Origin of the sequence: Ruminococcus sp. NATIVEDY160, from assembly GCF_045819885.1 — a bacterium.
Taxonomy (GTDB): Bacteria; Bacillota; Clostridia; order Oscillospirales; family Acutalibacteraceae; genus Ruminococcoides.
Window position 1 is genome coordinate 2,357,964 of sequence record NZ_CP162391.1, and the last position, 57,671, is coordinate 2,415,634.

The 57,671-nt window shown below is 54.6% G+C and carries 53 protein-coding genes and 2 tRNA genes (2 of these 55 cut by a window edge); 34 read left to right on the top strand and 21 right to left on the bottom strand.

Annotated features, from left to right (window positions below; all coding sequences use genetic code 11):
• From aroC to AB1I49_RS11615, 5 genes are all read left to right on the top strand, one after another.
• Positions 1-872: the 3' portion of a chorismate synthase gene (gene aroC / locus AB1I49_RS11595; protein WP_316609041.1), read on the top strand. It extends 199 nt beyond the left edge of the window; only the last 872 of its 1,071 coding nucleotides appear in the window; its start codon lies beyond the left edge, outside the window; its stop codon occupies positions 870-872.
• 11 nt (positions 873-883) lie between these two features.
• On the top strand, positions 884-2,008 hold the full coding sequence (gene pheA / locus AB1I49_RS11600) for a prephenate dehydratase (protein WP_316609040.1): 1,125 nt from the start codon (positions 884-886) through the stop codon (positions 2,006-2,008).
• A 31-nt stretch (positions 2,009-2,039) separates the two neighbouring features.
• On the top strand, positions 2,040-2,594 hold the full coding sequence (locus AB1I49_RS11605) for a TetR/AcrR family transcriptional regulator (RefSeq protein ID WP_407721060.1): 555 nt from the start codon (positions 2,040-2,042) through the stop codon (positions 2,592-2,594).
• A gap of 98 nt (positions 2,595-2,692) precedes the next feature.
• A complete protein-coding gene (locus tag AB1I49_RS11610) occupies positions 2,693-3,073 on the top strand; it encodes a hypothetical protein (RefSeq protein WP_405318511.1) in 381 nt (126 codons plus the stop codon).
• Between the two features lie 195 nt (positions 3,074-3,268).
• Positions 3,269-3,496: a DUF378 domain-containing protein gene (locus AB1I49_RS11615; protein WP_186833205.1), complete on the top strand. Its 228-nt coding sequence runs from the start codon at positions 3,269-3,271 to the stop codon at positions 3,494-3,496.
• A gap of 101 nt (positions 3,497-3,597) precedes the next feature.
• Here AB1I49_RS11615 and AB1I49_RS11620 read toward each other — a convergent pair whose 3' ends face one another.
• The 13 genes from AB1I49_RS11620 to rimP form a co-directional block, all read right to left on the bottom strand.
• Positions 3,598-6,570: an alpha-amylase family glycosyl hydrolase gene (locus AB1I49_RS11620; RefSeq protein WP_407721062.1), complete on the bottom strand. Its 2,973-nt coding sequence runs from the start codon at positions 6,568-6,570 to the stop codon at positions 3,598-3,600.
• A gap of 277 nt (positions 6,571-6,847) precedes the next feature.
• Positions 6,848-7,201 carry a carbohydrate-binding domain-containing protein gene (locus tag AB1I49_RS11625; RefSeq protein WP_407721683.1) on the bottom strand — a complete coding sequence of 118 codons (354 nt, stop codon included), beginning with the start codon at positions 7,199-7,201 and terminating at the stop codon, positions 6,848-6,850.
• Positions 7,202-7,328: 127 nt separating this feature from the next.
• Positions 7,329-8,141, bottom strand: a complete 813-nt coding sequence (locus AB1I49_RS11630; protein ID WP_186833202.1) for a P-loop NTPase — start codon at positions 8,139-8,141, stop codon at positions 7,329-7,331.
• A gap of 142 nt (positions 8,142-8,283) precedes the next feature.
• Positions 8,284-8,853, bottom strand: a complete 570-nt coding sequence (locus AB1I49_RS11635) for a hypothetical protein (protein WP_407721063.1) — start codon at positions 8,851-8,853, stop codon at positions 8,284-8,286.
• Between the two features lie 157 nt (positions 8,854-9,010).
• Complete coding sequence (locus tag AB1I49_RS11640) at positions 9,011-11,773, bottom strand: pullulanase X25 domain-containing protein (RefSeq protein WP_407721064.1); 2,763 nt, start codon at positions 11,771-11,773, stop codon at positions 9,011-9,013.
• A gap of 169 nt (positions 11,774-11,942) precedes the next feature.
• A complete protein-coding gene (gene truB, locus AB1I49_RS11645; RefSeq protein WP_407721065.1) occupies positions 11,943-12,848 on the bottom strand; it encodes a tRNA pseudouridine(55) synthase TruB in 906 nt (301 codons plus the stop codon).
• On the bottom strand, positions 12,845-13,789 hold the full coding sequence (locus tag AB1I49_RS11650; protein ID WP_316610502.1) for a DHH family phosphoesterase: 945 nt from the start codon (positions 13,787-13,789) through the stop codon (positions 12,845-12,847). The genes truB and AB1I49_RS11650 overlap by 4 nt, the downstream gene beginning before the upstream one ends.
• Positions 13,782-14,165: a 30S ribosome-binding factor RbfA gene (gene rbfA / locus AB1I49_RS11655; protein WP_316610504.1), complete on the bottom strand. Its 384-nt coding sequence runs from the start codon at positions 14,163-14,165 to the stop codon at positions 13,782-13,784. Before rbfA ends, AB1I49_RS11650 begins: the two co-directional genes overlap by 8 nt.
• A 68-nt stretch (positions 14,166-14,233) precedes the next feature.
• Positions 14,234-16,543 carry a translation initiation factor IF-2 gene (infB, locus tag AB1I49_RS11660; RefSeq protein WP_407721066.1) on the bottom strand — a complete coding sequence of 770 codons (2,310 nt, stop codon included), beginning with the start codon at positions 16,541-16,543 and terminating at the stop codon, positions 14,234-14,236.
• Positions 16,544-16,556: 13 nt separating this feature from the next.
• Complete coding sequence (locus AB1I49_RS11665) at positions 16,557-16,865, bottom strand: L7Ae/L30e/S12e/Gadd45 family ribosomal protein (RefSeq protein WP_316610508.1); 309 nt, start codon at positions 16,863-16,865, stop codon at positions 16,557-16,559.
• A gap of 105 nt (positions 16,866-16,970) precedes the next feature.
• On the bottom strand, positions 16,971-17,264 hold the full coding sequence (gene rnpM / locus AB1I49_RS11670; protein WP_316610509.1) for an RNase P modulator RnpM: 294 nt from the start codon (positions 17,262-17,264) through the stop codon (positions 16,971-16,973).
• Positions 17,264-18,403 (bottom strand): transcription termination factor NusA, encoded by a 1,140-nt coding sequence (nusA, locus tag AB1I49_RS11675; RefSeq protein ID WP_407721067.1) that lies wholly within the window; start codon positions 18,401-18,403, stop codon positions 17,264-17,266. Before nusA ends, rnpM begins: the two co-directional genes overlap by 1 nt.
• Positions 18,404-18,457: 54 nt before the next feature.
• Positions 18,458-18,940 carry a ribosome maturation factor RimP gene (gene rimP, locus AB1I49_RS11680; protein WP_316610512.1) on the bottom strand — a complete coding sequence of 161 codons (483 nt, stop codon included), beginning with the start codon at positions 18,938-18,940 and terminating at the stop codon, positions 18,458-18,460.
• A 217-nt stretch (positions 18,941-19,157) separates the two neighbouring features.
• On the opposite strand from rimP, the gene AB1I49_RS11685 reads away from it, so the two are divergent.
• Positions 19,158-19,233, top strand: a tRNA-Thr gene (locus AB1I49_RS11685).
• Between the two features lie 137 nt (positions 19,234-19,370).
• On the opposite strand, the gene AB1I49_RS11690 is transcribed toward AB1I49_RS11685, so the two are convergent.
• Entirely contained in the window at positions 19,371-19,685 is a 315-nt protein-coding gene (locus AB1I49_RS11690; RefSeq protein WP_316610513.1) for a hypothetical protein, read from the bottom strand.
• 1,031 nt (positions 19,686-20,716) lie between these two features.
• Here AB1I49_RS11690 and AB1I49_RS11695 point away from each other — a divergent pair.
• Positions 20,717-21,805, top strand: coding sequence for a recombinase family protein (locus tag AB1I49_RS11695; RefSeq protein ID WP_316612019.1), 1,089 nt, complete (start codon positions 20,717-20,719; stop codon positions 21,803-21,805).
• 104 nt (positions 21,806-21,909) lie between these two features.
• On the opposite strand, the gene AB1I49_RS11700 is transcribed toward AB1I49_RS11695, so the two are convergent.
• Positions 21,910-21,986, bottom strand: a tRNA-Met gene (locus tag AB1I49_RS11700).
• A 185-nt stretch (positions 21,987-22,171) separates the two neighbouring features.
• On the opposite strand from AB1I49_RS11700, the gene metG reads away from it, so the two are divergent.
• Together metG and AB1I49_RS11710 are read left to right on the top strand one after the other, a co-directional pair.
• Positions 22,172-24,127: a methionine--tRNA ligase gene (metG, locus tag AB1I49_RS11705; protein ID WP_201428057.1), complete on the top strand. Its 1,956-nt coding sequence runs from the start codon at positions 22,172-22,174 to the stop codon at positions 24,125-24,127.
• Complete coding sequence (locus tag AB1I49_RS11710; protein WP_316609499.1) at positions 24,121-24,885, top strand: TatD family hydrolase; 765 nt, start codon at positions 24,121-24,123, stop codon at positions 24,883-24,885. The genes metG and AB1I49_RS11710 overlap by 7 nt, the downstream gene beginning before the upstream one ends.
• A gap of 47 nt (positions 24,886-24,932) precedes the next feature.
• Here the strand turns inward: AB1I49_RS11710 and AB1I49_RS11715 are convergent, their stop codons facing one another.
• Together AB1I49_RS11715 and AB1I49_RS11720 are read right to left on the bottom strand one after the other, a co-directional pair.
• The gene (locus tag AB1I49_RS11715; protein ID WP_316609500.1) at positions 24,933-26,471 is read right to left on the bottom strand and encodes a sensor histidine kinase; all 1,539 of its coding nucleotides are present in this window, start codon (positions 26,469-26,471) and stop codon (positions 24,933-24,935) included.
• Complete coding sequence (locus AB1I49_RS11720; RefSeq protein ID WP_316609502.1) at positions 26,455-27,135, bottom strand: response regulator transcription factor; 681 nt, start codon at positions 27,133-27,135, stop codon at positions 26,455-26,457. Before AB1I49_RS11720 ends, AB1I49_RS11715 begins: the two co-directional genes overlap by 17 nt.
• A gap of 168 nt (positions 27,136-27,303) precedes the next feature.
• Here AB1I49_RS11720 and AB1I49_RS11725 point away from each other — a divergent pair, with 168 nt between their 5' ends.
• The 5 genes from AB1I49_RS11725 to upp all read left to right on the top strand — a co-directional run bounded on the left by AB1I49_RS11725 (position 27,304) and on the right by upp (position 31,854).
• A complete protein-coding gene (locus AB1I49_RS11725; protein WP_316609503.1) occupies positions 27,304-28,152 on the top strand; it encodes a fumarate hydratase in 849 nt (282 codons plus the stop codon).
• A 14-nt stretch (positions 28,153-28,166) separates the two neighbouring features.
• On the top strand, positions 28,167-28,718 hold the full coding sequence (locus AB1I49_RS11730) for a Fe-S-containing hydro-lyase (RefSeq protein ID WP_316609504.1): 552 nt from the start codon (positions 28,167-28,169) through the stop codon (positions 28,716-28,718).
• A 104-nt stretch (positions 28,719-28,822) separates the two neighbouring features.
• Entirely contained in the window at positions 28,823-29,866 is a 1,044-nt protein-coding gene (locus AB1I49_RS11735; RefSeq protein ID WP_316612025.1) for a D-alanine--D-alanine ligase family protein, read from the top strand.
• A 9-nt stretch (positions 29,867-29,875) separates the two neighbouring features.
• Entirely contained in the window at positions 29,876-31,225 is a 1,350-nt protein-coding gene (gene murF / locus AB1I49_RS11740; RefSeq protein ID WP_407721068.1) for a UDP-N-acetylmuramoyl-tripeptide--D-alanyl-D-alanine ligase, read from the top strand.
• Between the two features lie 2 nt (positions 31,226-31,227).
• Positions 31,228-31,854, top strand: a complete 627-nt coding sequence (gene upp / locus AB1I49_RS11745; RefSeq protein ID WP_316609508.1) for a uracil phosphoribosyltransferase — start codon at positions 31,228-31,230, stop codon at positions 31,852-31,854.
• A gap of 96 nt (positions 31,855-31,950) precedes the next feature.
• On the opposite strand, the gene AB1I49_RS11750 is transcribed toward upp, so the two are convergent.
• Positions 31,951-32,673, bottom strand: coding sequence for an NAD-dependent protein deacylase (locus AB1I49_RS11750; RefSeq protein ID WP_399552653.1), 723 nt, complete (start codon positions 32,671-32,673; stop codon positions 31,951-31,953).
• 91 nt (positions 32,674-32,764) lie between these two features.
• Here AB1I49_RS11750 and AB1I49_RS11755 point away from each other — a divergent pair, with 91 nt between their 5' ends.
• Positions 32,765-33,151 carry a C-GCAxxG-C-C family protein gene (locus AB1I49_RS11755; protein ID WP_316609511.1) on the top strand — a complete coding sequence of 129 codons (387 nt, stop codon included), beginning with the start codon at positions 32,765-32,767 and terminating at the stop codon, positions 33,149-33,151.
• Between the two features lie 53 nt (positions 33,152-33,204).
• On the opposite strand, the gene ilvB is transcribed toward AB1I49_RS11755, so the two are convergent.
• On the bottom strand, positions 33,205-34,872 hold the full coding sequence (gene ilvB / locus AB1I49_RS11760) for a biosynthetic-type acetolactate synthase large subunit (protein ID WP_316609512.1): 1,668 nt from the start codon (positions 34,870-34,872) through the stop codon (positions 33,205-33,207).
• 153 nt (positions 34,873-35,025) lie between these two features.
• Positions 35,026-36,894, bottom strand: a complete 1,869-nt coding sequence (locus AB1I49_RS11765; protein ID WP_316609513.1) for a glycoside hydrolase family 13 protein — start codon at positions 36,892-36,894, stop codon at positions 35,026-35,028.
• 190 nt (positions 36,895-37,084) lie between these two features.
• On the opposite strand from AB1I49_RS11765, the gene AB1I49_RS11770 reads away from it, so the two are divergent.
• The 19 genes from AB1I49_RS11770 (at position 37,085) to hydF (ending at position 57,544) form a co-directional block, all read left to right on the top strand.
• A complete protein-coding gene (locus tag AB1I49_RS11770; RefSeq protein WP_316609514.1) occupies positions 37,085-37,666 on the top strand; it encodes a cell division protein ZapA in 582 nt (193 codons plus the stop codon).
• Positions 37,653-39,713, top strand: a complete 2,061-nt coding sequence (locus AB1I49_RS11775; protein ID WP_316611308.1) for a U32 family peptidase — start codon at positions 37,653-37,655, stop codon at positions 39,711-39,713. Before AB1I49_RS11770 ends, AB1I49_RS11775 begins: the two co-directional genes overlap by 14 nt.
• 169 nt (positions 39,714-39,882) lie before the next feature.
• Positions 39,883-40,323, top strand: a complete 441-nt coding sequence (gene dut / locus AB1I49_RS11780; RefSeq protein WP_316609517.1) for a dUTP diphosphatase — start codon at positions 39,883-39,885, stop codon at positions 40,321-40,323.
• 121 nt (positions 40,324-40,444) lie between these two features.
• The gene (locus AB1I49_RS11785; protein WP_316619786.1) at positions 40,445-41,458 is read left to right on the top strand and encodes a rod shape-determining protein; all 1,014 of its coding nucleotides are present in this window, start codon (positions 40,445-40,447) and stop codon (positions 41,456-41,458) included.
• Complete coding sequence (gene mreC, locus AB1I49_RS11790) at positions 41,455-42,264, top strand: rod shape-determining protein MreC (protein WP_407721069.1); 810 nt, start codon at positions 41,455-41,457, stop codon at positions 42,262-42,264. The genes AB1I49_RS11785 and mreC overlap by 4 nt, the downstream gene beginning before the upstream one ends.
• Before the next feature lie 7 nt (positions 42,265-42,271).
• The gene (locus AB1I49_RS11795; RefSeq protein WP_316609521.1) at positions 42,272-42,730 is read left to right on the top strand and encodes a hypothetical protein; all 459 of its coding nucleotides are present in this window, start codon (positions 42,272-42,274) and stop codon (positions 42,728-42,730) included.
• Positions 42,720-44,438 carry a penicillin-binding transpeptidase domain-containing protein gene (locus AB1I49_RS11800; protein ID WP_407721070.1) on the top strand — a complete coding sequence of 573 codons (1,719 nt, stop codon included), beginning with the start codon at positions 42,720-42,722 and terminating at the stop codon, positions 44,436-44,438. Before AB1I49_RS11795 ends, AB1I49_RS11800 begins: the two co-directional genes overlap by 11 nt.
• A 141-nt stretch (positions 44,439-44,579) precedes the next feature.
• Positions 44,580-45,326, top strand: a complete 747-nt coding sequence (locus tag AB1I49_RS11805) for a septum site-determining protein MinD (protein WP_316609524.1) — start codon at positions 44,580-44,582, stop codon at positions 45,324-45,326.
• Between the two features lie 53 nt (positions 45,327-45,379).
• Positions 45,380-45,775: a methylglyoxal synthase gene (locus tag AB1I49_RS11810; protein WP_316609525.1), complete on the top strand. Its 396-nt coding sequence runs from the start codon at positions 45,380-45,382 to the stop codon at positions 45,773-45,775.
• A 152-nt stretch (positions 45,776-45,927) separates the two neighbouring features.
• Positions 45,928-47,223 carry a histidine--tRNA ligase gene (gene hisS / locus AB1I49_RS11815; protein ID WP_405317248.1) on the top strand — a complete coding sequence of 432 codons (1,296 nt, stop codon included), beginning with the start codon at positions 45,928-45,930 and terminating at the stop codon, positions 47,221-47,223.
• Between the two features lie 48 nt (positions 47,224-47,271).
• Entirely contained in the window at positions 47,272-49,050 is a 1,779-nt protein-coding gene (aspS, locus tag AB1I49_RS11820; protein WP_316609527.1) for an aspartate--tRNA ligase, read from the top strand.
• A gap of 27 nt (positions 49,051-49,077) precedes the next feature.
• A complete protein-coding gene (locus tag AB1I49_RS11825; RefSeq protein ID WP_316609528.1) occupies positions 49,078-49,860 on the top strand; it encodes a TIM44-like domain-containing protein in 783 nt (260 codons plus the stop codon).
• 200 nt (positions 49,861-50,060) lie between these two features.
• Positions 50,061-51,296 (top strand): SPFH domain-containing protein, encoded by a 1,236-nt coding sequence (locus AB1I49_RS11830; protein WP_316609529.1) that lies wholly within the window; start codon positions 50,061-50,063, stop codon positions 51,294-51,296.
• Positions 51,297-51,365: 69 nt separating this feature from the next.
• Positions 51,366-52,553 carry a TFIIB-type zinc ribbon-containing protein gene (locus AB1I49_RS11835; RefSeq protein ID WP_316611314.1) on the top strand — a complete coding sequence of 396 codons (1,188 nt, stop codon included), beginning with the start codon at positions 51,366-51,368 and terminating at the stop codon, positions 52,551-52,553.
• Positions 52,550-53,392, top strand: coding sequence for a TPM domain-containing protein (locus tag AB1I49_RS11840; RefSeq protein ID WP_407721071.1), 843 nt, complete (start codon positions 52,550-52,552; stop codon positions 53,390-53,392). The genes AB1I49_RS11835 and AB1I49_RS11840 overlap by 4 nt, the downstream gene beginning before the upstream one ends.
• A 195-nt stretch (positions 53,393-53,587) precedes the next feature.
• Complete coding sequence (locus AB1I49_RS11845) at positions 53,588-53,839, top strand: TM1266 family iron-only hydrogenase system putative regulator (protein ID WP_316609533.1); 252 nt, start codon at positions 53,588-53,590, stop codon at positions 53,837-53,839.
• 6 nt (positions 53,840-53,845) lie between these two features.
• On the top strand, positions 53,846-54,907 hold the full coding sequence (gene hydE / locus AB1I49_RS11850) for a [FeFe] hydrogenase H-cluster radical SAM maturase HydE (protein ID WP_316611315.1): 1,062 nt from the start codon (positions 53,846-53,848) through the stop codon (positions 54,905-54,907).
• Between the two features lie 2 nt (positions 54,908-54,909).
• Positions 54,910-56,337 (top strand): [FeFe] hydrogenase H-cluster radical SAM maturase HydG, encoded by a 1,428-nt coding sequence (gene hydG, locus AB1I49_RS11855; RefSeq protein WP_316609537.1) that lies wholly within the window; start codon positions 54,910-54,912, stop codon positions 56,335-56,337.
• Positions 56,338-56,353: 16 nt separating this feature from the next.
• Positions 56,354-57,544 (top strand): [FeFe] hydrogenase H-cluster maturation GTPase HydF, encoded by a 1,191-nt coding sequence (hydF, locus tag AB1I49_RS11860; RefSeq protein ID WP_201428752.1) that lies wholly within the window; start codon positions 56,354-56,356, stop codon positions 57,542-57,544.
• A gap of 47 nt (positions 57,545-57,591) precedes the next feature.
• Here hydF and AB1I49_RS11865 read toward each other — a convergent pair whose 3' ends face one another.
• Positions 57,592-57,671, bottom strand: partial view of a pyridoxamine 5'-phosphate oxidase family protein gene (locus AB1I49_RS11865; RefSeq protein ID WP_316609538.1) — the 3' end only. The gene runs 394 nt beyond the window's last position; only the last 80 of its 474 coding nucleotides appear in the window; the start codon falls outside the window, past its right edge; the stop codon is at positions 57,592-57,594.

Consider the following 57,671-nt stretch of genomic DNA (forward strand, 5'->3'; position numbering starts at 1 on the left):
TCTCGGGAATCCTCGGCGACACCCTCACGGGCGCGCCGCTGTGCGCGGTTATTGAAAATACAAATACGCGCTCGTCGGACTACGGCAACCTGCTCGCTATGCCGCGTCCTGCCCACAGTGACTACACGGCGTATGTAAAGTACAAGGGCGCGAACGATATCCGCGGCGGCGGCCACTTTTCGGGCAGGATCACAGCTCCGATTGTTTTCGCAGGCGCGGTCTGCCGCCAGCTCTTAGAGAAGCGCGGCGTAAAGATTGCCGCACACATCGCTTCGATCGGCTCTGTCAGCGACAGCCGCTTCTGCCCTACGGAGATCGACGACGAGCTGATGAACCGTCTCAGCCTTTCGTCCTTCGCGCTGATCGACAGGAGCGTCGAAAAAAATATGCGCGATGAGGTTGAAGCGGCAAGACTCGAGCAGGACAGTATCGGCGGCAGCATCGAATGTGCCGTGACGGGTATGCCTGTCGGAGTTGGCGAGCCGATGTTTGACGGCGTTGAAGGTGCGATAGCAAAGGCAGTGTTCGGCGTGCCCGCGGTCAAGGGCATCGAGTTCGGCGCGGGCTTTGAGCTTGCGAAAATGCGCGGCTCACAGGCAAACGACCCCTTCCGCATGAAGGACGGCAAGGTCGTCACCGAAACGAACAACTGCGGCGGAATCCTCGGCGGCATCTCAGACGGAATGCCGATCATCTTCCGCGCGGCGATAAAGCCCACCCCGTCAATCTCGCAGAAGCAGCGCACTGTCAATTTGCAGACGGGCGAAAACGCGGAGCTTGAGATCCGCGGCAGACACGATCCGTGCATCGTGCCGCGAGCCGTATCGGTCATCGAGGCAGCGACGGCGATCGCGCTGATAAATCTATTTTAACGGAGCCGGATATGAGAAACTTAGAAGAGATCCGCGTCGACATTGACGCGATTGACAAGGAGCTGATCGAGCTCTTCAAGCGGCGCATGAACTGCGCCAAGGAGGTCGGGCTTTACAAGCAGGCAAACGGCATTCCCGTCCTCAACCGTCAGCGCGAGGAAGAGATCCTCGACCGCATCCAGCAGATGGGCGGCGAGTACGGAGCCTACGCGCGGCTTTTATACGGAAACATCATGGAGCTTTCGCGCTCACTGCAGCACAACATGGTGCACAGCGGCGAGGCGCTGAGAGCGGAGATACTGAGCGCGTCGGACAAGCTCGAAACAAAGAACGTGACTGTCGCCTATCAGGGCATCAAGGGCGCGAATTCGCACGAGGCGGCTCTCAAGCTCTTCCCCGAGGCACAGCTTAGCAACTACCCCTCCTTTGACGACGTATTCGAGGCGGTCGACAACGGCGAGGTCAGCTACGGCGTGCTTCCCGTCGAGAACTCCACCGCGGGCTCTGTGTCGGCGGTGTACGACCTGATACTGAAGCACCGCTTCTTTATCATCGGCGCGCTCGACATGAAAATCGACTACTGCCTCGGCGGTCTGCGCCAGTCAGAGCTTGAGGACATCGAAATCGTCCGCTCTCACCCGCAGGCGCTCTCACAGTGCGCGTCATACATCGGCAGGCACGGCTTTGAGGCTCAGTCCTGCGCCAATACGGCATTGGCAGCACAGGACGTTGCGCGCGAAAAGCGTCTGAACATGGCGGCGATCTGCCCGTACAAGGCAGCTGAGGAATACGGTCTGAAAATCCTCGACAACCACCTCCAGGACGACAAGCGCAACACCACACGCTTTATCGTTATTTCAAAGACGCTCTGCATTCCCGAAAACGCCAACAAGATCAGCCTTTGCTTCTCACTTCCGCACGTTGAGGGCTCGCTCTACGGACTGCTGTGCCGCTTCAATTCGCTCGGACTCAACCTGACCAAAATCGAATCCCGTCCGAGCGCTGAGAGAAAGTTCGAGTACATCTTCTACCTCGACTTCACGGGCAGCGTCCGCGACAACAGCGTGATCGACCTGCTATCTCAGCTCAGCGAGGAAATGCCTGATTTCAGCTTTCTCGGCAACTACTGCGAATAGACCTGCCCAGAACCAAAACCGAGGTGATGCTATGACAAACGAAACAAAGGACGCGATCAAAACAACCTTTATGGAGCTGCTCAACCGCAAGCCGCTCAACAAGATCACCGTCAAGGAGATCGTCAGCGGCTGCGGCATCAACCGCAACACCTTTTACTACCACTACACAGATATACGAACGCTGGTGGAGGAGATTTTTGACGAGCAGTCAAGCTACATTCTCCGCACTGTCGAGGGCAAGAGCGTCTATGAGTGCCTGACAACCGCGATCAGCTTCGCTCTCGAGAACAAGTCAGCGATGCTGCACATCTACAACTCACCCGACCGCGAGGTGCTCGAGCAGTACATTTTCCGTTCCACAGAGCAAACGATTTCGCGTTATATACGAATCGTCACCCAGCCTCACCATCTGCGCCCAGAGGACGAGGAAGCCATCGTGCTCTACTACAAGAGCCTTCTCACGGGACTTGCGGTCGACTGGTTGAGCGGCGGCATGAAGTACGACCTCAGCGACAAGCTCAAGCGCGTCTGCGAGCTGTTTGACGGCACGCTTGAGAGCGTCATCATAAAGTGCAGAATAATGTGAAACCCGACAGCCTTGTCGGGCTTTTCTTTTGGCTGAAACTTGCAATATCACCGCCGCTGTGATACAATAAGAGTTGTAACAAAAAGGAGATGGACGAAATGAAACAATGTGAATACTGCGGCAAGGAGATATCCTACCACGAGCTGTACTGCTCTGACGACTGCCAGATCAAGGCTAACCGCTTCTACGAGAGAAGTGAGAAGTTCTCGAAGCCCTTTACGGTAGTCAACACCGCGTGCGTATTCGGAATCCCCGTCGGACTCTTCCTCATGTCCTTCCTCAAGCTCCTCGGCACAGTCGTCGCCTCGGGAAGCTGTATCGTTCTCGGACTTATGCTGCTGATTTTCCCGTTGCCGACAGAGGGCATGATCAAAAAATATAAAATTATAAAAGCGGTAAAAATCGTCAGAATTCTCGGAATCGCCGTAATCGTGCTCGGACTTTTCATCGCGGGCTTGCTTGCAATTCTCGGCTTCTGATTTTTTGAATAATCGCGTATCCTCCGCGCATAATAATTTTGCGGCATTGTATACTAATTCCTGATAGAAAGCAGACTAGGATTTGCAAGGATTTTTTTGCAAGACGAGGACACAACGAAGTATTGCGAAAAAAGACCGCAAAGACTGTCCGCTTTTTAATTGGTATTAGTATTAGGCCCAAAAGGAGGAAAGAAAATGCTTGACAGAATCGCGCTCGCACTGCTGATCATCGGCGGCCTCAACTGGGGCAGCATCGGCATATTTCAGTTCGACCTCGTCGGCTTCATCGGCGGCGGTCAGAGCGGAGTGGTGAGCAGAATCATCTATATTCTCGTGGCTCTCGCGGCAATCTGGTGCGTCACACTCTTTTTCCGCGACGCAAGGGATACCTTTTTTGACGAGCCGACACACTCGGCAACTTAAATTAACAGACTGCGACAAACTCAATGGTTTGCCGCAGTCTGATTTTTTTCAACAGAAAACGGCGGCCCGAATCCGAGCCGCCGTCGTTATTAAATATCAAATCACATCATTTTGCCGCAGTTTTCAGAGTGAGTTTTATTGTCTACCGCGTAGTACTGGATCGCGGTAACGTCCTTGATGTTAACGCTGCCGTCGTTGTTCGTGTCAGCCGCCTTCAAAGCCTTGCCGCTGAGCTGAACCATCTCAACGATGTGCTTCTGGATCTCTGTTGCGTCAACTACGTTGACCTTGCCGTCCTGATTGGCGTCGCCGATAAGCACCTTGTCCGTAACGGGCACGGTGGTGGGAGCCTGAGTAGTAGTCTGAATCGTGGGAGCCTGTGTGGTAGGCTGCTCAGCGTCCTCGTAGACAGTCCATGTGCCGTTGTCATAGATGTAGTTGTTGCCGGGAACAGTGAGGTTGCCTGTCTGACCGTTCTGGTTGAAGATACACATGTCGTATTCCTTCGGGAAGGTCGCCTTGAAGATGTTATCCTTGTACTTGGTCATGGCAACGCCGGGCCACTGTTTGGGGCCGCTGTCGGTTTTGCTGCTCCAGTAGTAGATATTCGGAGAGCTGTAGCCGAGGCTTGCGGCGTTTACGTAAACAGTAACAGAGTTGTTGGGATCCTCGGTGGGCTTTGGGTCAACGTGCTCGCCGTTGTAGGGAGTCCAGCTGTTGCCCGCCTTGAAGATCATGTTGGTTTCATTGATTTCAAGACCCTTCGCGCCGTTACCGGGGTATCTGCCGTTGTCGCCGCTGAAGATTACAAGACCCTTAGTCAGTTCGTCGGGCACGTCGTAGCTGTACAGACCGGTAGAGCTGTCGTATTCCATAGCCTCGCCCGGCCATGCGGCGTTCTTGATAACGTCGGAGCCGCTCTCGTCGTAGACATATGCCTTGATATTGCCCCAGTTGAGCTGAGAGTCGTCAAAGTAAATCGTAGTAACCTCGTCGGGATCCTTCTTCTTGAAGGAGAAGGACTTGCTGAGTGTTTCTACGGAGTTTGTCGCGGTCATTGTTACCTCAAATACGGTACCCTTTTCAATGCCTGCGCCGATTTCGAAGGTCTGGCCGTTTGTTACGCGGAACTCAGCGCCGCCGTTTACTGAAACCATAGCGTAGTCCGCGCCGCGGATAGCTGCGGTAACGGTTTCGCTGTCATAGAAGCCGTATGCACCCTTGAGGCTCATGCTGATCGTGGACTGCGGGCCGGAGATAAGGATAACGCCCTGCTTGCCCGAATTAAAGGTAGCCTTGCCGTTTGTAACAACAGCGGTAGTGCCGTCGTATTCGTTGGTTACGGTTTTGCCGTTGCCGAATACAGAGGAAACGTCGACCGCGATCTGAGAATTCGCGGGAGCGCCGATACAGCAGACAACGCTGTCGGTAACATTGTCGTCCATGTAGGAACGGGAGAAGGTGTAGCCTGTTGAAGAATTGTACGCGGAAATCATTGAGTGGCTGCCCGCGCCTACAGCGACGTGGTTGGCACGGAACTTGCCGACCTTCTGCCAGTGAGCGAGGAGGTCTGCGTTCTGACCGAAGTTCATGTCGCTTCTTACAGCGTGGCCGTCGCCGCCTACGGATACGCCCGAAACAAGCGGACGCGAGGTCTCATCGCCGTAGAAAATCTGAATGCCGCCGGGCAGGAGCTGGAAAGCCGTACCCTGCCAGTAGAGATTCTGTCTCACAAGACCTGTATCGTGAGAGGAGAGGTATGTAAGCATGTTGTAGTTGGGATCGCTGTTGATATCGCCTGCGTACTTGGAGTACATTCCCTCCATTGTCTCGGGGCCGCCGAGACCGCCGGGATTGGCAGATACCGAGCCTGTGATCGAGAAGTTGATCATTGAGTCAAACGCGCCGCTGGTAAAGTAGCCGTCCTTGCCGAGGCCGTGACCCCAGTGCTCGCCTGTCATCCAGAAGTCCTCGTCCCAGTTTGCGCCTTCAGCGGAGGGATTGTTCTGTCTCCATTTTTTGAGCGCCGCAACGCACTTGTTCTTGAGCTTGACCCATGAATCCATTTCAACGTGCTTTGCGGTGTCGCAGCGGAAGCCGTCGACGCCGTACTCCTCTACCCACTCTGCAAGCCATGTGGTGAGATAATCGTTGACCCTGCCGCTGCTGCCGTACTTGCTGAGCTTCTGGCTGAGGGTGCCTTCCTTCTGCCACTTTGTCTGCAGGAAGGTCGGAATGGAAACGGTCTCGGTGGACTCTGTGCGGAAGTCGGGAAGACCAGCGAGCATACCTGTTACTTCGCCGCCGCCCTTTTCATATCCGGGCAGACCCGAGCGGATCCACTTGGGACCCCACCATTTGCCCCAGTCGCTGGCGCTTGACTCATAGTCGATGCATGAGTGGAAGTCGTTAGCGTCGGTCAGGCGGTACTTATACTTGTCATAGCCTGATTTGAGAGTACCGTAGCCGTATGCCTCCATGTCAAGCAGGTTGTTGTAGCCCGCGTGGTTCATAACGATATCCATGACTACACGGATACCGTGCTTGTGCGCGGTGTCAACCATGGTCTTGAACTCAGCCTTTGTACCGAAGTTCGCGTCGGTCTCGGTGTAGTCAAGCACATAGTAGCCGTGGTAGGAATAGTGTGCGAAATGCGCGGGGCTGGTATCTCCGCCGGAGGTAACGTAGCCGTGGATCTGCTCATAGGGAGCGGAGATCCAAATAGCGTTAACGCCCATGTCGTCGAAGTAGCCCTCGTTGATTTTCTTTGTGATACCCGCGAAGTCGCCGCCGTGGAAGGTACCGGGAGCTGTGTTCCAGCCCGAGAGAGGCTGACCGTTAGCGTCCAGGGTTCTTCCGTAGGAGTGGTCGTTCGAGGTGTTTCCGTTATAGAAACGGTCGGTTAAGAGAAAGTAGCAGTTGACGTTATCCCATGTGAAATCGTCAGCACTTTCAATGGAGCTCTTGCCCACCTTATCCGTATCAACGGTGACCGCGTTCGCCGGAATCGCAAACACGATCGCGCTGAGCAGCAAGGCAAGACAGAGCATGATCGAGATAGTTTTCTTGTGCATTTCAAAACTTCCTTTCCATAAAAAATTACTTCTAAATGTGCGATTTCTCCCGTATTTGAAAAAAAAGCGGGAGCGGAATAGCTCTTACTCCAAAAGCTTATTTATCCCTATTTTAATTATATAAAAATATAGCGATTAATCAAGTGTGCATTTTGACAAATAACAATAGTAATTTTTATAACTAATGACGAAAAGGCTATTTTTACCAAAGAGAAAAAGCAGGGACAAGCCCTGCTTCCTCTGCAAATATATTAAATTAATACCCCATAAGCGTTTATTACCAGCGACCGCCGCCCGAGCTGCTCTGTCCTAGGGTTGCGGAGGTGCCGCCGCTGATCGTGCCGCCCTCAGTGTAGCCGTAGGAGTCGAAGGTGCCGCTCGTGAGGGTGATGTAGTCAGCCGCGTTCAGACCCTTGCCGCCGCCCGAAAGGTTCAGCGTCGCCTTGTCGACCGTGAGATAACCCTCGCTCTCAATGCCGTCGCCCTGAGCGTTGACGGTGATGTTGATGTTCTTGCCGTCGAGGGTGATGTAGTCGTTGGCGTGGAGTCCGTCCTTGACGGCTGTGATGTTCATAACGCCGTTCTCGATCACGATGTCGTCCGAGGACGAGATACCGTGCTTGTAGCTTATGGATTAAATTTGCTTCTTTTTTATCGTGATTAAAGTGTAGTCAATAAAACTTAAAAAATTCTTAAAAAAATAATAAAAAGAATAAAAAAAAGAAAGACCCGAAATTTCAGGTCTTTCCGTAATCTCATCAAAGGGTTTGCAGGTAATCCGCAGCTTCGCCGAGGTAGTCGCCCTCGAACGCCTCAGCCTGACCCGCGTCAGCCTTTGCGGCAAGGTCGGGATCGATCGGGAGCTTTGCGAGCACGCGCGTGTTGTACTTCGCGGCGATCTCGTCGATATGGCTGTCGCCGAACACGGAGTGTTTCTTGCCGCAGTCGGGACAAACAAAGTAGCTCATGTTCTCGACCAGACCGAGCAGCGGAACCTTCATCATCTCAGCCATCTTTACCGCCTTTTCGACAATCATCGAAACGAGCTCCTGAGGCGAAGCCACAACGATAATACCGTCGAGAGGCAGGCTCTGGAACACGGTCAGCGGAATGTCGCCTGTTCCGGGCGGCATATCGACGAACATATAGTCAACGTCGTTCCAGACAACGTCCGTCCAGAACTGCTTTAGGGTGCCGACGATCATCGGAGAACGCCAGACAACGGGGTCGGTTTCCTCCTTGAGCAGAAGATTGATCGACATAAGCTCGATGCCTGTCTCGGTAACGGCAGGCAGAATGCCGAGGTCGCTGCCCTTGGCTCTCTCGTGAATGCCGAACGCCTTCGGGATAGACGGACCCGTGATATCCGCGTCCAGGATCGCGGTCTTGAGCCCTCTGCGGTTCATTGTGACCGCGAGCTGCGAGGTCACCATACTCTTGCCTACGCCGCCCTTGCCCGAAACAACGCCGATAACGTGTTTTACGGAGCTGTACTGATTAAGCGGCTCGTGTAAATCCTGCTCGCCGCCGCAGCTCTGGCTGCAATTGCTGCAATCATGATTGCATCCCATTTTCTCTTCCTCATTTCATAAATAGTAATACCGCTATTCTTTGCGGCCTTAAATTATATTGTACCACATTTATATATCAATAACAAGACCTTTCGCGCGCAAAAAGAAAAGGCGGACAACCTGTCCGCCCAAAAATACCGAATTATTCCTCTGTTTCCATCTCGGCAGTATCTGCTTCGTCCTCAGCCGCTTCCTCTGCCGCCTCAAGGGTTTCCTCGGCGGTTTCAACGGTTTCCTCTGTGTTTCCGATAATGTCAGCCTCTACGCCGCCCTCGAGAACCTCGGGTGAAGCCTCCTCATTATCCTCCGAAGCGAGCTCAAAGCCGCTGAAGAAGGTGTAGGGAATGCCGTAGCCGAAAGCGATAGCCGCGAGCGCTGTGATAACGCTGACGGTGCCGCTGTTGCCCGCGAAGATGTTGTTAAGGGGCATGAACTTTGCGACAGACGCGATCATGATGTAGAGTGAGGGCAGAACCATCACAATAAGAGTAACGGGTGAGAAACGCTTTACGGGCTTGCCGTCGCCGACTCTGGTCGCGTAGAATACGAGCAGACCGAACACCGCGTAAATGCAAATGTTGATAATCGTGCCGAGAGTGGCGTCGAGATTAGCGGTGAACTGGGTGAAGAAATGCGCGCAAACGATGAACGCGAGAATCAGAAAAGCGGAAAAGAAAAGATTAACGGTTTCTTTTTTATCGGGTTTTCTCAAAATAAATACCTCCAAATATCAAATTCAGTAATATTGTAACACATTACTATGATAAATGCAAGTATAAATACACGCGCGCAAAAAAGGCAATGACCAAGCATTGCTCAATCATTGCCTTTTGGATTTAAGTTAGGATACGGAAAACCGTGTCGGAAAATTATTCTCCAGCAGGTACTGGTTCCTCAGCTGCGAAGAAGAATCTGGCGACGCCGCCGTTGCCGTAAGCGTCCATATTGGTGGTATCGAATTGCATGGTAAGCTTGCCGGGCTCCTGAATATCAATAATGATATTGTCGCCGTTCAGCTTCAATTCGAGTGAATTGCCGACTTCAACTTCTTTGGTTTCGCCTGCGCCGAAGTTGAATGTCCAGCTGCCGTTCACGCAGAACTTAGCCTGAAGCTGACCGTCCTCGACATCTTCAAATAAAATCTCATAAACGCCTTTCGAAACCTCGGTCATCTTATTGGTAGAGGGATTCCAAGCTTCGCCGTAAACGTTCGCGTCGTTACCGGTGACATACATAGTCTCGATCACGTCGGGAGAGAAGTTCATGATTTCGACGTTCTCGCCTTCTACGGTGATAGTCTCGGTCGCGGGATCAAACTTGATGGTAACATCGCAAGCCTCGGTCACCTTGATGACGTAGTTGCCGGTGCCCCAGCCATAGCTGGGATTCCAGCTGTGATTCGTAACGACCTTGAAGGAAATATCCTGCGCCTGTACATCATTATAGGTGATGCTGTAAACGCCGTCCTCCCCCTTGGTCATGTCATTAGCGGTGTTGGTGGGATCCCAACCGCTGCCGAATACATCAGCTGAATCGCCTGCGACGCCATAAGTAACCTCGGTTACAGGCTCGGTTGTGGGAGCCTCAGTTGTGGGCTCTACGGGCTCAGTTGTGGGAGCCTCGGTTGTGGGCTCTACGGTTGTGGGCTCTTCTGTGGTGGGTTCGGGAGCGCCTTCGATAGCTACAGTGATCTTAGCGCCGGTCTTCTTGATGGTATCCCAGCCTGTGATGTCAAGGCGGAGAGTTACGTCGAAGTACTCTTCCTCGGACTCATAGTTGAGGAGAGCGTTGCCGCCGTTGTAAGCAGCCTCCATGGGAGTGTTGTAAACAACGTCTGTTGCAAGACCCCAGTTGATGTCCCAGCCGCCGTTAGCAGCGAACTTGAACTGATACTCTGTGTTGGTGTCGCATTCCTCGAAGGTGATCTCGTATACGCCCTCGGAAACCTCGGTCATCTTGTTCTCTGCAGCTGCGGGATCCCAGGTAATACCGTTAAGGAAGTTGCCCTGGCCGTTACCGACTGCAGCGATGGAATCGATCTTGTATACGGGCGGAATCACGCTCGGACCGGTTACGGCGATCTCGCCGGTCTCGGGGTTGTAGGTAACTGTTACGTCACAGTCAGCGTTGAGCATGAAGTCATAGTTGAGGTCTGTGCCGTCCATGCCGTGCCATACAGCGTTAGCGGGGTCGCCGCCGACGAACTGAACAACCTTAACCTGATAGAGAGCGCCTTCCTCAGCAGCAACCTCGGGAACAACTACGGAATAAACGCCGTCCTCACCCTTTGTCATAACATATGACGCGGGATCGGGTGACCAACCGGTCTCTACAAAGTTTGAAGAACCTGCGAGAACGTAGATGTCCTCAGCAGCGGGCTCGGTGGTGGGAGCTTCTGTTGTGGGAGCCTCGGTTGTGGGCGCCTCAGTTGTGGGAGCCTCGGTTGTGGGAGCCTCAGTTGTGGGCTCTTCTGTGGTGGGTTCGGGAGCGCCTTCGATAGCTACAGTGATCTTAGCGCCGGTCTTCTTGATGGTATCCCAGCCTGTGATATCGAGGCGGAGAGTTACGTCGAAGTACTCTTCCTCGGACTCATAGTTGAGGAGAGCGTTGCCGCCGTTGTAAGCAGCCTCCATGGGAGTGTTGTAAACAACGTCTGTTGCAAGACCCCAGTTGATGTCCCAGCCGCCGTTAGCAGCGAACTTGAACTGATACTCTGTGTTGGTATCGCATTCCTCATAGGTGATCTCGTATACGCCCTCGGAAACCTCGGTCATCTTGTTGCTCTCGTCAGCGGGATCCCAGACAATGCCGTTAAGGAAGTTGCCCTGGCCGCCGCCGACAGCAGTGATGGAGTCGATCTTGTATACGGGCGGAATTACGGTGTCGCCCTTAACAGCGATCTCGGCTGTTTCGGGGTTGTAGGTTACGGTTACGGTACCGTCAGCGTTGAGCATGAAGTCATAGTTGAGGTCTGTGCCGTCCATGCCGTGCCATACAGCGTTAGCGGGGTCGCCGCCGACGAACTGAACAACCTTAACCTGATAGAGAGCGCCTTCCTCAGCAGCTACATTGGGAACGTCTGCGGAATAAACGCCGTCCTCACCCTTTGTCATAACGTATGACGCGGGATCGGGCGACCAACCGTTCTCAACAAAGTTGGAAGAACCTGCGAGAACGTAGATATCCTCGCCTGCGGGCTCGGTGGTGGTAGCGGGCTCGGTGGTGGGAGCCTCGGTGGGTTCCTGAGTCGTGGGAGCCTCAGTTGTGGGCTCTGCGGGCTCAGTTGTTGTGGGAGCCTCGGTTGTGGGCTCTGCGGTTGTGGGTTCTGCGTGAGCAATGATAAGCTGAGTGAAAGTAGCATCCATAATGTCGATAGTGCCATTTCCGTCAACATCAGCCGCTGCAAGATCATAAGTGCCGTTTTCGAATTTCGCAACAGTACCTGCGTCTTTGGCTACGTATAACTGGATCAGGGTAACATCAGTGATTTCTACTCTGCCGTTCTTGTCAACATCGCCCTTGAGTGTGTCGCCCTCAGTCGCAAACGCGCTGACGGATGACAGGCATGCAAAGCAAGACAGTGTCAAAACAACAGCGAGAAGCAGGCTGATGAGCTTTCTAGATTTTCTCATTTGTTTTGTTCCTCCTTTATAAATTTGAACATATTAATGAACAGTATAATTATAACAAAATGCGATTCATTTTGCAATAACTTTTATCATAATTTTTTAAGTTTCTTGACAAAAAAACAGAAGCGAACCACATTCGCTTCTGTATGTATGATGGTTTTTAGTTATTTCGTCAGTGTGCAAAGAGCTTAAAAATTCTCAGAAGTCCGCTTTTTTCCTCAGCTTTTGCCAGTCCGAGGAAGCTTTTTTTGCCGTCGAGAACCCTCAGTACAGCGCCGTCGGGCGGCGGATTATTTCTCAGTTTTGTGCGCGAAATATCGAGCGCACCGCCGTTTGAGAACCGCTTTGCCTGAGCGTCTGACACAATAATTTCCGGAAATGTCACGAACAGGCTCTCAACGGGTCTGAGTATTTCATCGGTTCTGCCGCTCTCTGTCAGCTCTCTGAGCGCGTCGAGGGTGACGCAGTCCGGCAGACCGAAGCCGCAGGCGCGTGTGCGTCTGAGAGAGGTCATAGCGGCGCAGGCTCCGAGCTTTTTGCCGATGTCGTCGATGAGCGAGCGGACATAGGTGCCCTTTGAGCACTCTATTTCGAGCACACCGCTCTGTTTTTCTATATTAAATGAAACGAGACTGAGCCTGTAAACCGTCACGGGTCTTGCCTCGCGCTCAACCTCGACTCCCTGTCTTGCGAGGTCGTACAGGCGCTGACCGTTCTTTTTTATCGCAGAATACATCGGCGGCACCTGCATGATGTCGCCGCGAAAGCTCTCCATCGCGCGCAGGACTTCTTCCTCCGACACGTCGGTTTGTACCCGTTCAAGGACTTCTCCCCAGATATCGAGGGTGTCGGTGCGAATGCCGAGCTGAAATCCCGCGGTGTACCCCTTGTCGTGGTCGGGCAGGATATCCTGTGCCTTTGTCGCGGAACCGAGCAGCACGGGCAGTACTCCCGTGGCGTTCGGGTCAAGGGTGCCGGTGTGGCCTGTCTTGCGCTGACCCGTGAGCTTACGCACGACGGCGATAACGTCGAACGAGGTGAAGCCCTCGGGCTTGTCGATCACAAGTACGCCGTTCACAGCAGCTCCTCCGCCGTTTCGCGCAGCTTAGCCGTAACCTCAGCGAGAGTGCCCTTTATACGGCAGCCCGCAGCCGCCGCATGACCGCCGCCGCCGAAGCGCGCGCAGAACTGAGCCGCGTTTACGAGCCTCTCGTTTGCGCGTACGGAGATCTTGAATACATTCGGCTCCTTCTCGCGCATGGTGATGCCGATTTCAACGCCCTCGATCTGGCGCGGGATCGACGCGAGACCCTCTAGCTCGTCGTCGTTCACCCCTGCCTTTTTCATCATATCCTGAGTTACCGCGATGATCGCGCAGCGGTCGCCGGCGCAGTAGGTCAGAGAATTGTATGCCTCGCGCTCGATCAGGAGCTTCTTCTTTGTCTTGGTGTCGAACATGACCTTGTTGATCGCGGGAGCGTCGGCGCCGAGGTCGAGCAGCTCCGCCGCGATACGCAGGGTTTTGCTCGTGGTGTTGCTGTACTTAAAGCAGCCCGTGTCCGTTGCAACGCCCGTGTAGATGCATGCCGCGGTGTCAGCGTCGATCGGAACGCCCATCTCCGCGAACAGCTCAAAGAGTATCTCGCAGTTTGACGAGGCGTGCGGGTCGACGCACTTCAAGGGCGCGTCTACTCTGTTTATCTCGTGGTGGTCGATGCAGAGGTCGATTTTGCCGAGGTACTTCTCCCTGTTTGAGCCGAGGAGCTTTTCGTCGGCGACGTCTACGCTGACGACGGTCTGAGTGTCAAAGCTCTGCTCTTCGAGTCCTTGCGCAAGGAAAACGAAGTCCTTGGGCAGCCTTGTGGTGATGACCCTAGCGTTTTTGCCGAGCTGACGGAGAACCCTGCAAAGCGCGTAGCCGCTGCCGAGGGTGTCGCCGTCGGGGTAGTCGTGGGTCAGAATATCGTAGTTGTCGTGCGACAGCAGGAAATCCGCCGCAGCACGCATTGTATCATTCATCGTCCTCGTCCTCGCTTTCGGGGACGTCTGATTGGATATCGAGCGAGCTGAGAATGCGGCTGATATTGGCGCTGTACTCAATGCTGTCCGTCGCCGTGAAGATCAGCTCAGGCACATGGCGCAGCTTGAGGCGGTGACCCAGCTCGCGGCGAACGAAGCCCGACGCGGATTTCAGACCCTTTACGGCTTCCTTGGCGCGGTCAAGACCCTCGATGGCGCTGACGTGGACGGTGCAGTAGGAAAGATCGTTTGTCACCTCGACGCGCACGATAGAGAGGAACGCTGAGCTTACGCGCGGATCCTTGAGCTCGCGGAAAATCGCGGTGAGCTCGCGCTTGATATCTTCGGTTGTTCTTTCAATTCTGTGACTTGCCATATTGTCCTCATTTATTTATTGCCGCCTAGCAATCGTCCGCGCACTCAGCGCGGACGTATCAGGCGAGATTAATCTCTGTATTCTTCTATAGTATAGACCTCGAACATATCGTTCTCCTTGAGGTCGTTGAACTTCTCGAGTCCGATACCGCACTCGTAGCCCTCGTTGACTTCCTTAACGGCGTCCTTGAAGCGCTGGAGCGAGCCGATAGCGTCGTCCGCGATAACGATACCGTCGCGGATAACCCTTACCTTGGCGCCGCGCTGGATCTTGCCGCTCTTGACATAGGAGCCCGCGATGGTGCCGACGGACTTGATCTTGATGACGTTGCGGCACTCAGCCATACCGAGGACGACCTCTCTGGTCTTGGGAGCGAGCATACCCTTCATCGCAGCCTCGATCTCGTTGATGCAGTCGTAGATTACGCTGTAGAGACGCATGTCAACGCCCGAACGCTCGGCATTTGCGGAAGCGACGGCGTCGGGACGGACGTTGAAGCCTACGATGATAGCGCCGGAAGCGTCTGCGAGCATTACGTCGCTCTCGTTGATAGCGCCGACCGCGCCGTGGATAACGTTGACGCGGACTTCCTCGTTGCTGAGCTTCTCGAGGGACTGCTTTACAGCCTCGACAGAGCCCTGAACGTCAGCCTTGACGATGATCTGCAGCTCCTTGACCTCGCCGAGCTTGAGCTGGTCAAAGAGGTTGTCGAGAGTGACCTTGGTCTGCGCGTTGAAGATCTCTTCCTTCTTCTCGGACTTTCTCTGCTCGACAAGGGTTCTCGCAAGGCGCTCGTCTGAAACGGCGTCGAAGGTGTCGCCGCCGAGCGGAACCTCGTCAAGACCCGTGATCTCAACGGGAACGGAAGGACCTGCCTCCTGAACTCTCTCGCCCTTGTCGTTCATCATAACGCGGACGCGGCCTACGCTGGTGCCCGCGATGATGATGTCGCCCTTGTGGAGCGTACCGTTCTGAACGAGGACTGTCGCAACGGGACCTCTGCCCTTGTCAAGACGCGCCTCGATGACAGTACCCTTGGCGGCACGGTCGGGATTCGCGCGCAGCTCCTTCATCTCGGCGACGAGGGCTACCATCTCGAGCAGGTCGTCAAGACCCATCTTTGTCTTTGCGGAAACGGGAATGCAGGGTGTGTCGCCGCCCCATTCCTCGGGAACGAGCTCATACTCTGTGAGCTGCTGCTTTACCTGCTCGGGGTTCGCGCCGTCCTTATCCATCTTATTGATAGCGACGATGACGGAAACTCCCGCCGCCTTCGCGTGGTTGATAGCCTCAACGGTCTGGGGCATGATACCGTCGTCCGCCGCTACGACGAGGATAGCGATATCCGTTACCTGAGCGCCTCTCGCGCGCATGGTGGTGAACGCCTCGTGACCGGGTGTGTCGAGGAAGGTGATCGGCTTGCCGTCGATCTGAACTCTGTACGCACCGATGTGCTGTGTAATGCCGCCGGCTTCGCCCGCGGTTACGTTTGCGTGGCGGATAGCGTCGAGGATAGAGGTCTTGCCGTGGTCGACGTGACCCATAACTACGACTACGGGCGCTCTGCCGACGAGATTTGCCTCGTCGTCCTCGCTGTCGTCGATCAGCTTCTCCTCGATCGTGACGACGACCTCCTTCTCAACCTTCGCGTGGAACTCCATCGCAATGAGAGAAGCGGTGTCGAAGTCGATTGTATCTGTAGCGGTGACCATGGTGCCCATGAGGAACGCCTTCTTTACGACCTCGGCGACGGTCGCCTTTAGTCTGAGGGCGAGCTCGTTTACGGTGATCTCGTCGGGGATCTCAACGGTGATGGGCTTCTGCTTGCGCTCCATCGCGATTCTCTTCAGACGCTCTGCCTCTGTCTCGCGCTTGCCCTGACGTCTGCCGCGCTGTTTCTGTGTCCTGTTAGAGAACTTCTGCTTCTTGGTGGTGTGGTCGCGGTCTGTGCTGCGCGACTTTGAGGTGTCGCTCGCGAGGTCGTCATACTTGGAGTTGTATCTCTCTACGTCTACGTTCGTCTGACGGGTGTCGATGACCTTGCGCTTGCGCTGCTTTGACTGTGCAGGCTTATCCTCAGTCTTTTCCTCGGGCTTGTCGGCCTTCTTGTCCTGAGCGTCAGCCTTGCCCTCTGTCTTGGCAGCCTTCTTCTCGGGCTCGGGCTTGTCGAGCTTCGCGTTGCGCGCCTCGAAATACTTGTCAAAGTTCGGCACCGAGTTCTCGCGGGTCACAACGTCGATAATAACGTCGATCTCGCTCTCGGTCAGAGACATCATTGTCTTTTTGGTTACACCGCAATATTTCTCGAGGATCTCTGTAATCTTCTTATTTTGTACGCCCAAATCATTCGCTATATCCTTCACCTTGTATTTTATCATCTAATTCTCCTCCCTATTGTTCTTCGTTCAAAATCAGTTCGCGCAGCCTGTCTGCAAAGCCCTTGTCCTCGACGGAAAGCACTCCGCTGAGCCTTCCGAGGGAAATACTGAGCTCTTCCTTGCTCCTGTGCACGCACATCGCGTCCACTCCGCGGCTCTGAGCCGTTTTGAGCACCTTTTTCAGGCTGTTGTGAGAAACGTCGTCCGCGTAGAGAACCAGCCGTGACTTGCCCTCAACAAGCGAATCAATGGCGGTTTCCGCGCCGATGACGAGCTTCCTCGCGCGCCGGCATATGCCTAAAAATGAAAGTAATTTATCCATAATATATATAATTGAAAATGTAAAATGGAAAGTGGAAAATTAAGGGTCGCTTCGCTCCGGATTATATATTCGTGCGCGGGCTTACCCGACGATAATTTTCAAATTTCAACTTTCCGATAATTCCTTTTCCATCTCGTCGTACACCTCGTCGGGAATCTGACAGCTCAGCGAACGCTCAAACCTTCTCGCCTTGCGCGCAAGACTGAAGCACTCCGCGCTGCGGCACACATACGCTCCTCTTCCCGACTTCTTTCCCGTCAGGTCGAGCGATACGCCGCCCGCGTCAATCAGACTTCCGTCCCCGGCTCTCCTCTCGGGAGCTTTCACGACTCTTATCAGCTCGCGCTTCGGCTTCATCTCGCCGCAGCCCGTGCACTTTCTGAGCGGTACCTTTTTCATTATTCCTCAACCGCTTCTTCTATCTCAACGGCAGCCTCAGCCTCGGTCACTTCCTCCGCGGCAGGCTCTTCGTCGTCCTCGTCCTCACCGTAGAAGCCGCTCTGCGGACGGATATCGATCTTCCAGCCTGTCAGCTTGGCGGCAAGGCGTGCGTTCTGACCCTTGTTGCCGATAGCGAGCGAGAGCTGGCCGTCGGGTACGGTAGCCTTGCAGCTCTTCTTTTCCTCGTCGACGATCTCTACCTTTGTGACTGTCGCGGGAGAAAGCGCCGCGGAGATGTACTTCTCGGGCTCGTCGCTGTACTCGATAATATCGATCTTCTCGCCGCCGAGCTCAGCGACAATGCGGTTTACGCGCGCACCCTTCTGACCGATGCAGGCGCCGATAGCGTCGACGTCGGGGTTGGAGCTGGTGACAGCCATCTTTGTGCGGGAGCCCGCCTCGCGGGATACGGATTTGATCTCGACGATAGAGTCGAAGATTTCGGGAACCTCCTGCTCAAAGAGCCTTCTGACAAAGCCGGGGTAACTTCTCGAAATAATAGCGTGAGGGCCTTTTTCGTTGTCCTTTACGTCGGCTATATAAACCTTCACGTGGTCGCCTTCCTTGAGGTTCTCGCAGCCGATCTGCTCGCTCTTGGGGAGCATAGCCTCGCTCTTGCCGATCTTGATCGTTGCGATGCCGCTCTTGGGATCGATCCTCTCGACGGTGGCGGTAACGATCTCGCCGAGCTTGCTCTGGAACTCAAGCAGGCTCTGACCCTTCTCACCGGCGCGGATACCCTGACGGATAACGTTGCGCGCTGCGGAGATCGCGATTCTGCCGAGCTTCTTGGGGTCGAGCGGGACCTCGATCTCGTCGCCGATCTCGAATTTCTTTCTCTTGTTGATCTTCTGGGCTTCTTCTAAGCTTACCTCGTAGCTGGGGTCGAAAACCTCGTCTACGACGGTCTTTTTGAGCTTGACGTCGAAGGAGTTCTTCTCGGGGTCAGCCTTGAAGATAACGTCCTCGTTGCCGTCGAAGTAGTTTTTGCAGGCAATAGTGATCGCCTTCTCGATCTGCATGAGCATATAGTCCATCGGAATGTCTTTTTCTTTTTCAAACATTCTCAGTGCTTCGAATAATTCCTTGTTCGTCATTTTTCCTATCAATCCTTTCGTTATCAGCGGTCAGCGTAATCGCGCATGCCGCCGTCAAATATCAAAATCGTCGAGCTTGACCCAAGCCGCGTCCTTCTTGCTGAAGGTCAGCTCGTTCTCGCCCGCGTGGTCGATGATTGTAACCTCGCCGTCGGAGTACGCCTTGAGCTTGCCGTCGAGCTCTCTGCCTATGCCCTCAACGGGACGCAGGAGCTTTACCATGATGTCGGCTCCGATAAACTGCTCAAAATGCTCATCGCGGACAAGCTCGCGCTCAATTCCGGGCGAGCAGACCTCGAGGCAGTAGGCGTTGTCGATCGGGTCGAGAACGTCAAGCGGCTCGTTGATGGCGCGCGACACGGCTTCGCAGTCGTTGATATCGACGCCGCCGTCCTTGTCGATAAAGACGCGCAGGTACCACTGAGCGCCCTCCTTGACGTAGCGGACGTCCCAGAGACGAAGGCCGAGCTCAGTGACAATGGGCTCGCAAAGCTCCCATACCTTTGAGACGGTAACGCCGCCCTTGCTTTTTGCCATGAAATCCCTCCTCAGTACAAACACAAAGGAGCGGGTTTGCTGCCCACTCCTTAGTTTCAACGTATTACATATATGATTATAGCACTCAAAAAAGAAAATTTCAACCCCAAAAGGCAGATTTTAAGCCGTTTTCAGAAAAATTTTAAAAAAGTTTAAAAAAACATTTGCATTTATCGGACATATGTGTTATAATATGAAACTGTTGAGAGCAAAATATGCTGATATAGCTCAGTAGGTAGAGTGCATCCTTGGTAAGGATGAGGTCACCGGTTCAAATCCGGTTATCAGCTCCAAGAACAATCGCTTAGACAAGCCGGTTTAAGGTTTCCTAAGCGATTTTCTTTTTGCATTGAATTATTGTGAGAACTGCGGTTTGGCGTTTATTTGACGCTTATAGGGTCATTTTTCAGCATATAACAAATAATAGTACTTACGTCCAATTATCTATAAACAAATGCAACATCTCATAACATTTATTGAAATATATCGAATCAATCGCGCAATAATCGCCGGTTGAAAAGCCGTAAGGATTACCATTGGATTGACGCAAATAACCCTCGTCAACAATCCCTTTTTTGTGAACGTGAATGTTTCGTCTGCCTATTATTTCAAATATTTCGTCCTTAATATCACTCCCGTTAATAACAAATAAATCCGGATTGTAATCCACTAATATTTTTAGAATCGCGTGTATTTTTTTGCTCTCTACAATATCATTGATTATCTTTTCTTTGAATTCGTCCATTGTTGAGAGTCCATTCAAGTCTTTAATCTTGTATGATTTATCAATATTTGCATATCTTAACAACTTCGAAAAAACTTGTGTTAAGCAAATATACAAAATAATCTGTTATCATAAATATGCTATCCTGCGACATAAAAGTTTAAAATATCTCAAAAAATCTCCAAATATCCTCAATGCATGCCCATCGAAATAAACCTACAACTGAATAGCTGCCAAGCGAAGGATAAACCGCCACGACATCTACGGAGCGAGCGCAGCCGAAAGGCTGACGGCACAGCGTCGAGCAGGATTGCCTGTCAGGAAAGTACGCTTTGGCAGTGAAGACAACAAATACAGTTTGATGTCACGCTTTTAAGTTCTCACAAGCTGCTCTGTATGCGTCCTCTGAGCGATGAAACGCCCGAAGGGGAGTAATTATATTACCGATCGTTTTTTCGGACTTATTAAGCGTGACAGTGTTAGCTGTCTGATGATGTTTGAGAAAACCAACGCAATAGAACGTTGCACAAAAACACAACCTTGCATTTGTGCAAAACGCATATTTATCAAAGAACTTTTGATAAACACCCCCCCGAAAGACCTCATTTTGTCCATATAAGTGAAGGGCTTTTTCTAAACGAAGAATTGCACAAAAACAATGCGCTGAATTTGTGCAAAGCTACAAAATTAAAAAAGTTTTCCGATCAGGGTTCAAAAATGCCCTCTCCCAGTGGGGATAAGTAGAGGGGTTAATAATCGACTCGTTGTAGTGCACAAAAGCCAAGTGCCGGTTTTATGCAAGTCTACAAAATATTGGTTGTTACCCTGAAAAACACGCCTTCCCACTCCATACATAATGGAGGGCATTGAAAAATTCTTAAAAACGGTTGCCAAAAGTGCTCTCCCATTCCCTTATATATGGAGGGCAAAATCAAAACCGCATAATCAACAAAAACCGAATATCTCTTTTGTACAAAAAGTTTTTTCCAAAAAAATTTGGAGAAAGATGTATATTTGCCCCGATTATTTTGCATTAAGGGTGAAAGGCATTTTTGAAAGGAGGTGATACCCACCGAAAAAACCTACAACTGAATAGCTGCCAAGCGAAGGATATTAACCGCGGCGGAAAGAAAACAAACAACAATCCGTACAAATGGAATAACTCTACAATTGATAAAATCCTTTCAAAACAGGAATATTGTGGCGATGTTATCAACTTCAAAACCTATTCCAAATCCTACAAAAACAGGAAGCGTCGGGATAACCCAAAAGAAAACTGGATGATATTCAAGGATGTTCACGAACCGATTATTGACCGTGATACCTTTGAACAGGTCCAGAAGTTGATTCAAAAAACAAAACGCCGTGCGCCAAAGCCTGAAAACGGCGAAAAGAGTATGTTTGCCGACCTGTTGTACTGTGCTGACTGCGGCAACAAGCTGTGGTATCATACCAACTCTGTTAACAGAGAGATTCACTTTTTCAGCTGCTCCAATTACAAAAAGGATACCCGTGGCAGCTGTGATTCACGCCATTATATCCGTGCGGACGCAGTTGAGGAAGTCGTGAAAATGGAGCTACGCCGTCTGGCAAGGTTTTTGCAGACCAACGAAGAAGAATTTGCCGATTTATTGGCAAGGAAAACAAATGCCGATATGATAGCAGAGCAAAAGCGTTTGGAGGACGAACTGAACCGCTCTATTTTTCGCAACGAAAGCATTACCACGATTTTCTCAAAGCTCTACGAGGATAATGTCAGCGGAAAGCTGAGCGATGAGATGTTTATGGAGCTGTCCCACAAATACGAGGTCGAGCGGTTTGATTTGAAATCCAAAATTAAGGATTGCCGGGAAAGACTTGTCGAGCTAAGCAAGATGAAACAAAACAAGGATGATTTCATCAAAGCCATCCGTAAGTTTATGGAGATGGACGTACTGACCGCACCGATGCTCAGAGAGCTTATCGACCACATTGACGTGTACGAGAAGCAGGGCAGTAACAAGGTTTATACGCAAGAGCTTGTTATCTATTACAGATTCGTCGGCTTTATAAGCATTCCTCAGTTACCGGAGGATGAAAACTTTAAGGCAGATACAAGGCTGGGTGTTGAAGTGGAGTACATTCCGAAAAAGACAGCATAACAGAAAAGGTGAGCAGGCACAAAACCTGCTCACCAAATACACACCGGATGAAATTGAATAAAAAAAGAGTGTTCACAACGTAAATCCGTTATGAACACTCAAACTGGTTGCGGGAGCCGGATTTGAACCAACGACCTTCGGGTTATGAGCCCGACGAGCTACCGAACTGCTCTATCCCGCGATATGTGCGCTGTCTTACAGCTATATTATAATACCATACATTGTTCCTTTTGTCAAGAGGTATTTTCATTTTATCGGCAACGCCTGCGTTTTTGGCAGATTGTTGTGTTTCTGTTGCATTTTTCCGCAGGAATTGTTATAATAAAAGATACAGCCCATTCGCTGAACATTTAGGAGGAATTACTCATGTGTAAAAAAGAGACATTTTACATCACTACGCCCATCTACTACCCGTCAGGCAATCCGCATATCGGACACTGCTACACCACCGTCGCCTGCGACTCTATCGCGCGCTACAGACGAATGCAGGGCTATGACGTGATGTTTCTCACAGGCACCGACGAGCACGGCCTGAAAATCGAACAGAAGGCCGCCGAGAAAGGCGTCTCTCCCAAGGAATACGTTGACGAGATCGCCGAGATCTTCAAGGGTCTCTGGCGCTTTATGAATATCAGCTACGACCGCTATATCCGCACCACCGACGACTACCACATCGAGAGCGTCCAGAAAATCTTCAAGACACTCTACGACAAGGGATATATCTACAAGGGCGAGTACAGCGGCAAATACTGCACGCCCTGCGAGAGCTTCTGGACTGAGAGCCAGCTCGTTGACGGCAAGTGCCCCGAGTGCGGCAGAGAGGTCACCGAGGCAAAGGAGGAGGCGTACTTCTTCAAGATGTCGCCGTTTGCCGACCGCATTGAGAAACTGCTCACCGAAACCGACTATCTCCGTCCCAAGACCCGCGCGACGGAGCTTGTAAACAACTTTATCCGTCCCGGTCTTGAGGACCTCTGCGTTTCGCGCACGACCTTCAAGTGGGGCATTCCCGTAACCTTTGACGACAAGCACGTCGTCTATGTCTGGATCGACGCGCTCTCCAACTATATCACCGCCCTCGGCTATCTCAACGACAGGTACGACGACTACGACAAGTACTGGCCTGCCGACACTCACATGGTCGCAAAGGACATCATGCGCTTCCACGCGATCATCTGGCCTGCTATGCTGATGGCTCTCGAGCTTCCGCTGCCAAAGCACCTCGCGGTTCACGGATGGATCACCTTCAACGGTCAGAAGATGTCCAAGTCTCTCGGCAACGTCGTTGACCCGTTCATTCTCGGCGAGCGTTACGGCGCAGACGCTATCCGCTACCACATCATGCGCGAGATGGCTCTCGGCTCCGACAGCTCGTTCTCGAACGAGATCATGATCAACCGCATAAATTCCGACCTCGCTAACGGTCTGGGCAACCTCGTTTCGCGCACCGTCGCGATGGTCGAGAAGTACTTCGGCGGCACTCTGCCCTCAGAGCGTCAGGCAGGCGAGTTTGACGAGGATCTGATCAACGAGGCAACCTCTCTCCGCGCGAAGGTTGACGACTTCATCGAAAAAACTCAGCTGCAGAATGCTCTCGCCGAGATTTTCAAGGTCGTTTCGCGCGCCAACAAGTATATCGACGAGACAGCGCCGTGGATTCTCGCAAAGGACGAGAATAACCGCGCAAGGCTCGCTACCGTTCTCTACAATTTGCTCGACACTATCCGCATTGTCGCGACTCTGCTGTCCGCCTTCATGCCCACAACCATGCCCAAGGCTCTCGAACAGATCGGCGCATGCGAGAAGTGCGCAAGCTACGGCAACGCAGACAAGTTCAATGTTCTCCCCGAAAACGTCACCGTAAAGAAGGGCGAGGCGCTCTTCCCGAGAATCGACGTCGAGAAGGAAATCGAGGAGCTCAACAGCATTATCAAGAACAACGACGAGGACCCGCGCGCGGCTAAGATCCGCGAGGAGCTTGCGGGCGTCGCTCAGATTGGCATTGACGACTTCGCGGCGAGCGATATCCGCGTCGGCGAGGTAAGAGCCTGCGAGAAGGTCAAGAAGTCAAAGAAACTTCTGAAGTTCACAATCTTCGACGGAGCTGACGAGCGCACTATCGTCAGTGGAATCGCGATGTTCTATCAGCCCGAGGAGCTGGTCGGCAAGAAGATACTCTTTGTATCGAACCTCAAGCCCGTAAAGCTCTGCGGCGTTGAGAGCCACGGAATGATCCTATCAGCCGTTGAGGGCGAGGGCAAGGACGAGAAGCTCCAGGTGCTCACAATAGATGGTATGCCCGCGGGCGCGAAAATATGCTGAGTAATATCTTCGACGCTCACGCGCACTACGACGACGGCTGGTTCGATGAGGACAGGGACAGCGTGCTCGGCAATCTGCCCGACAAGGGCGTTTGCGGCGTTGTGAACAACTCCGTAGACCTTGATAACGCAAAGCGCGTTATCGCACTCGCCGAGAAGTATGACTACATGTACGCGGCGGTCGGAGTTCACCCCGAGAACCTTGAGAACCTGCCCGACGATTACCTCGACCGAATCACGGAGCTGACAAAGCACCCGAAGGTCGTGGCTGTCGGCGAGACGGGACTCGACTACCACTGGGACATTCCGCGTGAGGAGCAAAAACGCGTATTTGAGGAACAGCTCGGGCTTTCGCTCGACCTAAAAATGCCTATCATCGTTCACGACAGAGAGGCTCATGGCGACGTGTTTGACCTGCTTCGCAAGTACCGCCCGAACGCGCTCGTTCACTGTTTTTCGGGCAGCGTCGAGCTGATGCGTGAAGCGGTGCGCATGGGACTGTACATCAGCCTCGGCGGAGTTGTCACCTTCAAAAACGCGCGGCACAGCGTTGAGGTCGCGTCCGAGATTCCGCTGGACAGGCTGCTGCTCGAAACAGACGCGCCGTATATGGCGCCCGTACCGTTTCGCGGCAAGCGCTGCGACAGCTCGATGATAGTCTTTGCCGCTGAGAAAATCGCTCAGCTCAGGAACATGACGGCACAGCAAGTGCTGGACATCACCACTGAAAACGCGAAGCGGTTTTACTCAATCAAATAGATAAAGCAACAGGACGGCTCAAACGAACCGTCCTGAATTATTTTAAATTATTTCTTCTCCGTTCTGACAACGCCTATCTCAAACCAGAAGGTGCTGCCCTTGCCCGGGGTAGACCTGACGCCGTAGCGCGCGTTGTGGGTATCGAGAATGCTCTTGACGATAGAAAGTCCCAGACCGGAGCCGATAACTCCGCGCCTGTGCTCCTTGTCGACCTTGTAGTAGCGCTCCCAGATATACTCGAGCTTGTCGGCAGGAATGCCCTCGCCGTGATCGGTAACTTCTATCAGCACCTTGCCGCGGCTGACGCTCTGGGTGACGATGACGGTCTTGTCCTCGCCTACGTGGTTTACAGCGTTGTTGACGAGGTTGTAAACGACCTGAGATATCCTCAGTTCGTCGGCGTTGATATAGACGTTCTCCTTCGCCTCAAAGATGATGTTGTAGCCGTCCTGCTCAACGAGCTTTGAGTAGCGGCTGAATATCTCGCGTATGCTGTCGGTCAGACAGAACTCTTTTTTCTCAGCCTGCAAAGCGCCCGACTGGAGCTTTGAGAGGTCGAGCAAATCATTTACGAGAGTCGACAGGCGGCTCGCCTCGTCGATGATTATCTGGATATTCTCGGGCGTGTTCTCACCCGGCAGGTCGCGCATGACCTCGCCGTAGCCTGTTATCATTGTCAGCGGCGTGCGAAGGTCGTGGGATATGTTCGCGATAAGCTCGCGCTGGAGCTTTTCGGTGGCGGCAAGCTCGGTTTTCGCGTAGTTGAGGGTGTCGTTGAGCTCCTCTACCTCGAGGTAGCCGCGCGCGTTGAAGTCGACCTCGTAGTTCTTTTTGGCGAGCTCCTTGGCGGCGCTGTTCGTCTTTGAAATCGGCTTTGCTATGCGCATACTCGCAAAGAGCGAGAATATTACGGACAGAATGATATACGCTCCCGAAACCCAGAGCAGCTGACCCTGGATAATGTCGAGGGTGTTGCTCAACGGCGTTATCGACGAGGTGACGAGCAGGAACATCTCCTCTCCGTCGGGCTTTGTGGCAATCGCGGCGTAGACCATGTTTTCAACGCTGCCCGCGGCGCTCGACTTGTAGTGCACCTCGGGAGCCGCGCTGTCGCCCGACGCGCCCGCGAAGGCGTTGCGGAGCATATCGAGCTTCTGCCTCGCGATGTCGGAGACGGAGTTTGAGTCGACCGTCATGTATGTTCCGCCGTTCTGCTTTGCGAGGCGGTAGTAGGAATTTATCTCATGCGTTTCGACCGTGAGCTTTGCGACGGGGTTGTCGTAGTTTATCTCGTAGATCGGCGAGGTAAATCCGAGCACAGACTCTGTGCCGTATACGCTGACAGTCAGCGAATTGTAGCTTGCGACGTTGTCGATCGTCGTCCAGATATTCTTGTTCTGCTCGATCGCCTTGACTATCCGCTCGGCACTCTGCTGAACGCTCTTTGACTTCTTGGTGGTGTAGTAGGGCTTGAGCAGAAAGCTTTGGAACACCCAGAGCACCACCAGGATTATCGCGCCGAAGAGCAGAAAGTACGCGAGCAGCTTGAAGTGCAGCGTCGCCTGACGCTTAAACAACCTCTTCAAAGCGGTAGCCAACTCCTCTCAGAGTTACAATGCACTTGCTGTAAGCGCCGAGGCTCTTTCTGAGCAGCTTGATGTGGGTGTCGAGGGTGCGCTCGTCTCCGAAGAAATCATAGCCCCAGACCTCGCTGATAAGGCTCTCGCGCGTGAGGGCAAGACCCTTGTTGCGAACCATGTAAAAGAGCAGCTCGTACTCCTTTGGGGTCATGTCGACGCGGCTGCCGTCGACGGTGACGATCCTCGCCGAGAAGTCGATGACAAGTCCGTTGAAGGTGTAGATATCGCGCTTCTGCTCCTCTGCTTTGCCGCCGCTGCGCTTGATGACCGCCGCGACGCGCATCATCAGCTCCTTCGGCGAGAAGGGCTTTACAACGTAGTCGTCCGAACCGAGCTCAAAGCCGTGTATCTTGTCGTACTCCTCACCGCGCGCCGAAAGCATGATTATCGGCGAGGAACAGAACTTGCGGATCTCGCGGCAGGCGGAAAAGCCGTCCAGCTCGGGCATCATTACGTCCATGATGATAAGGTCGTAGCGGTTCTTGCGGCAGACCTCGATCGCCTGCATACCGTCGACCGCCTCCTCGACCTCGTAGCCCTCAAACTCGGCATATTTTCTTATTATCTGACGAATGCGGTACTCGTCGTCAACAACTAATATTTTCGGCATATTGTTATTCTCCTTTACGCGGTTTTTGGTTCTGCCAACTTTATAACACATAAATGTGACAGAAATATGTATATACAATGGTATTATATCATAAATTTATCAGTATTGAAATAGTTTCAAAAATAATTTATAATAGAATAGGCTATGTATACGGAAAGGAATGATAATATGGACTTCCGCGCTGTTTCCGCTGAGGAGATCACCTCGGCTGTGAAAAAGCTGTTTATGGACTGCAATTATTTTATCGGAGCGGATATTCTCTGCGCGCTTGAGAAGGCGCGCGACAACGAGAAATCACCCGTCGGCAAAAGCGTGCTCTCTCAGATAATCGAGAACGACCGCATCGCCGCCGAGGAGGAGATACCGCTCTGTCAGGACACGGGCATGGCTGTGCTCTTTATCGAGTACGGCGACAAGGTCTGCGTCGACGGCGACTTTGAGGAGGCTGTCACCGAGGGCGTACGCCGGGCGTACCGCGACGGCTACCTGCGCAAGAGCGTTGTCAGCGACCCTGTTTTTGACCGCGTTAACACGAAGGACAACACGCCCGCGATCATACACACCAAAATCGTCAAGGGCGACAAGATACATATCACCGCGGGCGGCAAGGGCTTCGGCAGCGAGAACATGTCCGCGATAAAGATGCTCACACCGTCCTACGGCGTTGAGGGCGTAAAGAAGTTTATCCTCGACACCGTATTTGCGGCAGGCCCCAATCCCTGTCCGCCGATAGTGGTTGGTGTCGGAATCGGCGGCACCTTTGAGCGCGCGGCACAGCTCGCGAAGAAGGCGACCTTCCGCGCTATAGACACCTCAAACCCCGACCCGAGATACGCCGCTCTCGAAAACGAGCTGCTCAGCGAGATCAACAAGATGGGCTTCGGTCCCGCGGGACTCGGCGGCAATACGACCGCGCTCGGGGTCAACATCGAAACCTCGCCGACACATATCGCGGGCATGCCCGTGGCTGTGAACATCTGCTGTCACGCCGCGCGCCACGCTAGCGTGGAGATATAAGGAGGGTATGATCGATGGAAAAGAAAATCACACTTCCGATCACCGAAGAGGCGATCGCCGACCTCAAGGCAGGCGACAGCGTGCTGCTCACGGGCACTATCCTAACAGGACGCGACGCCGCGCACAAGCGGCTGTTTGAGCTTATCGAAAAAGGCGAGCCGCTGCCCGTAGAAATAAAGGGCGAGCTGATTTACTACGTCGGCCCCGCTCCCGCAAAACCGGGCTGCGCAGTCGGCCCCGCGGGTCCCACCTCGAGCTACCGCATGGACAAATACGCTCCCGCTCTGCTCGACCTCGGGCTCAAGGGAATGATCGGCAAGGGCGCGAGAAATAAAGACGTTATCGACGCTATCGTCAGAAACAAGTGCGTATACCTCGTCGCGATAGGCGGCGCGGCGGCGCTGATCGCGAAGAGCATTAAGAAAGAGGAGATCCTCTGCTACGAGGACTTGGGCACAGAGGCGGTAAGACGCTACACCGTCGAGGACTTCCCGTGCATCGTCGCTATTGACAGCGAGGGAAATAACGTCTACGAAACCGAACCGGTTAAGTACAGAGAGTGTTGAGTGTTCACTCTCCACTCTCAAAAATGACACTTGATTTATATTCTGAAAAATATTATAATAAAGTTTGAATAACTTTACAGATAAACCTTCGGAGGGGATATATTATGAGAATAGTCGTTCTGGCAGGCGGCACAAGCACCGAACGCGACGTATCAATTTCATCAGGTATTCTGGTCGCGGCGGCTCTCAGGGAAAAGGGTCACGAGGTAGTGCTGCTCGACGTATTCAAGGGTTATGAGCGCGACATCTGCGACGTTTACGCCCTGTTCAAGCAAAATTACAGCTTCACCGACGCTATCAAGGTCGGCGATACTATTTCCGATATCGACGAGATCAGAGAGGAAAGACGCGACAAGTCAGACCGCTATCTCGGCGAGAATGTCATCGACATATGCAGCTACGCCGACATCACCTTCCTCGCTCTCCACGGCGGCGCAGGTGAAAACGGTCAGATCCAGGCGACGCTCGATTTGCTCGGTCTTAAATACACAGGCTCGCCGTACCTCGGCTCTGCACTCGCGATGAACAAGGGCATCACAAAGAGCGTGCTTATCCAGAAGCACATTCTCACCCCTCAGGGCGAGATCTTCAAGTCCGCCGAGGACGCTAAGGCATGGAATGTCTTCCCATGCGTCGTAAAGCCCTGCTCGGGCGGCTCGAGCGTAGGCATCACAATCGCTCAGAACGCCGACGAGTACAAGGAATCCGTCGCCGAGGCATTCAGCTACGGCGAGGACGAGATTGTCGTCGAGGAATATATCAAGGGCAGAGAGTTCTCCGTCGGTCTGCTCGGCGGCAAGGCTCTTCCTCCGATCGAAATTATCCCTAACGAGGGCTTCTACGACTACAAGACAAAATATCAGGCAGGCGCCGCGCGCGACGTTTGTCCCGCGGACATCACAGAGGACGAGGACAAGGCGCTCAGAGAAGCGGCAGTCGCAACCTACAACGCGCTCCACCTCGAGAGCTACGCGAGAGTCGACTTCATTCTCACCGAGGACGGCAAGGCTTACTGCCTTGAGGCGAACACCCTGCCCGGCATGACTCCCACGAGCCTGCTTCCCCAGGAGGCGAAGGTCGAGGGTATCTCCTACGCCGACCTCTGCGAGCAGATCATCGAGATCTCGATGAAAAAATACGAGAAGTAAGGTGGAAACATGAAGCCTTTTACTCTAAGTGAAATCGCCGCGGCGTGCGGCGGTAAATACGTAGGCAGCGACGAGATGAAGTCCGCTGTCATCACCTCTGTCGAGCGCGACAGCCGCAATATAAAGGACGGCTCGCTCTTCCTCGCTATCAAGGGCGGACGCGTCGACGGACACGATTTTATCAATAAATGCTACGAGAGCGGAGCTATCTGCGCGATCTGCGAGAAGGCTCCCGAAAACACCGTAAAGCCGTATATCCTCGTTCCGTCAACTCTTGACGCGGTTAAGAAGATCGGCAAGGCGTACCGCGAGAAGTTCGACATTCCGATCGTCGGCGTGTCGGGCAGCGTCGGCAAGACCTCGACTAAGGAAATGCTCTACGCGGTGCTCTCGCAGAAATTCAGAACCCACAAGACCCAGGGCAACCTCAACAACGAGCTCGGCGTGCCGCTGACGCTTCTCTCGATGCCCGAGGACGCTCAGGCGGCGGTTATCGAGATGGGCATTTCGGACTTCGGCGAGATGACGCGCCTTACCGAGATGGTTCAGCCGACCTTCTGCGTGCTGACGATAATCGGCTGCTGTCACCTCGAGAACCTCGGCGACCGCGACGGCGTGCTCAGGGCAAAGACCGAGATGTTCAAGTCCGCGAGAGAAAACGCCGAGTATATCCTCAACGGCGACGACGACAAGCTCTCGACAGTGAATGAGGTAAACGGCAAAAAGCCCGTGTTCTTCGGCATCAGCGAGAAGAATCCCTACCACGCGGAAAACATCGTCAACAACGGCGAGGGCGGCGTCAGCTGCGACCTCTGCTTCGACGGAAAGAAGCTGCACGCTGTCATTCCCGCGATCGGCACATACATGGTATCAAACGCGCTCGCGGCGGCAGCTGTGGGAAATCTGCTCGGCATGACCGACGAGGAGATAATCCGCGGCGTTGAAGCGTACAAGACCGTCGGCAGCCGCGCGAATGTCATAAACACAAGCAGATTTAAAATCATCGACGACTGCTACAACGCGAACCCGACCTCGGTTCAGGCTTCTATCGACACCCTCGTCAACCTCAAGGGACGCAAGGTCGCGATTCTCGGCGATATGAAGGAGCTCGGCAGCGAGGAGCTTGCGCTGCACTACAACACGGGTAAATACGCCAGAGAAAAGGGCGTTGACCTCGTGCTATGCGTCGGAGAGCTCGCAAAGGAGCTCGCAAAGGGCGCTGACGGATTATGGTATGAAAGCATTGAGGCGCTCTGCAAAGACCTGCCAAAGCTGCTCAGAGGCGGCGACACGGTAATGGTCAAAGCGTCGCACTCCATGCAGTTTGAGAAAATAACGGAATTTTTGAAGGAGTTTTGATTATGTCTGTATCTTATATGACACACCCGCTTATCAAGCACAAGATCACCCTTATCCGCAAGGAAACCACAGGTACAAACGAGTTCCGCAAAATCATTGAGGAAATCGCTATGCTCATGGGCTACGAGGCTCTCGCCGACCTGCCCACCACAGACGTCGAGGTCAAGACCCCGATCGAAACCACAATCCAGCCCGTTATCGACGGAAAAAAGCTCGCTGTCGTTCCGATCCTCCGTGCGGGTCTGGGCATGGTAAACGGTATCCTTGCTCTCACACCCTCAGCGAAGGTAGGCCACATCGGTCTGTACCGCGACCCCGAAACCCATCAGCCCCACGAATATTACTGCAAGCTGCCCGACAGCATTGGCGAGCGCCAGATCGTCGTAGTTGACCCGATGCTCGCGACAGGCGGCTCCGCTATCGACGCTGTCACAATGATCAAGCAGCACGGCGGCAAAAAAATCAAGTTCATGTCGATCATCGCGGCTCCCGAGGGAGTAAGCGCGCTGATGAAGGCTCACCCCGACATTCAGCTCTATGTCGGCTGCCTTGACCGCCAGCTCAACGAAAACGCCTACATCTGCCCGGGTCTCGGCGACGCAGGCGACAGAATCTTCGGCACCATTTAAGCAGAAAAAACGGAAAGGCTCACAACGAACCTTTCCGTTTATTTTTTTGGTGCGGGCAGCGCCCGCCCTCAATTCTCAATTTTCAATTTTTCATTTTCAATTTACCTTAATCTGTCCCAAAACCTCTCCGACCTTATCGCGGAAAACCAAGTCCGCGTGTGAGTCGTAGGGCGTTGAGTCGCGGTTTATCAGGACGATCGTGTCGCCTCTGAAATAGCGGATAAAGCCGGCTGCTGGATATACCGTCAGGCTTGTGCCCGCGATAATCAGCGTGTCGGCGGTCTGGATAGCGTTGAGCGCGCCCGTTACCACACTGTCGCTCAGTCCTTCCTCGTAGAGCACGACGTCGGGCTTGATGATGCCGCCGCATTCGCACCTCGGCACGCCCTCGGAATTCTTGATGAACTCCGCGGAGTAGAACCTGCGGCAGTTGCGGCAGTAGTTTCTCAGCACGCTTCCGTGAAGCTCATAAACGCGCCTGCTGCCTGATGCCTGATGCAGTCCGTCTATGTTCTGGGTGACGACGGCGGAGAGCTTGCCTGCTTTTTCAAGCTCAGCGAGCTTTAGGTGAGCCTTGTTTGGCTTCTTGTCAAGGCAGAGCATCTTGTCGCGGTAGAATCGATAAAACTCCTCTGTCTTTTTCATGAAGAAGGTGTGGCTGAGTATTTCCTCGGGCGGATAGTCGTACTTCTGGTTGTACAGTCCGTCCACACTGCGGAAGTCGGGAATGCCGCTCTCTGTGCTGACGCCCGCTCCGCCGAAGAACACTATTTTTTTGCTGTTGTCAATAACTCTTTGAAGCTCTTCTATGGTTGCCAATTTCATCACTCCTTTTATTTTATTGTAGCGCGTCGAAATCCCGTTGTCAATATGGACAAGCGCTCTCTTTTGTGCTACAATGAGGGCGGTGATGAATATGACGAAAGGCGAAATCGCAAAAAACAACTTTCAAAACGGCTGCAACTGTGCTCAGGCGGTGCTGCTCGCGTTCTGTGAGGACTACGGCATGGAGCGTGAAACCGCGCTGACGATCGCCGCGGGCTTCGGCTCGGGCATGGCAGGTCTGCGCGAGACCTGCGGAACCGTGACAGGCGCGAACATGGTTATCGGGCTTGCGAAGGGCAAAAACCGCATGGAGGCAAACCGCACCTTCCGTGAGTTTGCCGACCGTTTCCGCGAAAAGAACGGCTCGCTCGTTTGCAAAGAGCTGCTGGCAGCCAGAATAAAAACAAGACTTACCTGCGCCGACTTGTGTTACGACGCGGGAAATCTGTTGGAGGAAATCCTCGCAAAATAAAGCAAAGCCGCCAAATGGCGGCTTTAATATTTTTAATTATCAAACTAACGCACTCACATTTCCGTGACGATCTCGTTGATCGTCTTTCCGGGCGGAATCATCGGGAGGACGTTTTCGTCGGGGCTGATCACGCAGTCGATAACCACGGGGCCGTTAAGCTCCATAGCCTTGCGGATAGCTGGCTCGATCTCTGTGTCGAGGCTAACTCTCATGCCCGTTACGCCGAACGCCTCTGCGAGCTTTACGAAGTCTGTCGCTCTGTGGGGGTCGGTCTGAGAGAAGCGGCTGCCGTAGAACAGCTTCTGCCACTGGCGAACCATGCCGAGAACGGAGTTGTTCATCACGAGCACGATCACGGGCAGGTTATACGACTTGAGGGTGACGAGCTCGTTGAGGTTCATGTGGAAGCTGCCGTCGCCCGTAAAGAGGAACACGCGCTTGTCGGGATTGGCGATCTGAGCGCCGATAGCCGCGCCCATGCCGAAGCCCATAGTACCCATGCCGCCCGAGGTGAGCAGAGTGCGCTGACCCTCGATTTTTGCGAACTGGGCGACCCACATCTGGTGCTGACCTACGTCGGTAGCGATGATATCGTCGTTGTGCTTGAGCTTGTTTACGACATCGATGATATCCTGCGGCTGCGGAAACTCGTCATTGTAAAGCTCCTCGTTGTCGAAGTGGTGCTTCCAGACCTCGATCTGTTCGAGCCACTCGGGGTGCTTCTGCTGCTCCATGCCTGCCGCGAGGGCTGTGAGGCTCTGCTTGAGGTCGCCGAGGACGTACTCGTCAACATGGACATTTTTATTTATCTCGCGCTCGTCGATTTCGAGCTGGACGATCTTAGCCTGCTCGCCGAACTTCTCTCGATCGCCCGCAACGCGGTCGGAGAAGCGCGCGCCGCAGGAAATCATGAGGTCGCACTCGGCAGTGACCATACCTGTTTCGTATCCGCCGTGCATGCCGATGTTGCCTACGCAGAGAGGGTGCGACGCGGGGATCGCGCCGAGAGCCATCAGCGAGCAGCATACGGGAGCGTCGATCAGCTCAGCGAACTCGACAAACTCCTCACAGGCGTCCGCGCTGAGAATGCCGCCGCCCGCGTAGATCATCGGGCGCTTGGCGTTTGCGATGAGCTTCTGGATCCTGCGGATACTGTCGGGATTCTTGATCTGGATAAGCTCGGGCGGAATAGGCTCCTGAGGCTCGTAATCCGTTGTCTGAGCGGTCAGATCCTTCGGCACGTCGAGAAGAACGGGGCCTTTTCTGCCGTGGTTTGCGAGAGCAAACGCCTTGCGGATAGTGGGAGCAAGATCCTCAACACGCTCGACGAGGAAGCTCGCCTTGGTGATCGGCTTGACGATGTTTACGATGTCTACCTCCTGAAAGCTGTCGCGGCCGAGCTGGTCGGTGTTGACGTTGGCGGTGATCGCAACCATCGGGATAGAGTCGATATTAGCGGTGGCAAGACCCGTTACTATGTTCGTAGCGCCGGGACCGGAGGTCGTGAGCACAACGCCTGTTTTGCCTGTGGAACGGGCATAGCCGTCAGCCGCGTGAGAAGCGCCCTGCTCGTGGGCGGTCAGGATATGACGGATTTTGTCGCTGTATTTGTAGAGCGCGTCGTATGTATTGAGAGCCGCGCCGCCGGGATAGCCGAACACGGTGTCTACGCCGTGCTCGAGCAGACATTCGCAGATGATTTCCGCGCCTGTTAACTTCATAAATATAACCCCTTATATAACTATTTTAACGCTTATCCTTTATTTTACCGCATTAAAGCGCTGATGTCAAGTGTGACAGCCGGCAGTTTCGCGGTGTTTTTAAGGTTTTGCGATAAAAAAGGAACGCGGGCAGTGCTCACGCTCCTTCTTGTTTTATAGATCGGTAATCAGAAATTCGCAGCTCACGGGCTTGAGGTACAGCTTGTGATTCTCGAGCCTTGAGCCGAAGAATGCCCGCGCGTTGGAATATCCGGGCGGAGTGTCGAGAACCATCTCCTCCTCGGACATATTGTAAACGCAGTAAATCGCGGTTTCGTGGTCGTAGCGGACATACGCAAGGCGCTTGCCCTGGGCGTAGGCGTTGATGAAATCGCCGTCCCAGAGAGCCGAACAGCTCGCTCTGAGCTTGCCGAGACGTGAGTGGTACTCGACCATCTCCTTGTCCTCTCTGCCCCACGGATAGCAGCAGCGGTTGAACGGATCCTTGTAGCCCTCCATGCCTGCCTCGTCGCCGTAGTATACGCACGGGAAGCCCGGCAGGGTATACTGCATCGCGGCGGCGATCTTGAGCAGCCTCAGACCGCGTTCTCTCTGCTCCTTCGTCATCTTTGTATTAGCCTGCCACGCTCTGTCCCTTCCGTTGAGCGGCTCGCCCGCAAGGAGCGTGAGAATTCGCTCGGTGTCGTGGGTGGACAGGGAATTCATCAGTACTCTAAGCACAGGTCGGGGGTAGTTCTCGATGACGCTCATGATAGTCGCCATCGTGTAGCGCGCGTCCTGACCGCGGCAGAAGTCGATTATCGCGCCGCGAAAAACGTAGTTCATAACGGAGTCGAGCTGATAGCCAAGCAGGAACTTGCGCCTTGCGCCGTAGCTCTCCTTGTTGCTCGCGTCCTCCCAGACCTCGCCGATGACGATAGCCTCGGGATTCTCAGCCTTTACGCTGTTGCGCAGGTTCTCGAGGAACTCGTCGGGCAGCTCGTCGGCTACGTCGAGTCTCCAGCCGGAATTGCCCATGCGCATATATTTGCGGACTATGCCGTCCTCGCCGTTGATGTACTCGTTGAACTCGGGCGAGGTTTCTATGACCTCGGGCAGAGTGTAGAAGCCCCACCAGCTGTGGTAGTTGTCGGGCCAGTCGTAGAACTTGTACCAGCTGCGGTAAGGCGAATCGGGGTCGCGGTAAGCGCCGCCGTCGCCGTAGCGTCCCGAGCGGTTGAAGTATTTGCTGTCGGAGCCTGTGTGAGAGAAAACGCCGTCGTTGATAACGTGGATTCCGCGCGCCTTAGCCTTTTCGCACAGCTCCCTGAAATCGTCCTCGGTGCCGAGGATCGGGTCGATGCGTGAGTAGTCGCCCGTGTCATAGCGGTGGTTGGAGTACGCCTCGACGATCGGGTTGAGGTAGATGCAGCTCACTCCGAGGCTCTCGAGATAGTCGAGCTTCTGTGTGATGCCCTTGAGGTCGCCCATAAAGAAGTCGGAGTTTGTGATCTCGCCGTGCTCGTTTGGCTGCCATACGGGAAGAGCGTACCAGTCCTTGTTGCGCGTAAAGTCCTTGCGCTTGAGCTTCTTTTCCTCGCCGCTGAAATTGAAGCGGTCGGGGAAAATCTGGTACATAACGCCGCCGACAGGCCACTTCGGGGTTTCGAAGCCCTTTTTGTAACAGGTAAGCTGCCAGCTTCTGCCGGGTGAATCCTCAATGGTGCTGATCTTGTACGCGTCGGCAGGCTGCAGATAGCGGTTGCCGTTGGGTGTCTGCAGACGGAAGCTGTACCAGTACAGACCTACGCGGTCGGGAGTGAATTCGCACTCCCAGATTTCTGTGGCGTCGTCGAACGCGCCGCACCAGATGAGCTTGATATATTCCCAGTTGTAGTCGTAGTCGTATTTGACGCAGAGCTCGGTGTATTTTGAACGTTCCGCGCGCGGCAAAAGCAAGCGGAAACGCACGGTTGTATCCTGTTCAACCGCGCCGAAGGGCGAGCGGTAGAATAATTTTTGAGAGTCAAACGGTGTAGGCATAAAGTCCCTCCTCTTTTTGCCGTACAAATGCACATATATACTATATTGTACCACGCTTCAACAGATAATTCAACTGTATTTTAATATTGTAAACGAGGCTGCGCTCAATATGACAGCCATGTAATAATTCTTGTCAACGCTTCTTGCGCATGATATAATATTATATGTATAAATATTGGAGCGTGGTACTGTGAAAAAAAGAGTAAGCGTCCAGCTTGACGGAAGAAGCTACGTCGTCATCACCGAGGACGACGAGGAATACGTAAAGGGAATCGCGGCAGAAGTATCGGAGAATCTCCTCAAGGCGTCGCGTTCCGCCAAAAATCTCGACGTGCGCGACTGTGCGATCCTTGTCGCGCTCGACTACTGCGACGACAGCAAAAAGGAAAAGCGCCGCAACAAGGAGCTGGTGGTGAAGGCTGACCAGATAATGCAGCACACCAACGAGCTCAACAAAAAATGCGCGGACTACAAGGGCAGACTGACCGACGCGATCAACGAGAACACGCGGCTGAGCAAGCGTATCCGCGCCCTCGAGGAACAGCTCCGCGTTCTCAACAAGGACAACGAGCGACTGCGCAGGTTTGAGCCGAAGAAAACCGACGCGGAGAAGCAGTTTGAGAAAACCGTCCAGGAAAAACGCGCCGAAAGGCTGATGGGTTACGTGCCAATGGAACAGGGCTCGCTCTTTGACGACGAGGAACCGCAGCAGCCCGAAATGCCCGTGAATCCCGCAAAGCAGGGCAAAAAGAAAAAGCATGGAAAGCATTGAGATTTTAGCGCCCGCGGGCGGCTTTGAGAGCGTCATTGCCGCCGTCCGTTCGGGCGCGGACGCGGTTTATGTGGGAGAAAAGCAGTTCTCCGCGCGTTCGTCGGCGCATAATTTCGACCCCGGCGAGCTGAAAAGAGCCGTCGCCTACTGCCACATTCACGGCGTAAAGCTGTACGTAACGCTCAACACTATAGTATTTGATGACGAGTTCGAAGAGCTCGCCGACGCGATAAAAACCGCCGCCGAAGCCGACGCGGACGCGCTTATCGTCCAGAACATGGGAGTCGCGCGGCTCGCACGCGAAATCGCGCCCGACCTGCCTCTGCACGCCTCGACGCAGATGAGCGTGCACACACCCTCGGGCGTAAGAGCGCTGCATGAGATGGGCTTCAAGCGCGTTGTGCTCTCGCGCGAGATGAGCCGCGACGAAATTAAGGAATGCGCGAAAATCCCGATCGAGCTCGAGGTTTTCGTCCACGGCGCGCTGTGCATGAGCGTGTCGGGACAGTGCTACTTCTCGGCTATGCTCGGCTCGCGCAGCGGCAACCGCGGAGCCTGTGCCCAGACCTGCCGCCTGCCGTTTTCCGTTCAGGGACAGAAGGGCGGTCACGCGCTCAGCCTGAGGGACAACAGCCTGATTCCGCGGCTCGGCGAGCTGCAGGAAATCGGAGTTTACTCAGCCAAAATCGAGGGAAGAATGAAGCGCCCCGAGTACGTCGCGGCGGCTGTCCGCGCGTGCAGGGAACAGCGCGACTTCGGATTCATCACTGACGCGACGGCTGAGATGCTGCGAGGGGTTTTCTCGCGGACGGGCTTCACCGACGGCTACTTCTCGGGCAGAATCGGGAAAGAGATGTTCGGCACGCGCACCAAGGGCGATGTTGTTTCTGCCGACGAAAAGCTCCTCTCCTCTATCCGCGCAGGATACCGTGACGAGGTGCAGGACGTTGATATCACAGCCGCGTTTTCGGCGCGTGTCGGCGAGCCTGCAGCGCTCACCGTGACCGACGGCGCGCTCGTCATCACAAAAACCACCGAAATGAACTGCGAGGCCGCGCAGAAGGTCGCGCTCTCCGTGGAAAAGTGCCGCGCACAGCTGAGCAAGACAGGCGGCACGGCGTACAAAATGACAGAGCTTACGCTCGACCTCGGCGATAATGTCAGCCTGCCGCTGTCCGCGATCAATCAGCTTCGCAGAGCCGCTCTCGAGGAGCTTGACCGCGCGCGGAGCGTTCGCCACAACTACAGTATTAATCCGCCGAAAAAGTTCGATTTCAAACCCTACCGCCGCAAGAGCAATGAACAGCGCGCGAGGGTCACGGGCACGAAGCTCGGCGCGGGATTCAGGGAGCTCGACCTCGTTTTCGTTCCGCTCTTCGCCGACACAAGGGAGCTTGAGCGGCTGAAAAACGAGGGCTATAATATCGGCGTTGAGATTCCGCGCGGAATGTTCGGGCGCGAGAAATCAATCACCGCGCAGCTTCGGAAGGTCAGGTCGCTCGGCATAAGTCACGCGCTGTGCGGCAACCTCGGAGCCGTCTACCTTGCAAAGCAGGAAGGGTTTACAATCCACGGAGGGTTCGGGCTTAACCTCGTCAACACCTACGACCTGCTCTGGGCTGAGGAATACGGAATCAAGGACGTCGAGCTGAGCTTTGAGCTGACGTTTTCACGGATAAACCGCCTCGGCGGAAAAATCCCGAGGGGTATAATCAGCTACGGACACCTGCCCGTAATGCTGTGCCGCGCCTGTCCGAACAAGAGCGCGGGCATCAGCTGTAAATCCTGCAAAAACCAGAGCAAAATGACGGACAGAAAAGGCAAGCACTTCCCGCTGAAATGCGACGGCGGCTGCACAGAGGTACTCAATTGCGTGCCTCTTTATATTGCTTCGCAGGAAATTTCAAATCTCTCCGCGGACTTCAACATTTGGCGGTTCAGTGTGGAAAACTATGTGGAAAAAGTGGAAACAACCGCCGATTTTAACCGCTTTTCGATGTTGAAAGATAATTTTACACGCGGATTGTACCGCCGCGGTGTGGAATGATATGTGTAAATTGTGAAATGTTAAAATAATTTTTTAACGGAAAAATAAAATTTTCTCCTTTCGAAATATGAGGATTTTTAATTTCCTTATGATAATTTCCTTTTCGAAAAATAAATCTCACAAAAATCAAATTTATGCAGGAAACTGCTCAAAATGAAGGATGGTTAATATGGAACTCAAAATCAGAAAGCTCAGAGAGGGCGCGAAAATCCCTCAGAGAGCCACCTCAGGCTCCGCGGGAATGGATCTTTACGCCTGTATAGACGAGCCGATCACCCTCGCACCCGGACAGCTCTCTATCGTACCCACCGGCATCGCGATCGAGCTTCCCGACAACGGCTGCGCGGCGTTTCTCTACGCGAGAAGCGGACTCGGCGTGAAGCACGGAATCTGTCTTTCGAACGGCGTAGGCGTTATTGACAGCGACTACCGCGGCGAGGTCTGCGCGGGACTGTGCAACGTCTCCGACAAGCCCTATGTGATCGAACCGAACGAGCGCGTGGCTCAGATGGTCATAGCTCCCGTGTTCACTCCCGACATCGTCGAGGTTGACGAACTCAGCGACACCAAGCGCGGCGCTGGCGGCTTCGGCTCGACAGGACGAAATTAATAAGAAATAATTATGGGTGCTTCGGCACCCTTTTTCTTTTTGCCCCGATAATCCGACAAATAATACGCGCGCGGCGGTGTACAATAAACCCGATATCCTATACTGCAAGGGGAGTGTAAAAATGTTTTCATTTTCAAAGGACGTCGGGATCGACCTCGGCACGGCAAATACCCTCGTCTGCATACGGGGGCGCGGAATTATCCTGCGCGAGCCGTCCGTTGTCGCGATAGACGCGCGTGAAGGAAATGTGCTCGCGGTAGGCACGCCCGCCCGCGAGATGATAGGCAGAACGCCCTCAAACGTCAGCGCGCTGCGGCCGCTCAAGGACGGTGTCATCGCTGACTTTGAGATTACCGCCAAGATGCTGCAGCACTTTCTTCGCAAGGCGGTCAAAACAGGGCTGTTTGCAAAGCCGAGGGTGGTGATCTGCCTGCCGACGGGCGTTACGGAGGTCGAGCGCAAGGCGGTAGAGGACGCGGCGTATCAGGCAGGCGCGAAGCCGCCCGTTACTCTGATCGAGGAACCGATGGCGGCGGCCATGGGCGCGGGTCTGCCGGTGGACGAGCCTGTCGGCAGCATGGTCGCGGACATCGGCGGCGGCACGAGCGAGGTCGCGGTGATCTCGCTCGGCGGCATCGTTTCGTCATGCTCCGTTCGGGTCGGCGGCGACTGTCTTGACGACGCGATCACACGCCATGTAAAACAGAGCTACAGCCTGCTTATCGGCGAGCGCACCGCCGAGGACGTGAAAATCCAGATCGGCTCGGCGTTTCCCCTCGGCGAAAACGAGGAGATGGTCGTCAAGGGCAGGAGCCTGTCCGACGGCCTGCCGAAGGACGTAACGCTCACCGCCGACGAGGTTCGCGACGCGCTGTCGCCGCAGCTCGAGAAGATAATCGACGCGATAAAGTCGACCCTTGAGCAGACTCCGCCCGAGCTGTCGGCTGACATAATCGACCACGGGATCACGCTGACGGGCGGCGGAGCGCTGCTGCGCGGAATCGATATGCTCGTAGCGCAGCAGACAGGGCTGACGGTGCACATCGCCCAGAAGCCGCTCGACTGTGTGGCAGACGGCGCGGGCAAACGCCTCAGCGGAAATCACACGCCGCGGCTCAGACGGCTGTCCCGATGAAAAACCGCCGCAAAAACAGAAAAGTCCTGCTGCTCACACTCATCGCTGTGCTGCTGATGGGTGTTTTGTCAGTGGGCGACAACCCGCCAGTGCAAAGCGCGTGGAACGCGGTCACGGGCGGGATTTTCAGCCTGAGCGCAAGGATTGCGGCAGAGCTTAAGACTCCGTCAACAGACGAGCTGCTCGATGAAAACGAAAGGCTCAGATCCGAGAACGCCGCGCTTCAAAAAGCCCTCGCGGAAAACCTCGAGCTCAAGGACGAGAACAAGACTCTGTGGGGTTATTTCGGCATGAAAAAGGACGCGCCCGAGCTGGAGCTGAAGCCCGCGTTCGTTCTGCGCCGCGCATCAGCCGACGACTTCGGCGGCTTCACCCTCGGGGTCGGCTCAGACCTCGGAGTCAAGGTCAACAACGCGGTCATATGCGAGAGCGGACTTGTCGGTCGGGTCACGGCTGCCGACAGCTCGTCATGCCGCGTCGCAACGCTTTTCTCGCCCGACTCAAGGGTCGCGGTGATTGACGGCGAGACCTCGGACAGCGGTATCCTCGTCAGAAAGGACGGAGGTCTTGTGCTGACTCAGCTCTCGGAAAGCAATCACATAAAAACAGGCGATATGATTCTCACCTCGGGCGACGGAGGAGTTTATCCGCCGCGGGTCATCGTCGGCAAAGTCAGCGAGCTCGGAACAGACACGTCCGACGCGTCGTCGTACGCTCTGATCGAGCCCGCCGCGGATTACGGATCGCTCACCGAGGCGGCGGTAGTAATATCGTTCACGGAGAAAGGAGTGACCAAGGCTGAATAGGCGTATTTTGCGCGCGGCGCTGATATCGATCGAGCTGTTCGCGCTGTACATTCTCGAAAACACGCCGCAGCTCTCACCCGAAGCAGGCGGCGTAAAGCCGCTTTTTCTTGTTGCGGCGGCGCTGTCACTCACATCCGACGAGGTGACTGCCGCGACGATATACGGCGCTGTCTGCGGCGTACTTACCGACCTCGAATCGGGTGCAGTGGGCTTCTTCGCGGTCACGCTGACGGTTCTCTGTTACTTTCAGTCGACCCTGCTTCACACCGCCTTCCGCCGCAACCTGCCGTCGGTCTGGCTGCTCTCGCTCGGAGCCGCCGCGGCGGTTTTTTCCGCGGATTTTGTAATACGGCTTGTTTTCGGCACGGCGGTATGGCAGCGGTGCCTGATACGTGCGGCGCTGACATATCTCGCCATACTGCCGCTGTCGGTGATTAATTTCAGGAGAATGAGCGATGAAGAATAAGGCTCACACGATTTGCATAATAATCATGTCGCTGCTGTTTCCGGTCTTTGCGGCACGGCTCGCGGACTGGCAGCTCGTTCACGGCGAGGAATACCGCGAGCTTGCAGCGCGCGAGGGTACGGTCAGCGTTACCACAGAGGCTGTGCGCGGTGAGATCCTCGACCGCAGCGGAAAGGGTCTTGTGACGAACACTGCAAAGCGGAAAATCGTGATCGACAAAACAAAGCTCAGCGACGATGAGATTCTCAGGCTGAGCGATATAATCAAAAGCTGCGGCGACAAATTGAACGACGACCTGTCAGCCGACGGTGTTTTCACACTCGCGGACGACGTCAGCCGCAGGTGTGTCAGCGCCGTAAGCGAGCAAACTCAGGGTATAGACGGGGTCGAGGTGCAGACCTATCACGTCCGCTCATCATCACAGCCGACACTCGCGCCGCATATCCTCGGCTCAGTCGGCGCGATTTCCGCCGAGGAGTACGATGCGCTATCGGACAAGGACTACAAGCTGACCGACAGCATCGGAAAGTTCGGGATAGAAGCCGCCTGTGAAGACGAGCTGCGCGGCAAAAGCGGCAGGCGTATCATCTCGGGCGACTCGGCCAGCGGCACCGAAGCCCGTCGCGGCAACACGGTCTGGCTGACCCTTGACAGCGAACTGCAAAAAGCAACGGCAACCGCCCTCGGCGAGAACGTCACGGCGGCTAAAAACGCCGGCGCTGACGACTGCGAATCAGGCGCGGCGGTCATGCTCGACGTCAGCGATTTCTCCGTCCTCGCGGCGGCAAGCTGCCCGACCTACGACCTCAACCGCTACTCCTCCGACGGCAGCTACTACCTCAGCCTTGCGGAGAACGAAGCCGCGCCCATGTTCAACCGCGCGTGCTCGGGCAGCTTTGCCTGCGGTTCGGTTTTCAAGCCATGTGTGGCTCTCGCGGCGCTCAGCGACGGCATTATCACTCCCGAAACCACGATCTACTGCGCGCGCTGCTACGACTACTACCCCTCGAACGTCGTCGCCTGCATGCACTACCACGGCAGCGAGAATCTCTTCACCGCCCTTGCACACTCCTGCAACGTCTTTTTTGCGGAAACGGGACGGCGGCTCGGCATCGAGAAAATGTCCGCACTCGCGGAAAAGACGGGACTTGGCGAATACACGGGACTTGAGATCGAGGAGAGCCGCGGCGTTCTCGCGGGGCGCGACAGCGAAAGCTGGACGGACGGCAACACGGTTCAGGCGGCTATCGGTCAGTCGGACAACGCCTTCACGCCTATGCAGCTCGCGACCTACACGGCAACTATCGCAAATGGCGGCAGGCGGCTGAAAACCCACCTTGTGAAGCAAATCACCGACTACAGCCGCAAAGAAGTAATCTCAAAGACCGCGCCCGGGGAAATCTGTGACCTCGGCGTAAAGCAGGAGTATATCGACGACGTGAATAAAGCCATGCTTATGGTGACTCAGGATCCCGAGGGCACAGCCTACAGCGAATTTTCGGACTTCCCCGTAGAGGTCGGCGCAAAAACGGGCACGGCGGAAAACGCGGGCAGCGACCACGCGGCGTTTATCTGCTTTGCTCCGTTTGAGAAGCCCGAGGTGGCGGCGGCGGTGATAATCGAGCACGGCGCCAACACGAAATTTGCCATGCGCACGGCAAAGGAAATGCTCAGGGCTTATTTTGAGAGCAAGCCGCCTCAAAACTAATAACTAATAACTCTATACAATTGCGACAACTTATTAAGCACTATGCCCAAAATAATAAATAAAAATTTGTTTGATAAAATCCTCCGCTTTTGTTGCTCTTTTGGAAATTTTGTGTTAGAATAGACAAGAGGTATTGTAATTATGAACAATGTGATCGTTGTGGCGTCCGGAAAGGGCGGCACAGGCAAGTCAACCGTCTGCATCTGCCTCTCGGTTTCCCTTGTCAAGCAGGGCAAAAGAGTGCTGCTGATTGACTGCGACTGCGGAATGCGCGGACTTGACATAATGCTCGACATCGAGCAGGATATTCTCTTTGACGCGTCCGATGCCGTCTGCGGCAATTGCGCCTTCGGCGAGGCGGTCTACAAAAGTAAAAATAACGATAATCTCTTTCTTATGGCGGCTCCGTTCGACGCGGAGAACGAGCTCAGCCCGTCCGTGTTCCGCCAGTTGGTGGACGCGCTCAAGGGCAGCTTCGACTATGTGATCATCGATTCGCCCGCTGGCATAGGCTCAGGCTTTGTCACAGCTGCCGCACCCGCGAACCGCGCGCTTATCGTCACCAACGCCGAACCCACAAGCGTTCGCGGCGCGGTCAAGGTCAGGAAGCGTCTTGAGGCGCTCGGCATCAACGACGCGCGTCTGGTGATCAACCGCTTTGACAAGCGAGTTTTCCGCAAGCTCGGGTTCTATCCCGACCTCGACGCGGTGATCGACGCGGCTCAGACTCAGCTGATCTCGCTTGTTCCGTTCGATATCAACATCTCGGTCGTCATGCAAAAGGGCGCCGCAGGTATCGAGAGCGGAGCATCGTTTACCCCGTTTGAAAGACTCGCGCGGCGTGTTGAGGGTACGCCGTGCCCCCTTGTGCTCAAGGGTATGTTATAAATTTGGAAGTTTCAGATAATTAGAAATTCTGTAGTGTTTGGAGGATTTTGGATATGAATATTGCGCTTATAGCTCACGACGAAAAGAAAGAATTAATGGTGCAGTTCTGCATCGCGTACTGCGGCGCGCTCAGCCGCAACAACCTTTGCGCCACAGGCACAACGGGTAAAATGGTATCCGAAGCGACAGGCCTGACGATCCAAAAGTTCCTCGCGGGTTCTCAGGGCGGCAGCCAGCAGATCGCGGCGCGCATTGCGTGCAACGAGGTCGATATGCTCCTCTTCTTCCGCGACCCGCTCAGCCCCAAGCCCAACGAGCCCAATGATATGAATATGCTCAGGCTCTGCGATATGCACAACGTGCCTGTAGCCACCAACATCGCTACCGCCGAGGTTCTGATCCACGGCCTTGAGCGCGGCGACCTCGACTGGAGAAATATTCTCAAGTGATCTGCGCCGTACCGTGCGCCCTTGCGTGCGTCTTGCGGCAATAAAAATGTTAATTCAGCGTCGGGCGGCGTAATGTCGCCCGATACTTATGTATATGGGAATTTGCAGCGGCGCACGGTGGTGCGCCCTTGCAGGTTATATGGAGGTATATCATGGCATTAATTACGAAGAAAATCAAGGGCACCGAGGACGTCCTGCCAAAGCAAAGCTACCGCTGGCAGTTCATCGAGGGCATCATGCGCGAGGAAGCGAGAGCTTACGGCTTCAAGGAGATCCGCACTCCCGTCTTTGAGCACACCGAGCTTTTTGCGCGCGGCGTCGGTCAGACAACCGACGTTGTTCAGAAGGAGATGTACACCTTCGACACAAAGGGCGGCGAGAGCGTAACTCTCCGTCCCGAGGGTACCGCGGGCGCGGCGAGAGCGGTGCTTGAGCACAACCTCGAAAACGACGGCCTGCCGATCAAGGCGAGCTACTTCGTTTCCTGCTACCGCTACGAAAAACCCCAGGCAGGCAGACTCAGAGAGTTCCACCAGTTCGGACTTGAGGAGTACGGCACACAGTCGCCCGTAGCCGACGCGGAGCTTATCTGCGCCGCACAGTCGATTCTCGACAGGCTCGGTCTTGACCGGGTAAGACTTGAAATCAACTCCATCGGCTGTCCCGAATGCCGCGCAAAGTACAACCAGGCGCTGCGCGAATACTTCGGCGGCTACCGCGAGCAGCTCTGTTCCACCTGTCTGAGCCGCCTCGAAAAGAACCCCATGCGTCTGCTCGACTGCAAAAGCCCCGAGGACAAGGCTATCGCGAAGGACGCTCCCAAGATCACCGATTACCTCTGTGAGGAGTGCGAAGCGCACTTTGAGGAGGTTCAGAAATATCTAAACTGCGCCGGCGTTGAATACACCGTCAACCCCACGATCGTGCGCGGTCTTGACTACTACACCAAGACGGTCTTTGAGTTCGTGACCGACTGCATCGGCGCTCAGGGTACGGTCTGCGGCGGCGGCAGATACGACGGACTTATGGAAGAGCTCGGAGGCAAACACACACCGTCGCTGGGTTTTGCGATGGGACTCGAGCGTCTGCTGATGGTCATGGACGCACAGGGCATCGAGATTCCCGACACCAACTCCTGCGCACTCTACATCGCCACAATGGGCGACGGCGCTAAGGCAAAGGCTTTTGAGCTGCTCAAGCGCGTGCGCGAATGCGGACTGACCGCCGAAACCGACGTTGTCGGCAGAGGTCTGCGCGCCCAGATGAAATACGCCGACAAGATCGGCGCGCGCTACTCGATGGTTCTCGGCGACAACGAGATCGCCGAAAACAAGGCAAAGCTCAAGAACATGGAAAGCGGCGAACAGACAGAGCTCACGCTCGACGAGAGCTTCGCGGAGAAGTTCTCGGTTTTGCAGCTCGCTGACAACAGCTCGTTTGAGATTTGATAACCGGTAGTTCAGCGCTACCGTTCTCACATACAGGAGGAAGAAAAAATGGCAGAATATATGACAGGCTTGAAGCGTACACATTACTGCGGAGACCTCAGGATCTCCGACGTTGGCAGAGAGGTCACGGTCTGCGGCTGGGTTCAGCGCTGCAGAGACCTCGGTCAGCTCATCTTTATCGACCTGCGCGACCGCACAGGCATTGTACAGCTCGCCTTTACCGATAAAACAGACAGAGAGATCTTCGCCAAGGCGTTCGCGTGCCGCGGCGAATTCGTCCTCGCCGCCAAGGGTACGGTGTGCGAGCGTTCCGCGAAGAATTTTGAGATCCCCACGGGTGAGATCGAGGTTGCCGTCAGCGACCTCCGCGTGCTCTCAAAGGCACAGACTCCGCCCTTCGAAATCGTCGACGACAGCGACACAAACGAGGAGCTTCGCCTGCGTTACCGCTACCTCGACCTTCGCCGCCGCCCGCTGCTCAACAACCTTCTGATGCGCAGCAAGATCTCAAAGGTCGCGCGCGACTACTTCGCGGAGAACGGCTTTGTAGAGATCGAGACACCGATGATGATAAAATCCACCCCCGAGGGTGCGCGCGACTACCTCGTGCCCTCGCGTATCCACAACGGAAAATTCTACGCCCTGCCCCAGTCGCCGCAGATTTACAAGCAGCTGCTGATGGTTTCGGGCTTTGACCGCTATATCCAGCTCGCGCGCTGCTTCCGCGACGAGGATCTGCGCGCCGACCGCCAGCCCGAGTTCACCCAGATAGACATGGAGCTCTCCTTCGTCGACGTCGAGGACATTCTCGAAATCAACGAGGGTCTGTTCAAGCGCCTGTTCAAGGAGGTTCTCGGTCAGGAGCTAAAGACTCCCTTCACCCGCATGACCTACAGCGAGGCAATGGAAAACTACGGCTCCGACAAGCCCGACGTCCGCTTCGGCATGAAGATTCAGGATATTTCCGACCTCGTCAAGGACTGCGGCTTCGGCGTGTTTACGGGCGCGATCAAAAACGGCGGCTCAGTACGCGCTATCGTCGCGAAAAACGCCGCGTCAACCTACACCCGCAAAGAGATTGACAAGCTCACCGAATATGTCCGCGGCATCGGTGCGAAGGGTCTTGCCTACGTCAGATGGGTAGACGAACCCAACGCCTCGTTCAAAAAATTCATGACCGACGGCGAGCTAAGCGCTGTTTACGAGCGTCTCGGCGCTGAGAAGGGCGACGTTATCCTGATCGTCGCCGACAAGAACAGCACCGTTCTTTCGACTCTCGGCGCGCTCAGACTCAAGCTCGCCAAAAGACTTGATATCATTCCCGACGATTTCAAGTTCGTCTGGATCGTCGACTTCCCGTTCTTCGAGAAGGACGAGGAGAGCGGCGAATGGGTAGCTATGCACCACCCGTTCACCATGCCCAAAGAGGATTGCATTCAGTACCTCGACACCGACCCCTCAAAGGTTATCGCGAAGGCGTACGACCTCACGCTCAACGGCGTGGAGCTCTCGAGCGGCTCGATGCGTATCACCGACCCAGAGCTGCAGCAGAGAATGTTCCGCGCGCTCAAGCTCACCGACGAGGAGATCGAGGCGAAGTTCGGCTTTCTCGTTGAGGCGTACAAGTACGGCGCACCGCCTCACGGCGGCATGGGCATCGGCCTTGACCGCGTGACCATGCTTCTCTGCGGAGCCGACAGCCTGCGCGACGTCACCGCCTTCCCGAAGGTTCAGAACGCCAGCGAGCTTATGTCGGCATGTCCCGCGCCCGTCGACAAGGAAAGCCTCGACGTGCTGGGAATCGAGATCAAGAAAACCGAAGAATAATCCTGCGTTCTGGAAGGAAGTGACGGCATGGGCTGGGCAAGCATAATAGTGCCGCTCGCGATAATCGCGGCGCTCGCAATCACCATACTTGTGATTTTTCTGTACATAAAATACCGCCTGCAGAAGTTCTCGAAGGAAGCCTTCGGCACCAAGGACTTCGCCAAGGCGATGAAGGATATCGATAATTCAACCGAATCTGCGCGCTCGGTTCACGGCATGACCGACATCTACCTGCCGCTGATCCAGAAGGACTTCCCCGATTTTGACTACGACGTGTTCAAAGGCAGGGTCGAGGGCGTGCTCAAGAGCTATTTTGCCGCCATCACCGCAAGAGATGAAGGACTTCTCTCGCCGGACTGCTCGCAGTCGATGCACAACACCGTGATCGGTCTGATCAACGAGCTCGAGGCGAAGGACTACATACACGAGCATAGCGAGGTAACTCTCCACCAACTCGAAATCGCCCGATATATAAAGAAAAGTCCTACGGTGACGATAGTATTCAACGCCGCTGTCGGAATGTACGACTACGTGACCGACGCAAACGGCAAGGTCATCATCGGCAAGAGCGACAAAAAGGTTCAGAAGCTGTACGACGTTGCTCTCGTCTACGCTCAGGATCCCGACAAGATGAGCGTTTCATCAATGACCACCGCGATGGGCGTAAACTGCCCGAACTGCGGCGCGCCGATAACAAACCTCGGTCAGAAGTACTGCGACTACTGCGGCACGGGTATCCGCGAGATCAACGTCCGTTCGTGGAGCTTTGAGTACATTCAGGAGAACAAGACCACCAGCGCACCGTATTAATGTAAAATTGAAAGTTGAAAATGGAAAATTGTGGGCGGGCGCTGCCCGCACCCGATTGATATTTCGGAGCAAAGCGACCCGACGCTAACCGCTAACCACTAATCACTAATTCCCTCTTGCAATTTAAAGCAATATATATTAAACTATAAATACCGGGAGAAAATTTTTCTCTAATCTGTTATAAAAAAGGAGTTTTTACTATGGGTATTATCAAGGCTGCCATTAACGCGGTAACAGGCGCGCTTGCCGATACATGGCTTGAAGTCATCGAATCCTCCCCGATGGGCAAAAACGACGTTATTGTCCCCGGTCAGGCTGTTGACCAGAGAGGAAGAAGCCAGAACAAAAAGGGCGGCGAGAACCTCGTTTCCAACGGCTCTATTATTCATGTTTTAGACAACCAGATGATGATCCTTGTCGACGGCGGCAAGATTGTCGACTATTCGGCGACCCCGGGCTACTTCAAGGTAGAGAACAGCTCTCTGCCCTCAATGTTCAACGGTCAGCTCAAGGAAAATATCAAGGAGAGCTTCAGCCGTATCAAGTACGCCGGCATCTCCTCGACCTCACAGCGCGTATTCTTCATCAACCTTCAGGAGATCAGAGACCTGCAGTTCGGCACACAGAACCCCGTCCAGTACTTCGACGAGTTCTATGAGGCAGAGCTTTTCATGCGTCTGCACGGTACCTTCTCCGTAAAGATCACCGACCCGTTCAAGTTCTACATGGAGGTTATCCCGAAGGAAGTTATCACCAACAACGAGAGCTACGCCTTCAACCGCCAGAATATGCAGCAGTTCTTCGACGAGTTCGTAGCGGCTCTCAGCGCGGCATTCAACCAGTATTCCGCAGATGGCAACCGCATCAGCCACATCACCTCCAAGGGTCCTCAGATGGCTAAGTATATGCAGGATGTTCTCGACGCCGACTGGACAGAGCTCCGCGGTCTTGAGATCGTACGTGTCGCTATGCAGAACCCCGCATACGACGACGCAAGCCAGAAGATCGTCACCGAGCGCAGCAAGATGGCTTCCCAGGTCAGCTACCTCAAGGACGCTGCAAATCAGCAGGCGTTCATGGCGAAGTCCGTCGGCGAGGGCATCAGTGCAGCAGGCAGCAACGCAGGCGGCGCGGCAGTCGGCTTCATGGGCATGAACATGGCTCAGAATATGGGCGCAGGCGTAATGGGCGGCTATATGCAGAATCCCCAGTACGCGCAGCAGCCTCAGCAGGCTCCTCAGGCTCAGCAGCAGCCTCCACAGGCTCCCCAGCAGGGCGGCTGGACATGTGAGTGCGGCGCTGTCAACAGCGGTAAGTTCTGCACCGAATGCGGCAAGCCCAAGCCCGAGGCTCCCAAAAAGCGCTTCTGCACAAACTGCGGCGCTGAGCTGAATCCCAACGCTAAGTTCTGCCCCGAATGCGGCAGCAAGCAGTAAGAATAATATCAACGGGGCGGCAATAAAACGCCGCCCTTTTGAAATATACCCATAAACGGAGAAACAACTATGGCTACAATGGAATATAAATGCCCGAGCTGCGGCGCTCCGCTTAGCTTCAACCCCGAGAAGCAGAACTTCGCGTGCGACTACTGCGGCTCGGAGTTCACCGTTCAGCATATCCAGTCGCTCTACGCGCAGTCCGAAAAGACCGAGAGCATAAACGAGCAGGAGGTCAGGCAATCGGAGGAGCAGCGCGCGCAGGCTCAGAAAACAGGCAGAGAATTCAATGAGGACTTCATGGTGTCCTATTCCTGTCCGTCCTGCGGCGCCGAGATCATGACCGCCGAGAGCACAGCAGCGACCGAGTGCTATTACTGCGGAAACCCCGTCGTCCTCGGCTCGCGTCTTTCCGGTGAGTTCAAGCCCGACAGCGTGATTCCCTTCGCGCTGACGAAGGACATGGCGGTTGACGCGTTCATGAAGATGTGCGGCAAGAAGAAATTCCTGCCCGCGGGCTTCGCGAACAAAAAGCAGTTCGAGAAAATGCAGGGCGTGTACTTCCCCTACTGGTACGTCGACGAGAAGATGCAGTCCAGCGCGGTCGCGACGGGCAAGAAGGTCCGCCACTGGACGTCGGGCAACCGCCGCTACACAGAGACCAGCACCTACCGCCTGTTCAGAACGGGCGATATCGAGATCCGCAACGTATTTGAGGAGGCTCTCCGCGACAAGCAGGGCGCTCCCACAGAGAAACCTCAGACAAACCGTCAGGCAAACGCTCAGGAAGCGATGAAGTACCTCGACAACTACCATATGCAGCAGCGTCACGAGATGCTGCAGTGCGTACACCCCTTCGACGTGACGAAGGCGGTGCCCTTCTCGATGAGCTACCTTTCGGGCTTCAAGGCCGAGAAGCGCGAAATCGGCAAGGAGGAGATCATGGACACCATCGCCGAGCGCATGGACGCCTACGCAAAGCAGCTGCTCGAGGACACGATGTCGGGATATCAGGGCATTTCGCTCGAGAACTACTCCGACCGCACCTTCGACCAGCGCTGGCGCTATACCCTGCTGCCTGTCTGGATAATCACATACAAATTCAAGGGTCAGATCATGCCCTTCGCGATCAACGGTCAGACGGGCAAAACCTACGGCAAACTGCCCGTCGCAGGCGGCAAGCTCGCCCTCTGGGGCGCGATCGTGGCGCTGATCGTATTTGTCATCGCCGTGCTGGGAGGTATGTTCTTCCTATGATTAAAACAAGAATTTCAGTAAAGATCTCAGCGGCGGCTATCGCCGTGCTGTTGCTGCTCTCGTCAGTGGCTACGGCGTTCGCGGCAAGCGACTTCAACAGCTACTACCTGATTTCCGACGACGCAGGTCTTTTTGACAGCTCGTCCTTCAGCGGTCTGACCGAAAAGCTCGAATCCGTCGGCAGACACACAAGCTGGCAAATAGCCGTCGTCACCACAAACGACAACGTTAGCTCGTCCAAGATGGACAGCCACTACAACAAGCTGTACGACAACAACCGCAATTATTTTGAGTCCGACTGCGTTATGTTCGTGATCGATAACGCCTCGGGCAACCGCATTATCCTGACCCACGGCGAGACCGAGTCCTACTTCTCCGACCAGCGCATGAACGAGATGAAGTCCGCTCTCAAGCCGTACCTCCAGAGCGGAGATGTGCTCAACGCGTGCTACACCTTCGCCGACAAGACTCAGGAGTTCTACGACGCGGGCATACCTTCAAACGGCTCCTATGACAACCACGTCGAGGGCACCGAAACCGCCGACCAGAAGCTCAAAAGGGAAAACAAATTCCTCTATGTCCTCACAAAATGGGGCTGGCTGATGGGTCTTATCGCGCTCGCCGCGGGCGGTATCTTCGCGGGCGTCAACGTCGGCAGATACAAGTTCAACGGCAAGTCCGGCACCTACAACCTAAAGGAGAACAGCAGCATGAAGCTGCTCGACAGTCAGGATCAGTTCCTGCACAAGAGCACGACCTCGACCGTCATCAGCTCAGGCTCGTCGTCATCGGGCAGCAGCGGCGGTTCGTCGTCGCACGGCAGCTCAGGCTCCTTCTAAACCACAAAACGGCCTTACGCACCGCCATCGCTTTGACGGTGTGTTCGCCAATATCACAAATACAATCCTAACGAGAAAGTATTACTGACTCCGCAGCATTGGATAACCGTCGGGTTCGCCCGTCAGTATTATGCTATTCAAACGGCGGTGTCTGTCACCGCCGTTTTTGTTATTTAAAAGAAAAGGAGGGATCATATGCCCGAAAACACACGCGTCGCCGTAATCAGCATCGTCGTCGAGAACCCCGAATGCGTCACCGCCATCAACGGGATTCTTCACGACTACTCCGACTATATCATCGGTAGAATGGGCATACCATACCGTGAGAAGAACATCAGCATTATCAGCGTCGTGATCGACGCGGAACCCGACGTAATCAACAGGGTGTCGGGCAAGCTCGGCAGGATAGACGGCGCGACCGTCAAGACCGCCTGCTCAAAGAAGTGAAGCTATATGAATTGTAACGAAATCATCAACAAACTCAGAACCACCCGCAACGCCGAAAAAGACGAGTTGGTCTACCTGCTTGACAACATCACCGACGACGGGCGCGAGGTGCTTCGCCGCAACGCTCAGGAGGTCGCTCAGGAGCACTTCGGCAATAAAATTTTCATACGCGGACTGATTGAAATTTCCAGCTTCTGCAAGAATGATTGCCTGTACTGCGGTATCCGCCGCTCTAACAAAAACGCCGTCCGTTACCGCCTGAGCAGAGAGGATATCCTCGCCTGCTGCGACAAGGGCTATGCGCTCGGCTTTTGCACCTTCGTTCTTCAGGGCGGCGAGGACAGCCGCTTCACTGACGAAATGCTCTGTGAATTAATCGGCGAAATCAAGCGCCGCTGTCCCGGCTGCGCGATCACCCTCTCGCTCGGCGAACGCAGCTTTGACAGCCTTCAAAAGCTGTACGACGCAGGCGCGGACAGGTACCTGCTGCGGCACGAAACCGCCGGCAAAACCCACTACGAAAAGCTGCACCCGAGTGAAATGTCGTTTGACAACCGAATCGGCACGCTGTACAAGCTGAAGGAAATCGGTTACCAGACAGGCGCGGGCTTCATGGTCGGCTCGCCGTACCAAACGACTGAAAATCTCGCGGACGACCTGCTGTTTATCAAGAAATTGCAGCCGCAGATGTGCGGAATCGGGCCGTTTGTGCCACACAAAGACACCGATTTCCGCGATCTGGAGCACGGCGGACTGAACCTTACGCTTACGCTGCTCTCGATAATCAGGCTGATGAATCCCGATATCCTTCTGCCAGCCACCACAGCCCTCGGCACGATAGATTTCCGCGGAAGAGAGCTCGGGATCCTGCACGGCGCGAACGTCGTAATGCCGAACCTCTCGCCCTCAGACCACCGCAAGGACTATGCGCTATACGACAACAAAATCTGCACAGGCGAGGAAGCCGCCGAGTGCCTGAACTGCCTTAAGGGCAGAATGCGCTCGATAGGCTATGAGATCGTAAATTCAAGAGGCGACTACCGCCAACTTAACAATAAGGAGAAATAATAATGACACAGTACAATCCCAAATCACTAAACGCGGAGGAATTCATCAACGACGCCGAGATCCTCGACACCCTCCGTTACGCCGACGAAAACAAGGACAATATGGAGCTAATCGACTCCATCATCGAGAAGGCAAAGCTGCGCAAGGGTATCGACCACAGAGAGGCGAGTGTGCTTCTCGCCTGCGAGGATCCCGAAAAGCTCAAGGAGATCTACGCCCTCGCCGAGCAGATCAAGAAGGACTTTTACGGCGAGAGAATCGTAATGTTCGCGCCGCTGTATCTCTCGAACTACTGCGTAAACGGCTGCGTTTACTGTCCGTACCACCTCAAGAACAAGCACATCTGCCGCAAGAAGCTCACCCAGGAGGAGGTAAAGGCTGAGGTCATCGCGCTCCAGGATATGGGTCACAAGCGTCTTGCTATCGAGGCAGGCGAGGATCCCGTCAACAACCCGATCGAGTACATTCTCGAGTGCATCGACACGATTTATTCCATCAAGCATAAGAACGGCGCTATCCGCCGCGTAAACGTAAACATCGCCGCCACCACCGTCGAGAACTACAAGAAGCTCCACGACGCAGGCATCGGCACATACATTCTCTTCCAGGAGACCTACAACAAGAAGAGCTACGAGGAGCTTCACCCCACAGGCCCCAAGCACAACTACAACTACCATACCGAGGCGATGGACAGAGCTATGGAGGGCGGAATCGACGACGTAGGACTCGGCGTACTCTTCGGACTTGAGCTGTACCGCTACGAGCTCGCAGGTATCCTCATGCACGCCGAGCACCTCGAGGCTGTTCACGGCGTAGGCCCCCACACGATCAGCGTACCGCGCGTAAAGCCCGCAGACGATATCGATCCCGACGAGTTTGACGGCGGAATCGACGACGAGACCTTCTGCAAGATCATCGCTATCATCCGCATCGCCGTTCCGTACACGGGCATGATCATCTCCACCCGCGAGAACAAGACCGTCCGCGAGAAGGCTCTCCGTCTCGGCATTTCCCAGATAAGCGGCGGCTCAAAGACGAGCGTCGGCGGCTATGTTGAGCCCGAGCCCGAGGAGGAGAATTCCGCGCAGTTCGACGTTTCAGACCAGCGCACCCTGGATGAAGTCGTCTGCTGGCTGATGGAGCTGGGCTACATTCCGTCCTTCTGTACCGCCTGCTACCGCGAGGGCAGAACAGGCGACCGCTTTATGTCGCTGTGCAAGAGCGGACAGATCCAGAACTGCTGCCACCCCAACGCCCTGATGACTCTCGAGGAATACCTCGTCGACTACGCAAGCCCCAAGACGCGCGAGATCGGCGAGAAGGTGATCGAGAAGGAGCTGCTCAATATCCCGAAGGAGAAGGTCAGAAAAATCGCCGCCGAGCACATCGAGGATATCAAGAACAACAACAAGCGCGATTTCCGTTTCTGATACACAGGAGAAGCATATGAGCCTTAACAGTACACCCTCGGGCGAGAGGGTGCATATCGGATTTTTCGGACGGCGCAACGCGGGAAAATCGAGCGTCGTGAACGCCGTCACAAACCAGCAGATCTCGGTCGTGTCCGACGTAAAGGGCACCACCACCGACCCCGTCCAGAAGGCGATGGAGCTGCTTCCTCTCGGGCCTGTAATGATCATCGACACCCCGGGCTTTGACGACGAGGGCAGCCTCGGCGAACAGCGAGTAAAGCGCACAAAGCAGGTGCTCAACCGCACCGACATCGCCGTTCTCGTAGTCGACGGCACCGTCGGCAAGACCGCCGCGGACGAGGAGCTTATCGGTATTTTCAGACAAAAGGATATCCCCTACATCGTAGCCTACAACAAGTGCGACGAGTCGGGCATGCGCGATTACGAGGACGGTCTCGCCGTCAGCGCGGTCAACCGAACAAATATAAACGAGCTCAAGGAGCGCATGGCAAGGCTGACCGTCGCTCAGAGTGACCGCAAAATCTGCGCTGATTTAGTCGGCGCAGGAGAGCTTGCCGTCCTCGTCGTTCCGATTGACAAGGCGGCTCCCAAGGGCAGGCTGATTCTGCCGCAGCAGCAGACTATCCGCGACCTGCTCGATTCGGGCGCGGCGGCGGTAGTAGCGCGCGACTCGGAGCTTGCCGAAACACTTTCCGCTCTCGGCAAAAAGCCCGCGCTCGTCATTACCGACAGTCAGGTTTTCGGCAAGGTCAAAGACATCGTTCCCGACGACGTGCCGCTGACCTCGTTCTCGATACTGATGGCGAGGTACAAGGGATTTCTCGAGACCGCAGTCAAGGGCGCTGCGGCGATCGAGAACCTGCGCGACGGCGACACGGTTCTCATCTCTGAGGGCTGCACCCACCACCGCCAGTGCGACGATATCGGCACCGTAAAGCTGCCGCGGTGGCTCAAAGCCCACACAGGAAAGGATATTAATATAGAAACCACCTCAGGCAAGGGTTATCCTGACGATCTCTCGCCGTTCAAGCTGATTATCCACTGCGGCGGCTGCATGCTCAACGAGCGCGAGATGACCTACCGCCGCAAATCCGCCGAGGACAGCGGCGTTCCGTTCACAAACTACGGCACCGCCATCGCCTACCTCAACGGCATACTAAAGCGTACCCTGAGCGTTTTCCCCGATCTGCAGAAGCTGGTATAAAAAGCGAAGTCCGCACGAAAAAACGTGCGGACTTTTTTATATCAATATTAACTTTCATTGACGAGCTTGCCCGTCATGTGGTCGATTTCAAGCTCGAGCATACATACGCGGCTGAGAGTTCGCCCGA

Bases quoted from the DNA above. Each gene is read 5' to 3' on its own strand.
- AB1I49_RS11690 (WP_316610513.1), bottom strand. From the start codon at position 19,685: ATGGACGAATTCAAAGAAAAGATAATCAATGATATTGTAGAGAGCAAA.
- AB1I49_RS11825 (WP_316609528.1), top strand. From the start codon at position 49,078: ATGGGCTGGGCAAGCATAATAGTGCCGCTCGCGATAATCGCGGCGCTC.
- mreC (WP_407721069.1), top strand. From the start codon at position 41,455: ATGAAAAACCGCCGCAAAAACAGAAAAGTCCTGCTGCTCACACTCATC.
- ilvB (WP_316609512.1), bottom strand. From the start codon at position 34,872: ATGAAGTTAACAGGCGCGGAAATCATCTGCGAATGTCTGCTCGAGCAC.
- hisS (WP_405317248.1), top strand. From the start codon at position 45,928: ATGGCATTAATTACGAAGAAAATCAAGGGCACCGAGGACGTCCTGCCA.
- AB1I49_RS11810 (WP_316609525.1), top strand. From the start codon at position 45,380: ATGAATATTGCGCTTATAGCTCACGACGAAAAGAAAGAATTAATGGTG.
- AB1I49_RS11650 (WP_316610502.1), bottom strand. From the start codon at position 13,789: ATGAATGATACAATGCGTGCTGCGGCGGATTTCCTGCTGTCGCACGAC.
- AB1I49_RS11720 (WP_316609502.1), bottom strand. From the start codon at position 27,135: ATGCCGAAAATATTAGTTGTTGACGACGAGTACCGCATTCGTCAGATA.
- infB (WP_407721066.1), bottom strand. From the start codon at position 16,543: ATGATAAAATACAAGGTGAAGGATATAGCGAATGATTTGGGCGTACAA.
- AB1I49_RS11775 (WP_316611308.1), top strand. From the start codon at position 37,653: ATGGAAAGCATTGAGATTTTAGCGCCCGCGGGCGGCTTTGAGAGCGTC.
- AB1I49_RS11610 (WP_405318511.1), top strand. From the start codon at position 2,693: ATGAAACAATGTGAATACTGCGGCAAGGAGATATCCTACCACGAGCTG.
- AB1I49_RS11665 (WP_316610508.1), bottom strand. From the start codon at position 16,865: ATGGATAAATTACTTTCATTTTTAGGCATATGCCGGCGCGCGAGGAAG.
- upp (WP_316609508.1), top strand. From the start codon at position 31,228: ATGTCTGTATCTTATATGACACACCCGCTTATCAAGCACAAGATCACC.
- aspS (WP_316609527.1), top strand. From the start codon at position 47,272: ATGGCAGAATATATGACAGGCTTGAAGCGTACACATTACTGCGGAGAC.
- AB1I49_RS11785 (WP_316619786.1), top strand. From the start codon at position 40,445: ATGTTTTCATTTTCAAAGGACGTCGGGATCGACCTCGGCACGGCAAAT.
- AB1I49_RS11620 (WP_407721062.1), bottom strand. From the start codon at position 6,570: ATGCACAAGAAAACTATCTCGATCATGCTCTGTCTTGCCTTGCTGCTC.
- AB1I49_RS11840 (WP_407721071.1), top strand. From the start codon at position 52,550: ATGATTAAAACAAGAATTTCAGTAAAGATCTCAGCGGCGGCTATCGCC.
- metG (WP_201428057.1), top strand. From the start codon at position 22,172: ATGTGTAAAAAAGAGACATTTTACATCACTACGCCCATCTACTACCCG.
- AB1I49_RS11830 (WP_316609529.1), top strand. From the start codon at position 50,061: ATGGGTATTATCAAGGCTGCCATTAACGCGGTAACAGGCGCGCTTGCC.
- AB1I49_RS11725 (WP_316609503.1), top strand. From the start codon at position 27,304: ATGGACTTCCGCGCTGTTTCCGCTGAGGAGATCACCTCGGCTGTGAAA.
- pheA (WP_316609040.1), top strand. From the start codon at position 884: ATGAGAAACTTAGAAGAGATCCGCGTCGACATTGACGCGATTGACAAG.
- AB1I49_RS11615 (WP_186833205.1), top strand. From the start codon at position 3,269: ATGCTTGACAGAATCGCGCTCGCACTGCTGATCATCGGCGGCCTCAAC.
- AB1I49_RS11765 (WP_316609513.1), bottom strand. From the start codon at position 36,894: ATGCCTACACCGTTTGACTCTCAAAAATTATTCTACCGCTCGCCCTTC.
- rnpM (WP_316610509.1), bottom strand. From the start codon at position 17,264: ATGAAAAAGGTACCGCTCAGAAAGTGCACGGGCTGCGGCGAGATGAAG.
- AB1I49_RS11805 (WP_316609524.1), top strand. From the start codon at position 44,580: ATGAACAATGTGATCGTTGTGGCGTCCGGAAAGGGCGGCACAGGCAAG.
- dut (WP_316609517.1), top strand. From the start codon at position 39,883: ATGGAACTCAAAATCAGAAAGCTCAGAGAGGGCGCGAAAATCCCTCAG.
- AB1I49_RS11605 (WP_407721060.1), top strand. From the start codon at position 2,040: ATGACAAACGAAACAAAGGACGCGATCAAAACAACCTTTATGGAGCTG.
- hydE (WP_316611315.1), top strand. From the start codon at position 53,846: ATGAATTGTAACGAAATCATCAACAAACTCAGAACCACCCGCAACGCC.
- nusA (WP_407721067.1), bottom strand. From the start codon at position 18,403: ATGACGAACAAGGAATTATTCGAAGCACTGAGAATGTTTGAAAAAGAA.
- murF (WP_407721068.1), top strand. From the start codon at position 29,876: ATGAAGCCTTTTACTCTAAGTGAAATCGCCGCGGCGTGCGGCGGTAAA.
- AB1I49_RS11730 (WP_316609504.1), top strand. From the start codon at position 28,167: ATGGAAAAGAAAATCACACTTCCGATCACCGAAGAGGCGATCGCCGAC.
- AB1I49_RS11845 (WP_316609533.1), top strand. From the start codon at position 53,588: ATGCCCGAAAACACACGCGTCGCCGTAATCAGCATCGTCGTCGAGAAC.
- AB1I49_RS11800 (WP_407721070.1), top strand. From the start codon at position 42,720: ATGAAGAATAAGGCTCACACGATTTGCATAATAATCATGTCGCTGCTG.
- hydG (WP_316609537.1), top strand. From the start codon at position 54,910: ATGACACAGTACAATCCCAAATCACTAAACGCGGAGGAATTCATCAAC.
- AB1I49_RS11710 (WP_316609499.1), top strand. From the start codon at position 24,121: ATGCTGAGTAATATCTTCGACGCTCACGCGCACTACGACGACGGCTGG.
- AB1I49_RS11755 (WP_316609511.1), top strand. From the start codon at position 32,765: ATGAATATGACGAAAGGCGAAATCGCAAAAAACAACTTTCAAAACGGC.
- AB1I49_RS11640 (WP_407721064.1), bottom strand. From the start codon at position 11,773: ATGAGAAAATCTAGAAAGCTCATCAGCCTGCTTCTCGCTGTTGTTTTG.
- AB1I49_RS11835 (WP_316611314.1), top strand. From the start codon at position 51,366: ATGGCTACAATGGAATATAAATGCCCGAGCTGCGGCGCTCCGCTTAGC.
- AB1I49_RS11630 (WP_186833202.1), bottom strand. From the start codon at position 8,141: ATGGGATGCAATCATGATTGCAGCAATTGCAGCCAGAGCTGCGGCGGC.
- rimP (WP_316610512.1), bottom strand. From the start codon at position 18,940: ATGGCAAAAAGCAAGGGCGGCGTTACCGTCTCAAAGGTATGGGAGCTT.
- AB1I49_RS11735 (WP_316612025.1), top strand. From the start codon at position 28,823: ATGAGAATAGTCGTTCTGGCAGGCGGCACAAGCACCGAACGCGACGTA.
- rbfA (WP_316610504.1), bottom strand. From the start codon at position 14,165: ATGGCAAGTCACAGAATTGAAAGAACAACCGAAGATATCAAGCGCGAG.
- hydF (WP_201428752.1), top strand. From the start codon at position 56,354: ATGAGCCTTAACAGTACACCCTCGGGCGAGAGGGTGCATATCGGATTT.